General features: G+C 36.0%; 54 protein-coding genes (1 of these 54 running past the window's edge). 15 read left to right on the top strand and 39 right to left on the bottom strand.

Annotated features, from left to right (window positions below; genetic code table 11):
* Nucleotides 1-246 precede the first annotated feature (246 nt).
* The 7 genes from ABE34_RS12595 to ABE34_RS12625 all read left to right on the top strand — a co-directional run bounded on the left by ABE34_RS12595 (nucleotide 247) and on the right by ABE34_RS12625 (nucleotide 4,391).
* Entirely contained in the window at nucleotides 247-576 is a 330-nt protein-coding gene (locus tag ABE34_RS12595) for a PadR family transcriptional regulator (RefSeq protein WP_197142914.1), read from the top strand.
* Nucleotides 573-980 carry a permease prefix domain 1-containing protein gene (locus ABE34_RS12600; RefSeq protein ID WP_197142915.1) on the top strand — a complete coding sequence of 136 codons (408 nt, stop codon included), beginning with the start codon at nucleotides 573-575 and terminating at the stop codon, nucleotides 978-980. The genes ABE34_RS12595 and ABE34_RS12600 overlap by 4 nt, the downstream gene beginning before the upstream one ends.
* A 3-nt stretch (nucleotides 981-983) precedes the next feature.
* Nucleotides 984-1,643: a hypothetical protein gene (locus ABE34_RS12605; protein WP_197142916.1), complete on the top strand. Its 660-nt coding sequence runs from the start codon at nucleotides 984-986 to the stop codon at nucleotides 1,641-1,643.
* Nucleotides 1,644-1,683: 40 nt separating this feature from the next.
* Complete coding sequence (locus ABE34_RS12610) at nucleotides 1,684-2,721, top strand: alpha/beta fold hydrolase (protein WP_197142917.1); 1,038 nt, start codon at nucleotides 1,684-1,686, stop codon at nucleotides 2,719-2,721.
* Nucleotides 2,722-2,880: 159 nt separating this feature from the next.
* The gene (locus ABE34_RS12615; protein WP_197142918.1) at nucleotides 2,881-3,294 is read left to right on the top strand and encodes a MarR family transcriptional regulator; all 414 of its coding nucleotides are present in this window, start codon (nucleotides 2,881-2,883) and stop codon (nucleotides 3,292-3,294) included.
* Nucleotides 3,295-3,456: 162 nt separating this feature from the next.
* Complete coding sequence (locus ABE34_RS12620; RefSeq protein WP_197142919.1) at nucleotides 3,457-4,113, top strand: hypothetical protein; 657 nt, start codon at nucleotides 3,457-3,459, stop codon at nucleotides 4,111-4,113.
* Nucleotides 4,110-4,391, top strand: coding sequence for a hypothetical protein (locus tag ABE34_RS12625; RefSeq protein WP_197142920.1), 282 nt, complete (start codon nucleotides 4,110-4,112; stop codon nucleotides 4,389-4,391). The genes ABE34_RS12620 and ABE34_RS12625 overlap by 4 nt, the downstream gene beginning before the upstream one ends.
* A gap of 410 nt (nucleotides 4,392-4,801) precedes the next feature.
* On the opposite strand, the gene ABE34_RS12630 is transcribed toward ABE34_RS12625, so the two are convergent.
* The 4 genes from ABE34_RS12630 to ABE34_RS12645 all read right to left on the bottom strand — a co-directional run bounded on the left by ABE34_RS12630 (nucleotide 4,802) and on the right by ABE34_RS12645 (nucleotide 8,130).
* Entirely contained in the window at nucleotides 4,802-6,283 is a 1,482-nt protein-coding gene (locus ABE34_RS12630) for a malate:quinone oxidoreductase (RefSeq protein WP_197142921.1), read from the bottom strand.
* A gap of 688 nt (nucleotides 6,284-6,971) precedes the next feature.
* Nucleotides 6,972-7,370, bottom strand: a complete 399-nt coding sequence (locus ABE34_RS12635) for a MerR family transcriptional regulator (protein ID WP_197229814.1) — start codon at nucleotides 7,368-7,370, stop codon at nucleotides 6,972-6,974.
* A gap of 75 nt (nucleotides 7,371-7,445) precedes the next feature.
* Entirely contained in the window at nucleotides 7,446-7,760 is a 315-nt protein-coding gene (locus ABE34_RS12640) for a hypothetical protein (RefSeq protein ID WP_197142923.1), read from the bottom strand.
* A gap of 223 nt (nucleotides 7,761-7,983) precedes the next feature.
* Nucleotides 7,984-8,130 carry a hypothetical protein gene (locus ABE34_RS12645; RefSeq protein WP_197142924.1) on the bottom strand — a complete coding sequence of 49 codons (147 nt, stop codon included), beginning with the start codon at nucleotides 8,128-8,130 and terminating at the stop codon, nucleotides 7,984-7,986.
* 235 nt (nucleotides 8,131-8,365) lie between these two features.
* Here ABE34_RS12645 and ABE34_RS12650 point away from each other — a divergent pair, with 235 nt between their 5' ends.
* On the top strand, nucleotides 8,366-8,857 hold the full coding sequence (locus ABE34_RS12650; protein WP_197142925.1) for a hypothetical protein: 492 nt from the start codon (nucleotides 8,366-8,368) through the stop codon (nucleotides 8,855-8,857).
* Nucleotides 8,858-9,159: 302 nt separating this feature from the next.
* On the opposite strand, the gene ABE34_RS12655 is transcribed toward ABE34_RS12650, so the two are convergent.
* Nucleotides 9,160-9,426 carry a hypothetical protein gene (locus tag ABE34_RS12655; protein WP_197142926.1) on the bottom strand — a complete coding sequence of 89 codons (267 nt, stop codon included), beginning with the start codon at nucleotides 9,424-9,426 and terminating at the stop codon, nucleotides 9,160-9,162.
* 127 nt (nucleotides 9,427-9,553) lie between these two features.
* The gene (locus ABE34_RS12660; protein WP_206700605.1) at nucleotides 9,554-10,354 is read right to left on the bottom strand and encodes an MBL fold metallo-hydrolase; all 801 of its coding nucleotides are present in this window, start codon (nucleotides 10,352-10,354) and stop codon (nucleotides 9,554-9,556) included.
* 291 nt (nucleotides 10,355-10,645) lie between these two features.
* On the opposite strand from ABE34_RS12660, the gene ABE34_RS12665 reads away from it, so the two are divergent.
* The gene (locus ABE34_RS12665) at nucleotides 10,646-10,984 is read left to right on the top strand and encodes a BRCT domain-containing protein (protein WP_241747035.1); all 339 of its coding nucleotides are present in this window, start codon (nucleotides 10,646-10,648) and stop codon (nucleotides 10,982-10,984) included.
* 37 nt (nucleotides 10,985-11,021) lie between these two features.
* Here ABE34_RS12665 and ABE34_RS12670 read toward each other — a convergent pair whose 3' ends face one another.
* Complete coding sequence (locus tag ABE34_RS12670) at nucleotides 11,022-12,896, bottom strand: leucine-rich repeat domain-containing protein (RefSeq protein WP_197142928.1); 1,875 nt, start codon at nucleotides 12,894-12,896, stop codon at nucleotides 11,022-11,024.
* Between the two features lie 391 nt (nucleotides 12,897-13,287).
* Here ABE34_RS12670 and ABE34_RS12675 point away from each other — a divergent pair, with 391 nt between their 5' ends.
* Together ABE34_RS12675 and ABE34_RS12680 are read left to right on the top strand one after the other, a co-directional pair.
* Entirely contained in the window at nucleotides 13,288-16,065 is a 2,778-nt protein-coding gene (locus tag ABE34_RS12675; protein ID WP_197142929.1) for a bifunctional diguanylate cyclase/phosphodiesterase, read from the top strand.
* Between the two features lie 36 nt (nucleotides 16,066-16,101).
* Nucleotides 16,102-17,745 (top strand): thiamine pyrophosphate-binding protein, encoded by a 1,644-nt coding sequence (locus ABE34_RS12680; RefSeq protein ID WP_197142930.1) that lies wholly within the window; start codon nucleotides 16,102-16,104, stop codon nucleotides 17,743-17,745.
* A gap of 223 nt (nucleotides 17,746-17,968) precedes the next feature.
* Here the strand turns inward: ABE34_RS12680 and ABE34_RS12685 are convergent, their stop codons facing one another.
* Both ABE34_RS12685 and ABE34_RS12690 read right to left on the bottom strand, forming a co-directional pair.
* Nucleotides 17,969-18,568, bottom strand: a complete 600-nt coding sequence (locus ABE34_RS12685) for a hypothetical protein (RefSeq protein WP_197142931.1) — start codon at nucleotides 18,566-18,568, stop codon at nucleotides 17,969-17,971.
* A gap of 95 nt (nucleotides 18,569-18,663) precedes the next feature.
* The gene (locus ABE34_RS12690) at nucleotides 18,664-19,389 is read right to left on the bottom strand and encodes a Fic family protein (RefSeq protein WP_197142932.1); all 726 of its coding nucleotides are present in this window, start codon (nucleotides 19,387-19,389) and stop codon (nucleotides 18,664-18,666) included.
* Between the two features lie 509 nt (nucleotides 19,390-19,898).
* Between ABE34_RS12690 and ABE34_RS12695 the strand changes: the two genes are divergently transcribed.
* Nucleotides 19,899-22,253, top strand: a complete 2,355-nt coding sequence (locus ABE34_RS12695) for a M13-type metalloendopeptidase (protein WP_197142933.1) — start codon at nucleotides 19,899-19,901, stop codon at nucleotides 22,251-22,253.
* Between the two features lie 221 nt (nucleotides 22,254-22,474).
* Here ABE34_RS12695 and ABE34_RS12700 read toward each other — a convergent pair whose 3' ends face one another.
* The 11 genes from ABE34_RS12700 to ABE34_RS12750 all read right to left on the bottom strand — a co-directional run bounded on the left by ABE34_RS12700 (nucleotide 22,475) and on the right by ABE34_RS12750 (nucleotide 36,790).
* Complete coding sequence (locus ABE34_RS12700) at nucleotides 22,475-23,875, bottom strand: TcaA 3rd/4th domain-containing protein (RefSeq protein WP_197142971.1); 1,401 nt, start codon at nucleotides 23,873-23,875, stop codon at nucleotides 22,475-22,477.
* A gap of 526 nt (nucleotides 23,876-24,401) precedes the next feature.
* Complete coding sequence (locus tag ABE34_RS12705; protein WP_206700835.1) at nucleotides 24,402-26,216, bottom strand: methyl-accepting chemotaxis protein; 1,815 nt, start codon at nucleotides 26,214-26,216, stop codon at nucleotides 24,402-24,404.
* A 503-nt stretch (nucleotides 26,217-26,719) separates the two neighbouring features.
* Complete coding sequence (gene rlmH / locus ABE34_RS12710; RefSeq protein ID WP_079563384.1) at nucleotides 26,720-27,199, bottom strand: 23S rRNA (pseudouridine(1915)-N(3))-methyltransferase RlmH; 480 nt, start codon at nucleotides 27,197-27,199, stop codon at nucleotides 26,720-26,722.
* 90 nt (nucleotides 27,200-27,289) lie between these two features.
* On the bottom strand, nucleotides 27,290-27,454 hold the full coding sequence (locus ABE34_RS12715) for a CxxH/CxxC protein (RefSeq protein WP_079563383.1): 165 nt from the start codon (nucleotides 27,452-27,454) through the stop codon (nucleotides 27,290-27,292).
* A gap of 240 nt (nucleotides 27,455-27,694) precedes the next feature.
* Nucleotides 27,695-28,993 (bottom strand): S1C family serine protease, encoded by a 1,299-nt coding sequence (locus ABE34_RS12720; protein WP_197142935.1) that lies wholly within the window; start codon nucleotides 28,991-28,993, stop codon nucleotides 27,695-27,697.
* A gap of 279 nt (nucleotides 28,994-29,272) precedes the next feature.
* Nucleotides 29,273-30,061, bottom strand: a complete 789-nt coding sequence (locus tag ABE34_RS12725; RefSeq protein ID WP_197142936.1) for an MBL fold metallo-hydrolase — start codon at nucleotides 30,059-30,061, stop codon at nucleotides 29,273-29,275.
* Nucleotides 30,061-30,888: a two-component system regulatory protein YycI gene (locus tag ABE34_RS12730; protein ID WP_197142937.1), complete on the bottom strand. Its 828-nt coding sequence runs from the start codon at nucleotides 30,886-30,888 to the stop codon at nucleotides 30,061-30,063. Before ABE34_RS12730 ends, ABE34_RS12725 begins: the two co-directional genes overlap by 1 nt.
* Complete coding sequence (locus ABE34_RS12735; RefSeq protein ID WP_346655558.1) at nucleotides 30,875-32,194, bottom strand: YycH family regulatory protein; 1,320 nt, start codon at nucleotides 32,192-32,194, stop codon at nucleotides 30,875-30,877. The genes ABE34_RS12730 and ABE34_RS12735 overlap by 14 nt, the downstream gene beginning before the upstream one ends.
* Nucleotides 32,191-34,059 carry a cell wall metabolism sensor histidine kinase WalK gene (walK, locus tag ABE34_RS12740; protein WP_197142939.1) on the bottom strand — a complete coding sequence of 623 codons (1,869 nt, stop codon included), beginning with the start codon at nucleotides 34,057-34,059 and terminating at the stop codon, nucleotides 32,191-32,193. The genes ABE34_RS12735 and walK overlap by 4 nt, the downstream gene beginning before the upstream one ends.
* A gap of 6 nt (nucleotides 34,060-34,065) precedes the next feature.
* On the bottom strand, nucleotides 34,066-34,779 hold the full coding sequence (yycF, locus tag ABE34_RS12745) for a response regulator YycF (protein ID WP_197142940.1): 714 nt from the start codon (nucleotides 34,777-34,779) through the stop codon (nucleotides 34,066-34,068).
* A 550-nt stretch (nucleotides 34,780-35,329) separates the two neighbouring features.
* Entirely contained in the window at nucleotides 35,330-36,790 is a 1,461-nt protein-coding gene (locus tag ABE34_RS12750; RefSeq protein WP_197142941.1) for a M23 family metallopeptidase, read from the bottom strand.
* 518 nt (nucleotides 36,791-37,308) lie between these two features.
* Here ABE34_RS12750 and ABE34_RS12755 point away from each other — a divergent pair.
* Nucleotides 37,309-38,121 carry a YitT family protein gene (locus ABE34_RS12755; protein WP_346655559.1) on the top strand — a complete coding sequence of 271 codons (813 nt, stop codon included), beginning with the start codon at nucleotides 37,309-37,311 and terminating at the stop codon, nucleotides 38,119-38,121.
* A 570-nt stretch (nucleotides 38,122-38,691) separates the two neighbouring features.
* Here the strand turns inward: ABE34_RS12755 and ABE34_RS12760 are convergent.
* From ABE34_RS12760 to rpsF, 9 genes are all read right to left on the bottom strand, one after another.
* Entirely contained in the window at nucleotides 38,692-39,984 is a 1,293-nt protein-coding gene (locus ABE34_RS12760) for an adenylosuccinate synthase (RefSeq protein ID WP_197142942.1), read from the bottom strand.
* A 378-nt stretch (nucleotides 39,985-40,362) separates the two neighbouring features.
* Complete coding sequence (dnaB, locus tag ABE34_RS12765; protein WP_197142943.1) at nucleotides 40,363-41,724, bottom strand: replicative DNA helicase; 1,362 nt, start codon at nucleotides 41,722-41,724, stop codon at nucleotides 40,363-40,365.
* 13 nt (nucleotides 41,725-41,737) lie between these two features.
* A complete protein-coding gene (gene rplI, locus ABE34_RS12770; RefSeq protein WP_079563373.1) occupies nucleotides 41,738-42,184 on the bottom strand; it encodes a 50S ribosomal protein L9 in 447 nt (148 codons plus the stop codon).
* Nucleotides 42,181-44,154: a DHH family phosphoesterase gene (locus ABE34_RS12775; RefSeq protein WP_197142944.1), complete on the bottom strand. Its 1,974-nt coding sequence runs from the start codon at nucleotides 44,152-44,154 to the stop codon at nucleotides 42,181-42,183. The genes rplI and ABE34_RS12775 overlap by 4 nt, the downstream gene beginning before the upstream one ends.
* A 12-nt stretch (nucleotides 44,155-44,166) precedes the next feature.
* On the bottom strand, nucleotides 44,167-45,108 hold the full coding sequence (locus ABE34_RS12780; protein WP_197142945.1) for a YybS family protein: 942 nt from the start codon (nucleotides 45,106-45,108) through the stop codon (nucleotides 44,167-44,169).
* A gap of 526 nt (nucleotides 45,109-45,634) precedes the next feature.
* On the bottom strand, nucleotides 45,635-45,880 hold the full coding sequence (locus ABE34_RS12785) for a hypothetical protein (protein WP_197229813.1): 246 nt from the start codon (nucleotides 45,878-45,880) through the stop codon (nucleotides 45,635-45,637).
* A 241-nt stretch (nucleotides 45,881-46,121) separates the two neighbouring features.
* Entirely contained in the window at nucleotides 46,122-46,358 is a 237-nt protein-coding gene (gene rpsR / locus ABE34_RS12790) for a 30S ribosomal protein S18 (protein ID WP_054610249.1), read from the bottom strand.
* Nucleotides 46,359-46,396: 38 nt separating this feature from the next.
* Nucleotides 46,397-46,972, bottom strand: a complete 576-nt coding sequence (ssb, locus tag ABE34_RS12795) for a single-stranded DNA-binding protein (RefSeq protein WP_197142947.1) — start codon at nucleotides 46,970-46,972, stop codon at nucleotides 46,397-46,399.
* Nucleotides 46,973-47,012: 40 nt separating this feature from the next.
* On the bottom strand, nucleotides 47,013-47,300 hold the full coding sequence (gene rpsF / locus ABE34_RS12800; protein ID WP_053482932.1) for a 30S ribosomal protein S6: 288 nt from the start codon (nucleotides 47,298-47,300) through the stop codon (nucleotides 47,013-47,015).
* A 173-nt stretch (nucleotides 47,301-47,473) separates the two neighbouring features.
* Between rpsF and ABE34_RS12805 the strand changes: the two genes are divergently transcribed.
* Nucleotides 47,474-48,034 carry a DUF3267 domain-containing protein gene (locus tag ABE34_RS12805; RefSeq protein WP_197142948.1) on the top strand — a complete coding sequence of 187 codons (561 nt, stop codon included), beginning with the start codon at nucleotides 47,474-47,476 and terminating at the stop codon, nucleotides 48,032-48,034.
* A gap of 69 nt (nucleotides 48,035-48,103) precedes the next feature.
* Here the strand turns inward: ABE34_RS12805 and ABE34_RS12810 are convergent, their stop codons facing one another.
* The 4 genes from ABE34_RS12810 to ABE34_RS12825 all read right to left on the bottom strand — a co-directional run bounded on the left by ABE34_RS12810 (nucleotide 48,104) and on the right by ABE34_RS12825 (nucleotide 51,649).
* Nucleotides 48,104-49,144, bottom strand: a complete 1,041-nt coding sequence (locus tag ABE34_RS12810; protein WP_197142949.1) for an acyl-CoA dehydrogenase — start codon at nucleotides 49,142-49,144, stop codon at nucleotides 48,104-48,106.
* A gap of 80 nt (nucleotides 49,145-49,224) precedes the next feature.
* Nucleotides 49,225-50,325, bottom strand: coding sequence for a redox-regulated ATPase YchF (gene ychF / locus ABE34_RS12815; protein ID WP_197142950.1), 1,101 nt, complete (start codon nucleotides 50,323-50,325; stop codon nucleotides 49,225-49,227).
* A gap of 210 nt (nucleotides 50,326-50,535) precedes the next feature.
* The gene (locus tag ABE34_RS12820; RefSeq protein ID WP_197142951.1) at nucleotides 50,536-50,763 is read right to left on the bottom strand and encodes a DUF951 domain-containing protein; all 228 of its coding nucleotides are present in this window, start codon (nucleotides 50,761-50,763) and stop codon (nucleotides 50,536-50,538) included.
* A gap of 1 nt (nucleotide 50,764) precedes the next feature.
* Nucleotides 50,765-51,649 carry a mechanosensitive ion channel family protein gene (locus ABE34_RS12825; RefSeq protein ID WP_197142952.1) on the bottom strand — a complete coding sequence of 295 codons (885 nt, stop codon included), beginning with the start codon at nucleotides 51,647-51,649 and terminating at the stop codon, nucleotides 50,765-50,767.
* Between the two features lie 94 nt (nucleotides 51,650-51,743).
* Between ABE34_RS12825 and yyaC the strand changes: the two genes are divergently transcribed.
* Nucleotides 51,744-52,376 (top strand): spore protease YyaC, encoded by a 633-nt coding sequence (gene yyaC, locus ABE34_RS12830; RefSeq protein WP_197142953.1) that lies wholly within the window; start codon nucleotides 51,744-51,746, stop codon nucleotides 52,374-52,376.
* Here yyaC and ABE34_RS12835 read toward each other — a convergent pair.
* The 6 genes from ABE34_RS12835 to mnmG form a co-directional block, all read right to left on the bottom strand.
* Nucleotides 52,293-53,009 carry a DUF554 family protein gene (locus ABE34_RS12835; RefSeq protein ID WP_197142954.1) on the bottom strand — a complete coding sequence of 239 codons (717 nt, stop codon included), beginning with the start codon at nucleotides 53,007-53,009 and terminating at the stop codon, nucleotides 52,293-52,295. The two genes, yyaC and ABE34_RS12835, sit on opposite strands and share 84 nt — an antisense overlap.
* 78 nt (nucleotides 53,010-53,087) lie before the next feature.
* Nucleotides 53,088-53,936 carry a ParB/RepB/Spo0J family partition protein gene (locus tag ABE34_RS12840; RefSeq protein WP_197142955.1) on the bottom strand — a complete coding sequence of 283 codons (849 nt, stop codon included), beginning with the start codon at nucleotides 53,934-53,936 and terminating at the stop codon, nucleotides 53,088-53,090.
* On the bottom strand, nucleotides 53,929-54,690 hold the full coding sequence (locus tag ABE34_RS12845) for a ParA family protein (protein WP_079563360.1): 762 nt from the start codon (nucleotides 54,688-54,690) through the stop codon (nucleotides 53,929-53,931). The genes ABE34_RS12840 and ABE34_RS12845 overlap by 8 nt, the downstream gene beginning before the upstream one ends.
* Nucleotides 54,691-55,076: 386 nt before the next feature.
* Nucleotides 55,077-55,976, bottom strand: coding sequence for a nucleoid occlusion protein (gene noc / locus ABE34_RS12850; RefSeq protein ID WP_197142956.1), 900 nt, complete (start codon nucleotides 55,974-55,976; stop codon nucleotides 55,077-55,079).
* A 179-nt stretch (nucleotides 55,977-56,155) separates the two neighbouring features.
* Complete coding sequence (gene rsmG, locus ABE34_RS12855; protein WP_197142957.1) at nucleotides 56,156-56,872, bottom strand: 16S rRNA (guanine(527)-N(7))-methyltransferase RsmG; 717 nt, start codon at nucleotides 56,870-56,872, stop codon at nucleotides 56,156-56,158.
* Nucleotides 56,873-57,313: 441 nt separating this feature from the next.
* Nucleotides 57,314-57,671, bottom strand: the 3' portion of a protein-coding gene (mnmG, locus tag ABE34_RS12860; protein WP_197142958.1) for a tRNA uridine-5-carboxymethylaminomethyl(34) synthesis enzyme MnmG. It continues 1,538 nt past the right edge of the window; the window shows 358 of its 1,896 coding nt (coding positions 1,539-1,896); its start codon lies off the right edge, out of view; the stop codon is at nucleotides 57,314-57,316.

Here is a 57,671-nt window from a genome sequence, read left to right on the forward strand (position 1 = left end):
GCGTAGCGGCAGCGGCAAATGTTTTAACTGCGCGAAAGCGTAGCGGCAGCGGCAAATGTTTTAACTGCGCGAAAGCGTAGCGGCAGCGGTAAAGCGCCCAGCCGGAACGGAAATCAACCACACGTTTTGATGAGGATCCTTCTTAGCAGGAATATGGACGTTTTTGGAAAAATTACTTTGACAGGTAGAGTAATGTTTGCTAATATTACTCTAACAGATAGAGCAATAAAAATAAGTAGGTGACTTATGGTTCGAAGTGACATCATCCGCGGGCACTTAGATTCCATTATTTTAAGGCTAATTTCAGAGAAAGATCGTTATGGCTATGAAATTTCTCAGGAAATAAGTATCCGCACAAATAATCGTTTTCAAATTAAAGAAGCAACTTTATATGCAGTTTTTCAACGTCTTGAGAAAAAGGAAATTATTGAAGCCTATTATGGTGATGTTTCACACGGAGGCAAAAGAAAGTATTACCGTATTACCCCGTTAGGAAAGGCTTATTTAAATGAGCTAGTAAAAGAATGGTCGGAAGTAAAAGAAATTATCGACTTATTTATGGAGGGCTTAGAATGAAAAAAATAAAAAACCATATTGATGAGCTTTTTAAAGACATTCCTCGTACTAAAGAAACCGAGATGGTTAAACAAGAAATCATTCAAAATCTTGAAGAGAAAGTATTTTATTTAATGGATCAAGGGAAAGAACAAGAGGATGCCATCAACAAAGCCATCGTAGAGTTTGGAGATATTGAGGATTTAAAAAAGGAATTAGGCGTAAAGGAACCTAAAAAGAAAAACATGGCTAAATTAAATTTAGAATTCTCTATATGGGGTAGTGGCTTAATAATTGCATTTTTTATTTTTATTAATCTTTACTATACACCACATACAATTTGGGCAATCTATCCGATCTTCGCAATATTATGGTGGCCATTATCTATGTACTTCGTTTGGTCACGTAAGAAATGGAGTGAATAAAACATGAAGAACTTAATTAGCTTTTCGATTGTTGGTAGTTTGATGACAATGATTTTTTTAGGAATCGTCAATTATACGACGTCACCTCAGGAGCTTTGGTTTATTTACCCGTGCTTACTAGTTTTACTATGGCCCATAACTTTATTTTTCATGTCTAAAAGAATGTATAAACAATATTCTCTTGTTTGTAGTGCCATGATTATTGCTTTTCTTATCATTGAAAATTATTTATACTCACCCGATTATATATGGTTTATATATGCGATTTATCCAATCATCTGGTGGCCAATTCTTATGTATTTAGGAGAAAAAGCAAAAACATTAAAAATTGCACTGATAGGCTGTGCAAGTACCATCATATATTACTCCTTTTTAAATATCACTTTATCCCATCCATACCCTTGGGCGATCTATCCAGCATTTTTAGTCATTTGGTGGCCCTTAGCTTTATACCACGCACAAAGAAAAACATTTGTAGCATTCTCTGTTACCGCTACAGTTCTTATCAGTATCTTTTTTATTACAGTAAATGTTGTCTCGTCACCAGGAGTAATATGGGCATTTTATCCAATATTTGTAGTCTTATGGTGGCCCCTTAGCATGTACTTTTATGTTTATAAAAGAAAAATGTACAATTCAACAACTCTTTCTAAAAAAATCTAAAAAATTAGATAATTTTTCACGTATTCGCAGGGGGAATTAGATGAAAAAGATAATGAAATTTATAAAATATACTGTAATCATTACAATCGTATTACTCATAACAACGCTTTTATTCCCTACATGGACTTCCCATATTAAAGGTAATAACAGTGTAAGTACATTAGAGCAAGTAAAGATAAATGGAAGTAATCATGAGGTTATGATACGTGGCAAAGATAAGGATAATCCAGTTATTATTTTTGTCCATGGGGGGCCTGGATGTTCAGAAATACCGTATGCCAGTAAGTATCAAAACTTATTGGAAAACAATTTTACGGTCGTGAATTATGACCAAAGAGCAAGCGGAAAATCATATCATTTTTTTGAGGATTATTCTAATCTTTCATCAGACTTACTCGTAGATGACTTATTGGCCTTGACGGATTATATATCAGATCGTCTTGGCAAAGAAAAAGTAATATTAATTGGCCATTCTTATGGTACGTATATTACAACTCAAGCTGCCTCTAAAGCTCCTGAAAAATATACAGCCTATGTTGGAATTGGACAGATGAGTGATACAGTAGAAAGTGAAATTGACGGTTTGAACTACGTTATTCAGCAAGCAGAAAAAGCCGGAAATACAGATGATGTTCAATATTTACAAGAGTTAACTGAACAAATTAAAAATGGTGAGCTGTTTACTCCACGGGATTATGTTGCAAAATATGGTGGATCTTCGAGACTTATTGATAACCCTGATGGGAATATCGTAAGTATGTTATTTAGTCGGGAGTATAACTTATTAGATGTGATTCGTTACAACTATGGGCTTTCCTATTCTCAAAAAACTCTACTTGAGGAATTAACGAAAAACCAAAACCCATTACCTACTAAAGTAAAAAAACTTGAATTACCATTCTATTTTGTTATGGGTAAATATGATTATCAAACTTCATCTAATGCAGCAAAAAAATACTTTGATATGATTGAAGCCGATAAAAAAGAATTTATCGCTTATGAACAATCAGCTCATTATCCACAATTTGAAGAGAAGGAAAAATTTTATGAATGGATGTGCGATACGTTTATAAAATAAATGGGATTGTATTAATTTCATAAGCTCATTAATATAATAAACCTTTATTACAACAGCAATCGAAGTTATCGATATAGTCAATAGCAACGTTTGCTGTAGCCCACATTATTTATTTACTATATAATTTAGTTATTAAATATTTTAACGGGCTGTGATACTATGTCAAAACATGAGCAATTGCACAATGTAGAAACGATTATGAAAGAGATGCTTGAAATACAGCATAAATCAAGAATGTTTGTAAATCTTTTATCTGAGGGAGAAACATTATCTCAAAGCCAACTGATCCTCCTACTTCAACTAAAGATTAATGGTGGTATGAAAGCAACAGAAATTGCTGAGTCCTTTAGTGTGACACCAGGAGCCGTTACATCTATGTGCGATAAACTGGAAAAATTAGAATTAGTAGAGCGGATTAGAGAGAAAGAAGATCGTCGTGTTGTAAAAATGATTCTAACTAATAGCGGTGAATTGAAAGTTCAAGATTTATTTTTAAAGTTTCCACAGGAAAAACTGATAGACATGGCAAAAGTATTGTGTGAGGTTAATCAGTTAATGAAAAAAATTTTTTAGGATTTCATAAAATTGAAGTCCTTTTTTTATTGCCCAGAAAATGTATAAAAAGCTCATGACAAATTCTTTGTTCTTGACAAAATAAAGTAATATATACTTTAATTAATATATGTTTTAATTATTAAAATATATATTAATTAAATTAACATGAGGTGATTATCCGTGATTCAAAAACTACGTACAGTAACTCTTACTAATGGCACTATTAAAGACTTAGCAGCAGACTGTGAGCAATTAAATATCCGTGGATTTGTTACTTTACATCAAGAAATACGCGTAAAAAAAATCTCTACTCAAGGTCATAGTTCTTTTCATTCCCGCGTTGAAGCACAAATTTTAAATAGTACAGGGTCATGCTTTATAAAAGATTTTTGTGAAATTAATGAGGTTAAAAATGCTGGAAACTTAAACATGCGTAATGGGCGAGTAACAAAATTGAATAGCTCTGGGAAGTTGACCATTGAACAAAACTTACAAGCAGAACAGTTTCATGCATTCGGTTTTGTTAAAGCAAATGAAATAGAGGCTAAACATTTTCAATTAAAAATGTCTGGTGGAAATGAGATTGGAAAGCTTATTGCAGATGTGATACATGTAGAAAAAGATACGTTATCTATATCTTTTCTAAAGAAAAAGTTGGTTTGTAAATGTATTAAAGGTGAACAAATACATCTTTCCTATACAGATGCAGAAATTGTTGACGGAGATATTGTAGCGGTAGGCGATAATTGTCATATACAAACACTTTATTATACAAAAAGCTATTCGATTGCTAAAAACGCCAAGGTGCAGCAAATTATACGGAGGGAAAAGGAATGACATTCATAAAAATCATTCAAGGCTTTTTTTGCTCATTAGCCCTTCTCGTACTATCTATCCTCTATGCAGGGCTGATCTTCAGTGCATTACTATCAGTAGTAGCCGGCATTTTGCGAACATTCGGCTTAGGACAAATACAAATGAGCATTTGGAATGGTGTTGAGCTTCCGATCGCTTTCAGCATCCCGCTAGCACTCTTGGTTGCCTTGTTGCTATTCTTTTGTTCAATGTATATCAAACGCTCTATCCAATTTTGTTATTCCAAGCTTACATTTTAAAATTAGAAGCACACCTTTTGTTTGCTAGTAAAAGGTGTGCTTCTAATCATTTATTTTGCTTTTATATAATCAATAAATATTTTTTCATTGCGCTTTTGTCATTAATTAACGCCTATTTAAATATATTAGATAATATGGATAAAAAATTCCCGTTACGACTGGTCGACTCATCGGGGATCAGCAATTGAGGAACGAAGGCTAAAATCATCACATCTTGTGATAACGCCTTTGTGACCAACATCGAAGCGACCAGCCGGAACGGAAATCACATAGAGGCTCATTTTTTTGCAAAATACTCTTCCTTAAGGATTTGAGAAATAAAAAAATAGAACCTTCCACCCTAAATTAGAATGAAGGTTCTATTTTTTGTAGAAACAAATCATTTACATTCTTTGTTTCTACATCTAATTTTATTTTAAACGAAGCGCTTCGTCTGTTGCTTCGTTAATTTCTTTAAGAAGCTCTGGATTTTCTGCTAATGACTTGCCGTATGATGGGATCATATCTTTAATTTTTGACTCCCACTCGTTAACATGTTGAGGGAAGCATTTATTGATTACCTCAAGCATAACGTGTACAGCAGTAGATGCACCTGGAGAAGCTCCAAGTAATGCAGCAATTGAGCCATCAGAAGCACTTACAACTTCCGTACCAAATTGAAGCGTACCTTTACCACCAGCTTCAGTATCTTTAATAACTTGTACACGTTGACCAGCTACAATAATATCCCAATCATCGCTCTTAGCATTTGGAATGAAATCACGTAGCTCTTCCATACGTTGTTCTTTAGATAACATAAGTTGTTGGATTAAATATTTTGTTAATCCCATCTCTTTAACTCCTGCCGCTAATAACGTTGTGATATTATGCGGTTTTACAGAAGCAAATAAATCCATATTTGAACCTGTTTTTAAGAACTTAGGTGAGAAACCTGCGAATGGTCCAAATAATAAAGATTTTTTGTTATCAATATAGCGTGTATCAAGATGCGGAACAGACATTGGTGGAGCACCAACTTTAGCTTTTCCGTATACTTTCGCGTGATGTTGCTCAGCAACTTCTTGGTTTTTACATGCTAGGAATAATCCACTGATTGGGAATCCACCAATATGTTTCCCTTCAGGAATACCTGATTTTTGTAGTAATTCTAGGCTTCCTCCACCAGCTCCAAGGAAGACAAATTTTGCTGTATGGTATTCCATTTTACAGCCTTTTTTGTCGTGCACTCGTACTTCCCATGAACCATCGCTAGTACGTTTCATGCTTTCAACACTGTGATTGTAGTTGATGTCAACGTCTTTATTTTTTAAGTGGTCGAATAACATACGTGTTAATGCACCAAAGTTAACGTCTGTACCAGTGTCAATTTTTGTCGCAGCAATAGCTTCATCTGCTGGACGATCTTGCATAATAAGAGGAATCCATTCCTTTAGTTTTTCTGGGTCATCAGAAAATTCCATACCTTGGAATAAAGGATTTTTTGTCATCGTTTCATGACGTTTTTTTAGAAACTCTACATTGTCTTTCCCTTGTACTAAACTCATATGAGGTAAAGGCATAATAAAGTCTTGTGGATTACTGATTAGTTTATTGTTCACAAGATAAGACCAAAATTGTCTTGAAACATGGAACTGTTCATTAACGTTAATCGCTTTGCTAATATCGATTGATCCGTCTTTTTTCTCTGAAGTGTAGTTAAGCTCACAAAGTGCCGCATGCCCAGTTCCCGCATTATTTAATTCGTGAGAACTTTCTTCGCCAGCTTTATCAAGCGACTCAAACACTGTAATTTTCCAATCTGGTGCTAATTCTTTAAGCATTGTCCCTAAAGTCGCACTCATGATTCCGGCACCAATTAAGATAACATCTGATTTAATTTGTCTGTTACTCATTTTTACCTTCCTTATATATTAAGATTTGCAGAAAGGATGTAAGCTCTCCTGCTGTCACAGTAAGCTCTAGAGTAACTTAGGAGTACATCTTTTCTGTATCAATTATTACCTTATTGCAGTGTATCATAATTACATAAAGATTAAAATATCAACTATCCATATGAGAGTTATGTGCATTTTTCGAGCCTTCCCCTTAATAAATCAAGAGAAAAACCTACTATTCCCCCACTAATAATCACTACCTTTATTTAAGCGTTATGGAATAATCGTCCTAAATTTGGCTAGCGTTTTCATAAAATAATGAGGTTTGTTTTATTATTATATTTATATAATAACATAAAAATATGGAACCAGTCTTGTTTTTGCACCAGCTCCACTATACATAAACTATTATTTCTTTTTAGTCTAACCAAGAAAGTAAAACTCATTCTATTCTTCCACAGGACTTTTTATTTTCCAACCATCAATATTAAAATCACCCATCTTATTCATTACATGGTTTACTACCTCTTCATATACCTCCATCATCTCCTTTCTGAAGGGATGAACTTTGTATATGAAAAAACACAGCCATATTTGCTGTGTTAATGATGGATGTGCCACTGTTACCTATTGTTAGTTCAGCATTTTTCGCATGAAGGGAGTTATCAGGATTTTAAAATGATACCGTGATTTTTTATTAGAACACCTATATACCTTTATTTTTTTCCAATAGTTGCTCCATTTTATTATCAGCACGTTGTAAGACTTGCTTTATTTGTTTAATCTCTTTTTCTCTTTGAATCATCTGTTTATACTTATTTTGAAATAATAATTTTATCTGTTGAAGGTTTTGAATTTCCGCTTCTGTCAATTCATCATTTTCATCCGTATTTTGCGACCATTCAAAAAGTATTTTAATTTCTTGAAGTGAAAAACCACATTTCTTTAGTTTTAGAATTGTACTAATGATCTCGATATGATCCTCGTTATACTCACGAAGTTTGTTATTCATTTCTGGACGTAATAGGCCCATTTTTTCATAATAACGGATTGTGTCTTTACTAAGACTAGTACATGTAGCAAATTCACCAATTTTTATGATCATCACCTTCTCGTTAATAAATTTTTTATCAATATCGCCTTGGCGTAATTGCGTCTGGATTTTGAAAGGTGGAAGTCTTTACTGAATGAAGATAACCATTAATAGCAATATGCAATGGAATATGAAGCGAACGATATGATGACTATATCTAAGCTGTTGATTTGTTAATAGCCCTTCCGCAACTGCTAATACATGTAACAAAACAAATTCAAGGATTAGCAACATCAGTACTAGAGCTTTGTTCGGTAAAAATATCGTTACAAGAATACATATAGATATGACAATAAACAAAAATGTTCGTATTTGATATCCGTTTTCTCTCCATTGCTGTAAGCCTGCAATCCCTGTCAATAATGCGTATAACCCTATCAATACATAAGTAATAATAGCCATTCACATCACCCCATTCTTTTAATACTTCCACTTTAAAAGATGGAGTTAGCTCCATGTCAACAGATTTATGAAGAGAAGAATCATCTTCTGAACTATTACTGTTAGTACAAGTTAAAATATACCGCTTAATGACTTATTCTTTAAACATTCTTTCCGCATTATAAAGTTCTATCTTTTCTTCTTTTTGATCATCTTCTCTATGTCCTAAAAAATACAATTCTACTTAAAAAATATCAGCTAAATAGTTTTGAACAGATTCAGGTAATAGTTGAAAGAATAATCCTTCGTATTTGATATCGAGTATACCAATAAACATAATAATAATGATGAATACTAAAAGGAGTTTCTTATTTTTAGAAATCCACTTCAATAGGCTCCCCTCCTCTTAAAAATAACCCTTTATAGTTTGCCAATTAAGTATATATTGATTCATGTATTATATAAACCTGTCCTTACAATCATTCTCTGTCACCCAATTTGGATATATTACATAAATTAAAAATAATGCTGTTGATTTTCTTTTAGCTCCTTCGGATAAACAATAAATATCGAAAGCTTTTGTCTCACCGATGATTGCTTGAAATTTTATAAAGAAAGGAATTGCAATGGTAAACTTTAAATCATTTCGTGGTGTCGTTACTCAGATTGATGATTTCCCTATTGGGCAAAATGGTGAAAAGGAAGGCTGTTATAAATTGATGACGGTAGAAGATAGTACTCAGGGCATCGTCAATTTTGTCATCTCACCTTCCACTTACTTTGTGAATCAAGAAATTGTGAATCCCGGCGATCGGGTTACTGGATATTATGATGGGAATGCACCTGTCCCTTTAATATATCCGCCTCAATATCGAGCACTTGTTGTTGTAAAGGAAAATAACAATCAAAATGTCAAAGTCGACTTTTTTAATAACCAATTAGTTAGTAGTGATGGCCAATTACAACTAAATGTTTCTGCTTATACACTTATCTTGCTCAAAAATGGGCAACCTTTTTCGAAAAACCTAGCCAATCGAAACTTAATTGTGATCTATGGCCCTACTACAAGAAGTATCCCTGCACAAACCACACCGTATAAAATAATCGTTTGGTGTTAATTTATGATTAAGCACGTGTAGTTGATGTGCGTTCCAATCAGGCACTTTCCAGAGGCGCTCCTACCTTATCTAACATTCATGACATACGAAAAACCATTCCAAATTTAGTAATAACACAAAACCAAACTGAACATTAAAAACATACAAAAAATATTTCCCAGGAAAGGTGCTCAGACACCGTCTTTCACAACATTTCGCATAACGGTGGGATTACTGCACGCAAACAAAAGGAATAAATGAAGCGGCTTAGTCCTTTCAATAATTGGACTTAAGCCGCTTAAAAGTTTTTTATTCTTCTGTCACTATTTGTCTTGCATTTCGTGTAATTGCTGCTTGATCTGCTCTAAGTACTCTTTATTTTGTTGGACTGTATCCAAATGCTCACCATATTCCGTTGCATTCATAAATGCATTTTCTGCATGTTCGATTTGATTGAAAGCATGCTCAATCGCTATCTCCTCTGGGTGTGACTTTACATGCTTCAACAATCGCTCCGCCTTTTGGACGGAGTTCCCAAACAAAGTGCTTGGGTGATCCTTTTTCCAACTCATATCTGAATGCTTAGCCAATTCTAACTCTCCCCTTCCTGCCATTTAAATAAATAATCTAGATATAGTATTGTAAAATGAGCAGAAAATATGTACGGACAAAATACCAATTAAAAAACAAAAAAAGAAGCACTAATGAATGCTTCCTCTACAAAATTTCTTCAGCCATTTTCTTATTGTCAGTATGGATTCCTCTCATCCCTTCAAAAAATGAATATTCTTCACTTAAATATCTTTCTAACTCTCCATTATCATGAAGAAGCTGCTCTAAGTAATACTTCGAACTGTTTATCCTTTTTTGAATTTCCTGGTGATTTTGCGTTGTCGTACCGTGTCCAGGTATGTGGGTTGTTATGTGATGATTAAGCAAAATATTTTCAGCTTTATTGACCGTATTTACATAGTCTTTATAGTTGCTAAAAATAAATGGAAACTCAATATCTGACAAATAATCGCCAGAAAGAAACAGACCATAAGGCTCAATAACTGTAAATAAACCATCATTCGTATGACCAGGTGCTGGATAAAATGTCATGGTAAAAGAATCGAATTCTACTTTTTGCCCGTCCTCTGAAACGACAATATCTACAGTTGGATATTGAGGTGAATAACTTCTTTTCAAATAATATCCTTGGTCAAACTGTTTAATTTTTTGCATGATGTCTTCTTTGTTAGGATTTTCATCAAATTGTTTTGAGGCAATTACCTTAGCTTCTGGGAATGCCCCAGAACCAATAATATGATCAAAATCGCTATGTGTATAAACAATATATAGTTGTTTATCACCTCTAATCTCGTTTATATGACTCTTAATGTCTTCAATTTCAGTAGGTAGCCAATTAGGATCTGTCATAATTACTGCTTCATTCGTTTGAATAATTGCCGAAGTAGTCATATATAATGCACTTTGAAAAACTGTAATATTATTATTTTGGAATTGAATCACCATGAACCACCCTTTTCCCCTTATTTTCTTTTGATAATGAGCTAGTTTATATTTTGCCCGCTCTATCCCTTAGTTCGGGCACTATTTATAAAATCCTTCTTTAGGAAAAAAAGTATGCGAAATCAATTTAAATTTCACATACTCTTAGCTTTTTATATAGATACAAGTCTTCATAATTGACGGATGTATTATTTTTTATCCCTTACTTATGATACGATTTCCCATAACTAGTTTAAATGTAGAATCAAATCAATGTCACCTATACATCAGGTAGAAACCTCAAGGAGAGTCAACATGAACAACAATAAGGACAATACAGAAGTCATCTTACTTTCTGACCCATCAGACTATTTAAAGCATCCATTCCATCATAAACAAATTGTCTTTACTGGGGCCCTTTCCACTATGACACGTTCAGAAGCTGCAAAAAGAGTACGGGCTTGTGGAGGAATTATGCAAGGTGCTGTTACACAGGATACAGATTTCCTTATTCTTGGGAACAAACGTCGTGGTATAAGTACAAAACAATTAAAAGCCGAGAAGTTAATGAGCCTCGGCTTAGACATTCAAATAATTATTGAGGATGATTTTAATTGGCTCATTTCAATGCAAGAAGAGCTGTCTAAAATTTAAATAGCTTAGTGATACGTATTTCCTAATTGAAATTACCTTAATAAATCAAAATTCCTTTGTCTAGAACAGATGTATTTTGCACCTGATTCCCTAAAATATATAGCTTTTTCAAATTAGGCAAATTCACCAAAGGCGCTACATTTGAAATAGCATTATTTTCTAAATGAAGCTCCTCAATTTGTTGCCACTTTTCCATAAAACTTAATGATTGTAGTGAACTATCTTGTATAGTGAATGAACGCAGAGCTGAAAAGCCAGCGAAGTAAGGCATAACCTTATCAACTTCGTTCACCCAGTCACCATGATCTATTTGAAAAGATGCGTCATTCAAAGTTAAATGCTCCAGGTTGTTGTTGTTAAACGAATTTTGACTATCCATTTGAAACTTACACTCATTACAATTTAACGTTTTTACATGCTGTAAATTGAATAACTCACTCGTCTCTTCATAAAAAGTTGTCTCATTTAAATTTATTGTTTGCAAATTTGGTAGACGATTTAAAGAAGCAATGCCTATGAAATCACCACCCTCCATTGCTGTAAGTTGTTCTAGCTGTGGGTATTTTAGTAATTCTTCTCCATTCAAATACGACTGCGCCCCACTTATTTCAACAGTCAAATATTTTAAAACAGGTGCCTCTAGCTTGGGGAGCAAAGAACTTGTTAATTCTGCTTTTTTTAAATGAGGTGCTACAATCGACGGTATTTCACCATGATAACCAGTTATCGATAAATCGGTCAGTGAAGTCAGGCTGTTCACAATATCACGCAATTCTAATTTATAAAGAGAAGCTAAACGCAGCTTGGTTAATGATGACTTATTTCTAAGGCGTTCTACATTTGTAATATCCATATTTTCAAGATCAAGCGATTGCAGGTTGGGCATATTTTGTATAAAATCAAGCGTTTTTAAATTTCGTACCGCTGTAAGCTTCAATTCTTGTAATTGATTCAGTGAATAGAACGAGCTAAAATCTGTCGCTTCACTTAGATCTATTGTTAACGACTGTAAATCAGTTAATGAAGACAACCACTTCAAATCATTGGCAGACATTAAGGACAATGACTTTAATGGCAGTTGATTCAGCAGAGGGAAGTCTGTAACCGTCTCAGTGTAGTACGAAATTTCAAGTGATTGAAGATTGGGAAACTCTAATAATAAAGCAAGTTCATCATTACTTCGAATTTGGATAGAGAGCTCTTCAACATTAGACTTATCACTAAAATATTCAGCAATTTTACTAAATGATTCATTAAAGCTACCTGTATAGCTTTTTAAACCTTCAAGATGTCGGAAGCTTACATTTTCACTTTGTGATATTTCATAATCGCCCATCAAGTCCAATACCGTCAGACCAGTAAAGGCTTCAAAATCTTTTTGTTCGATTTTTTGTGTATTTAATAACTTATCCATAATGATATAGTTAGAAATTTTGGCCTGCTTATTTGTAAATAGATCATCAAGACTGTAATCAAAATGCCACTGATCTTCAGAATGGTATGCTGCCAAATAACGGATACTTGCGATTTCTTCTTTAGTTGGCAAAGCTTCACCTTTATCAAAAATATCTTTTAAAAAGAGTAAAAGAACTTCGCTTTCAGGCATTTTTCGAACAGGTATTTTCTCACGGTTACCATATTCTGTTTGATTGCTACTTAAGAGGAAATAGCCAAGGAATGCACAAAGGATTACAACCGGAACCATTAAAAGAGCTTTTAAATTCGTTTTTGAACGTGTAGCTTTATTCGCAGAAGTTGTACCATAATAATTATTAATCGTCTGATCAACGTAATAAACTTTATTCTCTTTCAACATTATTTCGGTTTCACAAAAAGGACATTTGAATGATTGTTCCTCTTTATATTCAATTTTTCCATTACAATTCGGACAATTTAATTTAATGAATTCCACTGGCAGTCCCTCCCCCAGCTCTATTTTCAATTAAGCTTAGTTGTCTGAAAAATAAATGTCAATATTTCCATTAAACACTAATTACCTCCCGCCTTTAGACCTACAATAAAAAGTCGCCCAAGAAAATATTACTGTTTGATATATTTAAATTTACTTTCGCTACTTGAAATACAAGGAATACTTCGCTTAAAGAATGATTGTAGTCCTATATAAAAAGGCTACTAGTAAAAAGGCAAAATGCTCTTAAGATTTTTTTACTAATTTTTATATTTTTTCACCTACCTGTTTATCACTACTGTAAAATGAAAAGACTGGGACATTCGATACGAATTAAGAAATAATTTAATAAAAATTTTACAAGATAAGGATAAAAATGGGGGTTCATATATATATGTCTATGGAACAAACGAGGTATTCTCGGCTGGCTAATATAACAAAAATGATTAATATGAAGCTAGATTTACGTGAAGTATTAGAGCAGGTAACAATAGCAATTTCTGAAGAAATCGTCACATGTGATTCTGTGGGCATTTATTTACCACAAAAAGATGGTACATTCAGAGGATATGTAGGAAAACCAGCAGTTATTAATGGCTGGACTTTGAATATGCATATAATTGATACCGAAATAGATTTACTAGCAAAAGAAGTAATTGAAACAAAGAAAACTATCTATATTCCTGATACTTCGAAGGACAGTCGACCTGATCCCAGAGCAGTTGAGGGGTTCCATATTAAATCTTTATTAGTTCTTCCCATCTCCTTTGAACAAGAGTTATTTGGCCTTGTTTTTTTATTTGATTATGGAACCCCTATGAACTTAACAGACGAAGAAATTCAAACGGTCGAGGCATATGTGAATATGGCTGCTGTTGCTATTCAAAATGCAAACAACTTAACTTATAAAGAACGCCTTATTAACGAAAAGCAGCTGCTGCTTGATGTTACACGTGACTTATCAATGTGCTCCTCATTACAAGAAAGTCTTGATAAATGCTTTTTCTACTTAGAGAAGTTTTTAGATAATAAAAATATAGGGATTCACCTTTTAGATCCTTTAGCAGAAAAAAGAGTGAAGCCGGCTAAGTTGAGTAAGGAAAGTGATTGGACAGAAGAAAATTGGCTAAAGACACATAACAAATTTAAAATTGATCAAAGCAATGATGCTGTAATGCAGGAGGTTTTTGAAACCAAAACAGCCATTCTTATTCCAAATGTATTTGAGGATGATAGACCTAATCATGAAGTTTGTCGTAATTTCGGCATAAACGGTTTAGTTATGTTTCCTCTAATTTCAATGGGTAAAATTTTAGGGCAAATATCTATTGTTAATCTTGAAGAAAAAGCATTTTATTACTCAGAAACTCAATTACAGTTAGCCCAATCCATTGTTGACACTACAGCATCTGCATTATCAAACCTTATATATATGGAAAAGCAAGAAATCATTATTGAGGAGAGAACCTCAGAAGTAATAGTCAAAAATAAAGAGCTTGAAAAAGTTGTAGCGGAGTTACAGCAGCTAAGCCGTGAAAAAGAGTTAATTCTCAACTCTGCAGGTGAAGGTATCTTTGGATTAGATCTTGATCGAAACATTACGTTCTGCAATCCAGCAGGCGCACTCATGTTAGGTTATGAAACAGAGCGAGAATTAATTGGAAAATCCGTCGATATTATTATGAGTGGTAGTGAAACGGAAGACAAAATTATTGTTTCATCCTTATTAAATACTAATTTCAACAGCTACAAAGTGTTTTTTAGAAAAGACAACTCCAACTTTCCAGTAGAATATGTAACCTCCTTAATAAAAGAAGGAGATAAGATTGTAGGAGAAGTTGTCACATTTAAAGATATAACTCAAAGAAAGCAACTAGAAGAAAAGATTAAATACCACGCTTATTTTGATAGTTTAACGAATCTACCGAATAGAATTCTTTTAATAGACAGACTAACTCAAGGGCTGAAGTATGCAAAAGCGAACGGAGAAAAATTAGCAGTTCTCTATTTGGATTTAGACCGTTTTAAGTTAGTAAATGATTCGCTTGGACATAGCTATGGCGATCTACTACTTCAAGAGGTTGCCAAACGTTTAAGTACTTGCGTTCCAGCGGATGCGACTGTATCACGGCAAGGGGGCGATGAATTTACAATTTATTTGCCTAATATTAAATGTGAAAAGGACATTTTGAAGGTTATTAATTGTATTAATGCTTCTTTCTCTAAATCTTTCAACCTAATAGACAATGAAATATACATTAAAACAAGTATTGGTATAAGCCTGTTTCCTGATAATGGGGATACGACAGATACGTTAATCAAAAATGCAGACACAGCTATGTACAAATCAAAAGAAACACCAGGTACTAGCTACCATTTCTTTAGCGAAGGGATGGATACGAGAACTTTTGAAAGTATCAAGCTTGAAAATGATTTATATAAAGCATTAGAGCGAGATGAACTAATTATCTTCTATCAGCCACAAATAAACTATAAAACAAACAAAATTAAGGGCGTTGAAGCTTTATTAAGATGGAATCATCGAGAACACGGAATGATCACACCAGATAAGTTTATTCCACTTGCTGAAGAAACCGGTTTAATCGTCCCTATAGGTGAGTGGGTTCTTAAAGAAGCTTGCAAGCAATTGAAAGAATGGCATAACCAAGGATGTCCTTTAATTAGTATGTCTGTAAATTTATCCGTCCATCAATTCGAACAGAGTAACTTATTTTCTATTGTAGAAAATGTCCTACAAGAAACAGACTTGTCACCTGAGTACTTACAATTAGAACTTACAGAAAATCTAATTGTTAAAAATACAGAATTAACATTAAAAACAATGATACAATTAAAGGGACTTGGGGTAAATTTAGCCATAGATGATTTTGGTACCGGATATTCATCTTTAGGTTATTTGAAAAATCTGCCGATTTCCACATTAAAAATTGATAAATCCTTTGTACAAGAGATGTTAACGGATGATGCAGCAGCGATTACAAATACAATTATTACCCTCGCTCAAAATTTAAAGCTTGAAGTTATTGCTGAAGGGGTTGAAACAAAAGAACAGGCCGATTTTTTATTGAGACAAAATTGTTATTTAATGCAAGGTTATTTATTTAGTAAGCCCATGAAGGCTGAAGATATTATGAAAAAATATTTCTATTAACTTAACGTTCTATTTTATAAAAAAGGGAGATTTATAATGAAAGCAGCTCGTACGGTCTTAGAATATTTAAAAGGTAACGGTGTTCAGTATATTTTTGGCATTCCAGCAGGTTCAGTCAATGCATTTTTTGATGAACTGTATGATATGAAAGACTTAACACCGATTGTAACAAAACATGAAGGCGCTGCTTCATACATGGCTGCGGCTTACGCAAAATATACAAACCAGATGAGCGTATGTATTGGTTGTAGTGGACCTGGTGGAACAAACTTAGTAACAGGTGCTGCAAATGCTATGCGCGAGCATTTACCGGTTTTATTTTTAACCGGTGCTGTTCCAGTTAGCACAATCGGCTTAAATGCTTCTCAAGAGTTGGATGCTCAGCCGATCTTTCAACCAGTCACTAAATACAGTGTAACAGTTAAAGAATCAAAGGATTTACTGAAAGAAGTAGTAAAAGCCTCCGAAATCGCTATTTCCGGAGTGCCCGGTCCTGTACATATTGCTATACCAATAGATGTTCAACACGAAATAGTGCAAAACATAGAAATACCAGCTCCACCAAAAAGAACAGCAATAGTTCCTACTATGGAAACTATTAAAAATGTAGCTGAGGAGCTAATAAAAAGAAAGAACGGATACATTTTAGTAGGACAAGGCGTAAGAAATTCAGTTGAGCAATTACTAGAGTTAGCAGAAATTCTAAATTGGCCGATTCTAACAACACCGCAAGCAAAAGGATACATTCCAGAGAATCATCCTCTTCTAGTTGGCGTTTTCGGCTTTGCTGGCCACGAAGCTGCCTCAGAATTAATAGCTGAGGGCGATGGGCAAGTATTGTTAATCGTGGGTTCAAGTTTAGGAGAAACAGCTACAAATAACTACAACTTAAATCTTACGAAAAACCGTTTTTCTATACAAATGGACTATGATCAATCGGTGTTCAACCGAAAATATGAGATTGATTTCCCTGTGCTAGGTGATATCAATTTAAGTTTACTATTACTTATAGAAGAGTTAAGAACTAAAGGGCTTACAACAAAAGAAACTGCAATTGAGGGTAAAGAAAATAATGAGCCTCTTGGAGATATGGAAGAATATAATACGAAAAACGTTCTATTAAGTATTCAAAAACATTTACCATCCTCCACTAGATATACAATTGATATTGGAGAATTTATGTCCTATGTCATTCATCACATGAAGGTTTTAGATAATGATACTTATGATATTAATGTCCATTTTGGCGCAATGGGAAGTGGAATTGGATCTGCCATTGGCTCAAAGTTAGCTGAACCTGAACGCCCTGTTGTATGCATCACAGGTGATGGTTGCTTTTTCATGCATGGAATGGAAATATTAACAGCAAAAGAATATAATCTACCGATTTTGTTTATTGTTATGAATAATGCTCGCTTAGGAATGGTATACCATGGACACGCTCTACAATTCAAACGTACTCACCCATCTTTTGAGCAAAATCCAATTAGTATTAGTGCATTAGCTTCAGCTATGGACATACCGAATTTCCAAGTAACGGAACTAGAAGATATTAACCAAGATACGATAAATAACTTAATGAATTTAAATGGACCAGCAGTCTTGGAAGTAGTTTTAACAGATAATAACACGCCGCCTATGGGAGACCGAGTTAAATTTTTATCTTCCTTTGGAAAGTAAGAGTTTTTGAATCAATTATGCCGAGGCATAATTGCGTCCGGAATCGGCTTTGTACTTGTACAAAGAACACCTTTCCGATTCTGTGACATCCGCCGGAGGCTTTAACTTCTTTCAGAAGTTAAATATGAAAAGTCATATAGGGGAATTATATTCCCCTATATGACTTTTTTTCTTACAGAGATTTTCTATCTCCAATTACTAACATATTTATGTATTCGTTTGTTTATAAATTTGAGAATGACTGTTGGATGACACCAAGTATAGCGCCCATTGTTTTTCCTTTGAAGGCATCTGGAACAGCCTCACCTGTTGGATTTGAGAAATAGTAACTACCGATTTTTTCATCGAAGTGATAACCTATACTCGTTAGTGCATGTTGTAAATCAGAAGGTAATTCTCCTAACCCGGTTTGTTCAGTGAAATAATTTGTAGGATAGACCTTTACGTCAATATCACTTGCTCCAGTATATACTACAAATAAGTCTTTTTCATGTCGAACAATCCACTGACCTTTTGAATATAAAGAAATTCTTGCTCTTTCTAATGAAGATATCCCTTCTAAATTAACACCAAAAATTTCATTTATTATTTTGCGAATTTCTGCTCCTGTTATGTCCCCGTCATACTGATTTAGATGGTAATCTATTATCTCTCTCCCTGTTGATGAAGAAATTCCATCTACCTCTTCCTTCTCTTTGGATAAAATAGGTGTCTCATCTAAATTAATCTTGAAAATTAAATCTACAACATGACAAATCTCCGAACTACTAATTCTTTTTCCATAAGATTCTAAATGCTTATCCATCATTTCTGCTTTTTTCATTGTTAACCCTCCCTAAAAAACTATAACACTGTAAAGCAAGCAAGAGATAGATTCTCTTGCTTCTCAACAAATCTACATGCTAACCTAGCTGCATCTTATACGGCACTTAAATATAAATCTAACGAAGCCTCAACTTCCTTCGCAACAAGCTCAACAAAATCCCCATAATCCTCTGTCGTATGCGCTTTGTCTAATGCATTGTAATACGCCAATCGATTTTCTACTCGAATAATAATTGGTGGATAGCCCGATTTCATTAACTCTAAATTTAATAACAATCTTGATGTACGACCATTTCCATCAATGAATGGGTGAATGCCAACAAAAATTGCATGTAACATCGCACCACGAATGATTGGATGTAATGCTTGTGCTTCCCCATCGTACCAACTCATTAAAGCATCCATTTGCTCCTGAATTTTGAAAGGTGGAGGCGGTGTATGAACAGCACCTGAAATAAACACTTGCTGATCGCGATACATACCTGCATAACCATCATCGATTCCTTTTAAAACTAAGCGGTGTAGATTTTTTATTTGCCACTCTGAAAATAGCTCTTCTTTTTTGACAATATCTTCAACATAAGAAATTGCATCTCGGTGGTTAATAACCTCTAAATGCTCTCGCATCGTTTTACCACCGACTGTAATGCCTTCAAGAACTACTTTTGTTTCATTAATCGTTAAAGTATTGCCTTCGATTGCGTTTGAGTTGTATGTCCATTCTAAAAATAATTTCTCTCGTAGGCTTTGGACTGTATATTTAGGCAGTGGTCGTTTGGCATCCAGCTGTTGCTTTTTTAAATCAATTTGCTCGAACATTATCTCGGCTCCTCTCAAAGTCTCTACTTTTTAAGGTATTAACATATTTATTATATACTATGTATAAATAGAAGATAAAACGACATCAAATCAAAATTAGGTGAACATATTGAGTTTAGCAAATTATATTGGAACTAATATTGAAAAACCAACTGTTAATGAATTAGATGAACAGCCGAAAACCTCTCAGCTGTTTGTAAATAATTTTATTCAATATCCTTCTATAACCATTCACAAATTCCTCAATTACTATCATGAATTCCTCCACATGTTGTATGACACAAGTTAATCCAGAATATAATAAAAGCGTTAACGATTTTTAATCCTTTTTAAACTTTAAAAGCTCTATCAGCCAGAATTGAATAAATTATGCTCTCTTGAAATTAAAAAAGATCCTTACATATTTTCAAACTGAAATAAATAAACTACAATGTTATTTAAATGGAGAAAATTCTAAATTATCCCCATTTATCTTTTTTTATACAACTATAATTTAGAGGAGCATGAAGATGAAAAAGAAGGTTTTATCCTTACTCATGACCATAATAATGGTCCTATCAGTTAGCGTATCGGTGTATGCCGCTGAAAAGTCGCCATCAGCGACAAGAGGAGAGATTGTGAAAACTTTGTTGATGGCAGCAGACGCTTATCAACAAGGAATTAATAAAGAAGCCATTATGCAAGGCTCTAAAAATGGAGATTTAAGAGAGAATGAGCCAGCTAAGAAGGTTGAAGCTTTAGTCATGTTGAGCAGAGCATTCGGCCAATTGCCAAAGCCTGTCGGAAATGATTTGCGCAGTGGAACATTCGGCGTCGAGTTCTCCGATGTACCAGCTTGGGCTAAGAAAGATATCGATAAACTGGCAAAAGCAGGTGTACTGATGGGCAACCCTGACGGCACATTAGGCGCAAATGACACTATTACGATTGATGAGTTTCAAAATATAATTTCTAGAATTTGGTCGCTTAAAGGCTCCCATTTAAATGATGATTTTTATGAAGCAATCAATAAGAAATGGTTAAATAAATCGACAATTCCGGCAGGAGAAATCATGGGCGGCGTGTTTTCCGAGCTGCACAAGCAAAATAACGATAAAATAGAAAAAATAATAGATGAACTCGCTGGCAAACAGTTCGCAGAAGGAACAAAAGAACAAAAAATTGCCGACTTCTATTCGACAGCGTTGGATTCAAAAAGTAGAAATAAACAAGGGATGGAGCCCATCCAAAAATATGTAAAGGCAATTGACGGGGCGAAAACGCTTGATGAACTCGTTCAAGCAGATCTTATCCTGGAAAAAGAATTGGGTCTAACCTCATTATTTAGCTTTTCAATCATGAACGATGCAAAGAACAGCAGTGAAAATGCTTTGTATTACTCTGGACCAACTTCTGTTCTGGATAAGAACAGCTTTGTAACAGAAGACGCGAAAGCGAAAAAAGCCTATATTCAATATATGACTAAACTTCTTGTGGCATCTGGCGAGGAAAAGTCTGTTGCAAGTGCACTTGCCGAAAAAATATATGATATGGAGAAGAGCTTAGCTTCCGTATCACTTGAGCCTCATGAACAAAGCGACGTCAATAAATACTATAATCCGTATACAATCGAACAATTCGATGACATGTTCAAAACAGTAGATATGAAACAAGTCTTGAAATCGCTGAAAGTCGACAGTGCTGATAAAGTGATCGTAACCGATGTAAAGCTGGCGCAAAAAGGCGCGGATTTCTTGACTGAGACTAATCTTAACGTACTTAAAGCTTACGCCAAAGTGCAATTGATTATGGCAACAAGCGGTTCGTTGTCAGATGAATTCAGAGATGCTGCCATTGAGTTTGACGCAACGTTATTCGGCGTTACAGGTGAAAAAACAGCTAAAGAAATCGCTGTAGCCAAGACAACTGGCACAATGGGCGGATATTTGGAGCAAATGTTTGCCGAGAAACATTTTTCACCAGAAGCTAAAAAAGATGTTGAGCAAATGGTAGCGAAGTTAATTGCTACGTATGAGGAAAGAATCAAGTCTCTTGATTGGATGTCAGAGACAACAAAAGCTAAAGCAATTAAAAAGCTGGATACAATGATTGTTAAGATCGGTTACCCAGATAAATGGGATACGACATTAGATAAAGTAGCTATCAAGACATATGATGAAGGCGGTTCATTGCTCTCTAATACCGTCACAGTGAACAAAGCATATATTGATGACATGAAAGCCAAGCTAGGAAAACCAGTGGACAGAACGAAATGGGGCACAAGCGTATATACTGTAAATGCCTTCTACAATCCTTTTAATAACGAAATTACATTCCCTGCCGGTATTCTCCAAGCGCCTTTCTATGATATTAACGCTAAACCTGAAGCAAACTATGGTGCCATTGGAATGGTCATTGGCCATGAGATCAGCCATGCATTTGATAACAACGGATCTGCATACGACGAAAACGGAAATGCAAATAACTGGTGGACAGAAGTGGACTTTAAGAAATTCAAAGAGAAAAACCAGAAACTGATTGAGTTCTATAATGGAATTGAGATTATTCCTGGCGTATTGAACGACGGTCAGCTTACACTAAGCGAGAATGTCGCTGATTTAGGTGGAATGGCAGCTTCTTTGCAAGTTGTCTCCCAAATGAGTAAACCGGATTATAAAGCATATTTCGAAAGCAATGCAGAAGTATGGAAATTCACAACTACAAAAGAATTTGCAGCGATGTTGAGCAAAAATGATGTACATTCAGCCAATAAAATCCGAGTAAACCGCACGATTGTGAACTTCCAACAATTCTATGATACCTATGGAATTAAGCCTGGAGATGGCATGTATGTAGCTCCGGAAGAGCGCGTTTCCATCTGGTAAAAATCAGAACAGATAGAGCTAATTCCGATAGCTCTTACAATAGTGTATAAAGGCAAAGTGGTTGTATAGGACATCCTAATACACCGAAATAAAAACCCCAAGAATGTTGATTTCACAGCATTCTTGGGGTTTGCTTTTTTAAAGAGCACACTCAATTATTTAGAGAATCTTTTATGTAGATATATTGTGTAATAGATTTTAAAACGCTCTTTTTCACTTGTTTATTTCATATAATTTTTTACTAGCTCATAACATCTTTCTTTCGTATATTGAGCTTCAATTTTATACTTTGTAATTTCTTTCATTTCATCTTCAGCATACTTTGAAGCCGCATTTTTCGCAGAACTCTCTTTGTCTTTAATCCACTCTATTTGTACTTCTTTTAAACTCTGCATGTCACCACTAGAAAGTTGCTGTTTTAACAAAGCATAAATTTCGTTTAAGATATTATCCCATCTAGTATATGTTTCTTTTTCTGCTTTTAAAATTTCTGTATTATCTTTATTCGTATACAAATGCTCCAGATCTGCTAAACCAGCATCAATCGAATCTAGCTTCTGTATGTACTCATCTTTTTGACTCCCATTTGTAACTTTTTCTTGTTCTTCTTCAATAGTAGGTTGATTTGTATCTTCTGGAAATTCAAAGTAAGCATATCGGGCATCTGAAGTAATGGTATTTGATTGAACCTCTTGACCTTTTGAATTTTTGGCAACAGCATAAATCTCTATACTATCGTTAGCTGGAAGAGGGTACATTTCCCCTATTTCTGAAACAGTCAATTTAGTGGATTTCCCATTTACATAAACCATTGCATCTTCTATGTCAGAATCTAATTCTAAAGATGTCATTTCCCAATCAATATCAATTTTCAGCTTATTCGATCCATTTCCTCGGATTGCCAGTTCACCGCTATTCTTCAAGTTAGCCCACTGGCCATCATACGTATAACTCCAGGCATAAACACCAGGCAAATACTGCCCCAATAATTGTGTGCCTTCGATATCCGTTTTAACTTTATGATTATTCATCATAATTTCTATATCCTTTAATGGCGCTTCAGTGTAGACTTCAATTGGCACCAATTTGAATTCTACCTTTTTAAAGAGCCCAAACAAGACTTTCTTTTGTAGAACCGTTATCAAATCTGTACCATGACTATCACTAATGGGATCTGCAAATTCACCATTTTCTAAAGAATTTACTTCCTCTATTAAATTATCACGAATTGCACTCCACCCATTTTCCTTTACATACAAAGAAAAACTTTCAGCATCATAAATCGATTTTTCAGGAATATGGAATTCTTCTAAAAACGCTCGATAATCTTCTTGTTTCAATGCGGAATCCATCGCTTCAATCTGCTTCATCGGATCTAACATTTTTGTAATAACAATATTTGCGATCACAACTAACCCGATCATTACTGCAATACCTATGATTGTAAACTTACTCTTCTTCGACATAGGTTTCTTTTTTCCATTTTGTTTAGAATACTGAGGTCCTACGGAATTATTCGATTCAGATTTTGTTTCCCTTACCGAATTAATAGGTTTACCACAGTTCTCACAGAAATTAGTTTCCTCTGCATTTTGATAACCACAGTGAACACAAAAATCCATTTTTATTCCTCCTTACATATACATCAGCATATTATACATTTTTTTGAAAAAGGTGTTACTAAAAAACAGTAACTATACCCATATCAAAAGAATAAATACACAAAAAGGGAGGCCAACACATAACGTTACTCTATGTTAGCACTCCTGACATTTCAAAAATAAAATGTTTAACTCTCAAACTGAGGTAACTGAAATAACCTTCACTTACTTATGATTCGGTTGTCCGTAACTTTTTAATTCTTGATTTGAGCCACCAATCAGTCCAAAAATTGAATCCAAAGTTACATCATCCCCTCATTGAAGAACTCTCTGCCATCTTCTATATTAGCAAATGATGAAACATTTTCCAAAATCTATATATACATTGCCCAAGAAAATAAAAACAGCCCAACTAATCTCTTAGCTAGGCTGTCATCTCACAGCTATATCAGCTTTATTATCAATTAATCGTCAGTAAAGTAGATAACCGCACTTACTTATGATACGGTTCATCGTAACATGTCTAAGTGCGGTTTTAACTAGTAACCTACTTTACACGGAAACGGTCAACACTCTGTTTCAATTCATCCGCCAGCCCATAAAGCATAGCTGCAAAACTGGCTACCTCTTGCATGGCTGCAAGTTGTTCTTCTGATGAAGCGGCGATGAGAGCGGAATCGGCTGAAGAAGAATCTGCGATACTCTCCAGCACTGTTAGTGAAGCCGCAACTAACTCACTTCCTGATGACAGTTGTTCCGAAGCAGCAGATACTTCGTCAATCTGATCGGACACTTTCTGAATCGACTCCACGATCGAACTAAATGTTTGCCCTGCCTTATTCGCAATGTGTGTACCTGCCTGGGCTTCTGTCATTGATTTATCCAAAGAAACCACTGTTTTACTCGTGTGATCGCTGATGCCTTGGAGTATGTCAGTTATTTTCTCCGAAGAGATTTTGGACCGTTCAGCGAGTATACGAATTTCTTGAGCCACAACGGCAAAACCTTTACCATGCTCACCTGCTCGCGATGCCTCAATCGATGCGTTAAGTGCAAGCAAATTGGTCTGATTAGCAATGCTACCTATTAATGTAACCATTTCACTAACTTGATCGCTTAATTTCTTCAATCCATGGATTGCTTCGACCGATGTTTTCAAGTTTTGTTCAATTGTGCTCATTTGAGCAACTGTTGTTTCTATATCCTTCATTCCTGCATTTGCGCTATCTGCTGTAACCGAAGCCAATTCTGAAACGACGGAGGATGCATCTACGATTCTATGAATACCCATTCCCATTTCTTTCATTGATTGTTGACACTCATTAGTATGACGAAGTTGTTCATCGAGCCCAACAGCAATGTTTTGAATGGCACCTGTGATTTCTTGTGTAGCTGCTTCGGTCTGGGCAGCGCTTTCTTGTAATTGAGAAGAAGATACAGCAACTTCATTCGAAGAATTTTGTATGTTATGGGTCAATACCCGAAGTCCGCTAATCATCTGATTAAATGAACTTGCAGCCTCACCAATCTCATTATGGTTCAGTACAGGAATTTCAACGGTTAAATCGCCTTTCGAAGCATGTTCAGACACTTCAGCTAAACGTGCAAGCGGGCGTAACATTTTACGAAGAATGAATACAACCAACCCGATTAACATAAGTACAAAAAAAATACCAACCGTGATATTCGTCCATAGAATCCGTTGAAGTTCCTTTTTAACAATCCCGTAATCGAAATCGACACCGAACAACGCAACTGGATTCCCGCTTTCGTCATTAATCGGCGCTAAATACGAGATGAAAGTTCCACCTTCATCAGTGTAAACATCAGTTAATGTGCTACCGTTTCTCATTGCATCTTCGTAACTTTTAAGAAATTCCGAATCTATTTCATATAACGTACCTAACTCTTCAGCATATTCACCTGGATCCCGACCATATTCTGAGTTATATAAGTATTCTTTGCCATCTTTCCTGATAATGTCCGGTGTTAATAAATAGACATCCACTACCATATGATTGGATTTCATAGAATTCAAAATATTGGGGAGTTCCTCGAATGGTTTTCCCTCCAATGGTTGATGCTCAAGAATTGTCTTCTTTGCTTCGGCAACAAGAGGTTCATTTTGTTGAGTTATGGATTTGAATACTTTTCCATATTCATCAAATTGGCGAAAGTACGCCCCACGTTGATCGCGTATGGACAGGGAAATCATTAATCCGATAACGATAATAATGAGGGCGGAGAGAAATAACGAGCTCGTAAATACTAAACTTCTAGATTTTGCTTTTTTAGAGCGCTTAGTTGTCCTCCTGGTATTTAATAATTTTTTTCTTCCAATCAAGGGAAAACCCATTTTCATTACACCTTCTATTTTAGCTTTTATCTATAATAATACACATAGTTGCGATTAGATCCCCGCTTCACGCAAATATTGTAATCTTTTTTATTGTGGTGGAGGGCTTAATATTCATAGTAATACACTGTTTCAAATCAACCAGTTATACATATGTTATACATAAATTATACAATTATAAAATATTTGGAGCAAAGTTTATTTTAGTTCTCCCTTTATCCCCTGTTCATCAAAGTTAGCAGCAAAGGTATTGAGCTTTTAGAAAATAATTTAAATTTTCTTTCCTTGAATTTTCGTTGTCAGGAAAGAACCAGAGTTTTCTATAACAATTTCAATCGGATAAAATTTAATAATAATTGAGGATGTATTTTCATAATCTCTATGTGTCATAGCATTATACATAGCAAAAGAAAATAAAAACAGCCCAACTAATCTCTAGTTAGACTGTCATCTCATAGCTATTTTCAACTTTATTAATAATTAATCTTCAGTAAAGTAGAAAACCGCACTTACTTATGATACGGTTCACCCTTCATAATTCTAAAACTCCTATAAACCTGCTCTACCAAAACAAGTTTCATTAGCTGATGTGGTAATGTCATCTTTCCGAAGGATTGTTGCTCATCAGCTCGTTTCAACACATCATCATGTAAACCAAGGGAACCACCGATGACGAACGCGATTTTACTTTTGCCGTAGGTCATGAGGGATTCAAGATCAGCCGCCATTTGTTCGGAGGTTTTCATTTTGCCGTTAATGGCTAAGGCGATAACGTATGTATCTGGGCCGATTTTAGACAAAATACGTTCACCTTCCTTTTTCTTGACGATTTCCATTTCTGCTTCGCTTAGCTGTTCAGGTGCTTTTTCATCTGGTACCTCGATTATATCCATTTTTGCGTAGCCACCGAGACGTTTTACGTATTCATCTATGCCCATTTTTAAGTACTTTTCTTTTAGTTTTCCGACTGATACAATCGTTATATTCACACGTTATCCACCTTTACATTTCATTTACAAACAAATTATCCACAAAAGTTATCAACATATCCACAAGCTGTTCCTATATCTTGTGTAAAGTTATTTACTTGATACAAGATATTCTGCAGGCTGTTCACAGTAGCTACATTTTGTGGATAACTTTTTATCCTCTTCGACTTTATCCATAATCGGGAACTCTTTTTGCTCTGCCACAAACATGTCTAAAGCGTGTTCTATATGGTTTTCACAGCTGTATTTTTCCATTTTTGCACCTCTTCTTATTTTCCGAAATTTCCACAAACTTATTCACAATTCGGTCTATGTTATCCACATCTATTGTAACAAAGGACAGGCAAGTATGGAAGAATAGGCTTCATACCGCCACTCATCGTGTTAATGTTATTATTCACAATTTTCTAGTTATCCACAATATTTTCTAAATCATTCTTCATAATTTAACGAAAAAAATCAGTGGAGATCATATCATCCCCACTGATTTTTAATTTACAATGAATCACCATTTGTTAATGTTAGTGATAGTTCCACTAATTTACCTTGGCGGTATACTTTCATCGTTAATGTATCACCAATTTTTTTGTCATTATATAAATGTTTGCGTAAATCGATTCCTGTTTCAATTTTTTTGCCATCCATTTCAACAATTACATCGTATTGTTTAACGCCTGCTTTTGAAGCTGGAGAGTTCGGCACAACATCTCTAATTACAACACCTGTTGTTAAATCATTTGGCAATTTTAATGTTTGTTGTTGGATGTATGACGGAACATCCGTTAAGTCTACTAAAGAAACACCCATTGTTGGACGTTTCATTTCACCATTTTTCTCTAACTCCTCGATAATTGGAATTGCTGAATTAATCGGAATGGAGAAGCCTAAACCTTCAACAGAGGATTCCGAAATTTTCATGGAGTTAATGCCGACTAATTCACCAGCAAGGTTAACAAGTGCACCACCACTATTACCAGGATTGATAGCTGCGTCTGTTTGTAATACTTCTTGCTGCCAATCTACTGAACCATCATTGTTCATGTCAACTGGTACAGAACGATCCTTACCAGAAACAACACCTGTAGTAACAGAGCCATAGAATTCTAAGCCAAGTGGGTTACCAATCGCAATTACTGGCTCACCTTGTTTTAATACATCTGAGTTACCAAATGTCGCTACTGTCTTAACATCTTTAGAGCTGATTGAAATAACTGCTAAGTCTGTCCAAACATCGTGACCAACTAATTGTGCCTCTTCTTTCGTTCCATCTGGCATTGTTACTTCTAACTGTTTTGCACCTTCAATAACATGGTTATTTGTCACGATAAAAGCTCTATCACCTTGAACTTTGTAAATAACACCTGAACCGCTTCCTGCAGGCTGATCTATTGCAGGTTGCGGACTCCAGAATCCGCCACTTGATACTTCTTGAATATTTGTGATTCCTACAACAGCATCTGAAGCCTTATCTACTGCTTTCGTAACATCAGTAGTCACTTCTGTTGCAACTTGATTAATGGTTGTTTCATTTTTACCTGTGCTGCTTGTCGTTGTACCTGGCATTTGATTGACAAGTCCAGGCATCATGAGCCACACGAGTAAAGCGCCAATGATGACACCGATAAGACCAGTGAAAAAATAACCACCCTTACCTCCGCCACCGCCTTTCTTTTTATGACGCTTCTCTTGCGTTTCTCGCTCCTCCTGTTCGAGTCGCTCCTGAAGAGGTGACTTCTGTATATCATCATTTTTTAGAAAATCATTGTTTTTATCATCATCTTGAAAATAGCTCATTCTCCTCGTCCTTTCTCTTATTAGTATTTGTTAGTTGTTACCTTAATATTACGATTCAAACATTAAAATCAGATGAAAAATAAATAAAATGGACATAAAAATGGCTGTCCAATGCATTTTCTATAAAATGTAATTGAACAGCCTCATTTTTTTATTGAATAATTCGATATATGATTAACTCACTTTAAGCCAAAAGCAAATGTAGTTAACGCTAATGCTACATAAAACATTTGTAACTGCCGTTTCACTTACGTTACATAAAAAATTTGCTGAAAAAGGTTACACAGTAACTAATTTTGTCGGCTCTTCTGCATCTGTATCAAATAAGTTTAAATACTCTCCGGCAATAATGCCGCAAGATTGCAAAGTTTGTGTGACACTCATGCGCGCAAGTTCTTTCATATTATTATCTTTACTTAAATGTGATAAATAAATATTTGTTGGTTTTTCAAATACTACCTCACTCATTGCTATAGCTGCATCCTCATTTGAAACGTGCCCTACATCACTTAAAATACGACGTTTGATAGACCATGGATAGCGCCCCATTTGCAGCATATTCACATCGTGGTTACTTTCAAATACAAAGGAATCAGCACCTCGAATGATCCCCTTCATACGGTCGCTAACATAGCCTGTATCCGTGATAACAACAAGCTTACGACCATCTTCATGAAAACTATAGAACATTGGGTCTGCTGCATCATGTGATACAGCAAAAGATTCAACAGCTAATGAACCAAAATGCTTTACAGTATCCATTTCAAATTCAAAACGTTGCTCTAAAGGTATATCACCAACTAGCCCGTCCATCGCTTGCCATGTTTTGTTGTTTGCATAAATAGGTACATTATATTTTCGTGCCAATACACCGATTCCTTTAATATGATCACTATGCTCATGCGTAACGAATATGCCACTTAGCTGTTTCATATTACGGTCGATTTTTGTAAATAGTTGCTCCATCTTTTTGCCACTTAGACCAGCGTCGACAATAAATGCATGATCATCATTCTCTACATAAATCGAATTTCCTGTACTGCCACTTGCTAAAACACTAAATCGCATTATTCAACTCCCCAGTCTTCCTCTTCACCTTGTTGCTTGTCTCCTTGGATTTCAATAATTTTTCCATCAATAGCATCAACGAAGTACTCTTCTATTTCCCCGTCCGACAATTCAACTTGTACTTCCCATGTTGGTATCAACACTTGCGTTTTATCTAATTTACTAAATGTCGAGTAACCTAACTTCACTTGCGTAATACTCGAGTCTGGCTTTAATAGCGTTTTATTATAAAGTGTTTGGAAAATTTGAAGTGGTGGAATAACAGTTTCCTGTTGATCCATCTCTTGGAAATTATCAATCATTGTCTGCTCATACTCTACTACTTCGTCATCCATATTCCAGTGTACTTTTAATACGGCACTATCATTGTAATAGAACATTCGATTATTTTTCTTCTGGAAGAAGACTGCGACCCGTTCCTCACGGTCTACCTCCCATAATGCATAAGAATCTCCATCTTTAACGTTTGTGTGGACAAAATCGATAAAGCTTGCATCATCATTAATATTTCGTAATTTCACAGGATTGATAAAAATAGCGCTTATTTGTGTATGTTTGTCATCCATGAAACTCACTCTCTGATTATTATCAGGAGCAGTATTTTTAAAAACATGCACTTCGCCTGTAAGATAAGAAGCAAACTCGTTACCATTAGGCAGTGGTCCATACGTAATATTATCATCTTTTAAACGGGCTTCTATCGTTTTTTCACCTAGTATTTCTACGCTCTGCGCTTCATTATAACGGTCTAAATACAACCAATATAAGAAGATATTTAAGATTAAAAAAACGAATATAAAAATTGATTTTGTTCTATTCCAATCCATTTTTGACACCCCCTATTACTTCAGGCGTCAGTCTCGTGGGTATACCATTACGAATGACAAACCAGCACGGCTCTAATGTCACAATTGTACTATGTTTATGAGTCAAATAGAAACCGACAACAATGTCATCTATATCTGATAAAACAATGTTATTTAGCTTTTTAATCTTTTCAACGACTTCCGTTCCTGACGGAAGTTCTTTCATCTCTGTTTCGGATTCAATATCTTTCTCAAAAGAAAAGTATGGACGTTTGTAGACGAAAATACGATTATCTCCCCAAACGGTTGAAATTCGATTTATAGCTTGTTCACTATAAATCGGTAATCCATGTATATATAACTGATAATCTAATTGGTTATTGCTTGTACTTGTTGATACTAAGCGATAATCATCTGTAAAGCCTCCGTGTTCATTGACAAATTCAAAACTATCTTTCAAGAGCTTGGAAGGTTCTATTCTTAAACTACTTTCTGCAGCTGGATTTGCATAGGTCAATGATTTCAATTTTGAATCAAGTACCATCTTTGACATTTTATCTTGATATCTTTCAGTAGTTGCACTTTCATCAGTGCGTCGGACAATTTTTTGGTTTGTAAATAATACATCTTTAAATAATTCAGGTTTCTCTTCAATAAAATACGTATACTTTGCTGATTCAACTTTATCATTTGCAATATATAGTGAGGTAAAGCCCTCTCGCTCCACCTCTGTAAAAGTGCCATATGTTTTCGCTGGCTCAATAATATTTCGTACAAACTGATTAGCATTTACTAAGCTTACATGCGAACGCATCAATGATTCATTATTGCCACTAATGAAAAACACCTGTAACTCTTTGTTATTATAAGTACTCCAATCTATAATCATACGATTAAAGGTTGTTTCAGGTAGTTCCTTATCAGCAAATTGAAAAATTGTATTAAAGGCAGAGTAAGGAATCTCACCAGTAAAAAAGACAGTCATACAATTATTAGTACGAATCATCTCGTTTACAGAGCTGGCCGTAAGATTATTGTTTACAGGCATTAAATCTAGAACATTCCATCCTTCAATTGTTTTCATAATATCTTCCATGACGCTATTAGAAACTGTTCCGGTAAATTCCTTATCAAAACGATAAATAGCTTTATATGGACGAATGACATCCGCCACTTTTTTTTGTGGTCCAATCAGGATTTCTTTGCCCTCCGTCTGTTCAATATATTTATAATCTGGCGTGTATGTCCAAATCATAAAAGTTAAAGCCACACTTAGCACAACGAGTAGAAATAATACAACTGATTTAACTGGTTCTATATATTTCACTCCCACTCACCTGCCTCGTCAAAATCATCTAAATTAAGTGGTAATGTGAAGAACACTGTTGTTCCATGTCCTTCCTCACTTTCAGCCCATATTTTACCGTCATGAGCTTCAATCATTTCTCTGGCAATAGCTAGCCCTAGACCAGTGCCTCCCATAGAACGAGCTCGAGCACGATCTACTCGATAGAAACGGTCAAAAATACGTCCCACATTTTCCTTAGGAATTCCCATACCATCATCGGAAATCATAACCTTCAGTATATCTCCTTGCACTGTAAAGCCAAAGCGAATATTACCTCCATCTGGTGAATACTTAATAGCATTGGAAATGATATTATCGATAACCTGTGTCACCTTATCTGTATCAATCTCTACATAGTAAGATGCCTCTGGTAATAAACGTTCAAATCTCACTTTGTCTGACTTAGACATTTCAAAGCGATCGATAATACGGTTAAAGAATGAATTGAATAGAACAATGTCTTTATTCAACTCATAATCTGAACTATCCATTCGCGATAACTGCAATAAGTCATTCACTAAACGGATCATACGCTCTGTCTCCGTTTGTGTGACATTCAAAAATGTTGGAGCAATATTTTCATCTTTCCATGCACCATCAGCTAACGCCTCTAAATAACTACGCATCGTCGTTAATGGTGTCCGTAATTCGTGTGACACATTCGATACAAATTCTCTACGGTCCATCTCTATTTTTTCTTGCTCCGTAATATCATGCAGTACGGTAATAAGCCCATTAATAAAGCCTGTTTCTTTTTGAATAACCGAGAAATTCGCACGTAAAATATATGGCGCGTCTGCTGTACTGAAATTTAGATTCACCGCATCATTCATATGAATTAAATCCTCAAAACTATACTCTTGGTCAATACCTAAAACAGATGCAATCGGGCGACCTAATGTAATATCTCTTGAAATATGCAGCAATTCTAGCGCAGGATCATTAATAAGAATGATACGCCCTTTTCGATCTGTCGCAATAACACCATCCGTCATATTACTAAGAACCGAATCGAGCTTTCGCCGCTCTGCCTCTGTAGTAGATTGCGCCTCCTGCAAGCGATTCGTTAAATGATTGAAGGTGATTGCAAGCTGTCCTATCTCATCTGTACCGTAAACCCGCACTTTTCGAGAATAGTTCCCCTTAGCCATAGCCTGCGCCTGCTTACGCATATCTGAAATTGGCTGTGTAATTGTTCGTGCCACTAAAATCCCTAAAAAGATAGTGATCACCAAGGACACGGCCGTACCCCCAAGGAAAATACCGTTAATGTCATTCACTTGTTCAAAAACAGATTCAATATTAGCTTCAATGTAGAGTACCCCTACGATTTCATCATCAGGACCTGCACCCTCTCGAATTGGTGAAGCTAATACCCACACTCGATTTCTTGTTTTACTATCAAGTTTAATGTTTTCAAATAAAGTTTCTGCAGAGATAGCACGGCGCACGAGATCATTATTCGAACGCTGTCCAATCAAACTTTGATTGTCTACCTCGGATGTGGCGCGAATACGTTGTCTATTATCAATGACGCGGATTTCTAAAATATCGCCATTAGAAACTTCCCTCAATCCCGTGGAAAACTCCATAACTATCGTTTTCAGGCTATCTTCAAGAGATGGCATACTACTTTCATCGCGTTCTTTTAACATTTCTTCACGAATGCTATATTCCATCAAATCGACACGTTGAAAAATGGAGTCTCGAAAGTTACTTTTTAAATTTTGTTCTAATTCTTGCGCAAAATAGATTCCTATTATTTGCAATGCAAGTAGGATGAGTAAAATGTAAATTAGTACTAGCTTGACATGAATTGATTTAAAGAAGCTCACTTTCTGCATTCCTTTTTACTCCTGTTCAGGATTTCGTAAATAATAACCTACACCACGGCGCGTAACAATCCAAGCAGGATGACTAGGATTGTCCTCTATTTTTTCTCGTAAACGGCGAATAGTTACATCAACTGTTCGTACATCGCCGAAATAGTCATAACCCCACACAGTTTGCAGTAAATGTTCACGCGTCATTACTTGACCGATATGCTTACCTAAATAATGTAATAACTCAAACTCCCTATGCGTTAGTTCAATTGCTTCATCACGTTTCATTACTAAGTAAGCGTCTGGCTGAATAACAAGAGAGCCAACTACAATTTCATTGGATTCTTCCTCGACCTCTTCAGCAGTAGGGGCTACTACCTGTAAGCGACGCATATTTGCCTTTACACGTGCAATCAGCTCTCGTGTACTAAATGGCTTCGTCACATAATCATCTGCGCCCATTTCTAATCCTAATACTTTATCGATTTCAGAGCCTTTTGCCGTTAGCATGATGATTGGAAAATCATATTTTTTTCGCACTTCTCTACAAACTTCCATTCCATCACGCTTAGGTAACATTATATCTAAAAGCATTAAATCCGGTTGCTCTTCCTCAACCTTCTCTAGGGCTTCATCTCCATCATAAGCACAAATAACTTTGTACCCTTCTTTTATTAAATTAAACTGTAAAATATCTGCGATTGGTTTTTCATCGTCAACAACTAAAATGGTTTTGTCCATATATTTCTCTCCCTTTCGCTTTTTATCTATTCTTAAACAATGTGTATTTTATCTATTATGATTTGGCTTTGTAGTTAAGTCTGCAGATGTCTTTTGTACGAAAGCGCAACGACAGCAACATGTTATTACCTGTGCGAAAGCGAAGCGACAGTAACAACATGAGGGCCAACACGATGCAGGTCAGTTAGCCGTTATCGCATGGATGTGATGATTTTATGCGATATCCTATAAGCACTCCTTGGCGTTTTCATAGGATGTGAAGTTTTTAGCCTAAGTTCCTCTATTTCAGCGGACACCCGTTGAAAAATAACCTCACTCCGTATCCAACTCACCACCTATAAAGGTGGGGGCTTTTACTGCAAGAAGTTAAAGTAACTCCTCTTAACTCTACCATGCTTTTTACTTCTATGCATTATTCTAAATCCTAAGACATTATACGATATTGTATCTAACTATATTTCGACAAATATTTCTCGGGAAATAACATAGATTTAAATATAACGTATACAAAAAGACAGCCCTACTTCGGACTGTCTTCTATTCGAACTGATTAACGCCCTACATATGTTAATGGATTTTCTAACGAACCATTTTTTTCAACTTCAAAGTGTAGATGTGTACCTGTTGAATTTCCAGTAGAGCCCATAATACCTATAACAGAACCTTTTTCTACCACTTGCCCAACTTTCACTTCAATTGAAGAAAGGTGTCCGTAAAGCGTTGTATAACCATTATGATGATCAATTACGATACGATTACCGTAGCTACCTGAGACACCAGCAGCGACAACAACACCATTATCTGAAGCTAAAATATTATAATTATTAGGACGAGCGATGTCAATACCACGATGGAGTTCTCCCCAACGTTGGCCCATCCCACTTGATATATAGCCACCCACTGTTGGCCAAGTAAATTCACCTGTACCACGTGATGAAATCACTTTCGTACCAACTACTTCAATTTCATCAACTGGTTGTTGTATAATATTTTCTTTTAACGCGACTTTGGATATACGAGTTCCATTTTCAGACGTTAATAAATAAGATGTTTCTTTACTTCCATTAACACCTTGTTGTTTTATCACTTTCTCACCTTTATACATCGTCGGATCTTCTTCAACTATTTTCTTAAATGGAATAGTATCAGTAACTTTCTTCTCCTGTTTTACCTCAAGTGTTACAAATGGTTTAGCGACTGTTACGTTTAATGCTTGTCCAATCTGTAAAACTGTATCGACAGTGATACTAGGATTTAACGCTACTAGCTCAGTCGTTGTTAATCCATGTTTTTGAGCAACCGATCCTAAAACATCACCTGATTGAACTTTATATGTTTCTTGTTCAAGAGAGCCTGTCATTAAATATTTCACGGCTTCCATAGGCGTTACAATAGCGTTTGGTGCTACTTTTTGTATTGCACCTGAAACTTCCTGTTTAAAAGAAACATCTACAAGACGCGCTTCACCAGTCTGTAATGGTGGAATATTCGTTGATTGTTGATTAACATATAAACTATTTAGCTCTTGCTGCGAAACATATTGTAGTTTTAGCATACGAATAGTATCTTCATAGTCTTTTGCATCTTTTAATGAAACTACAGGCTCACCATCTACAGATATTGTAAATGATGGAGCTTGAACTACTAAAGATTGTTCTAATTTCTTCAAAATCTCCACATCTTTAGTTTGATCACTAAATACTTTCTCTGGGATTATTTTGACAGAAGAACTAGCATCGATTGATAACTCTTGGTATTGTTGACTTGCTCCTTTTTCCTTTGACTCAATAATTTCTTCAATAGCTTTCTCATTAGAGACCGCACCTATATATTTATTTCCCACGTAAACGTGATAAATTTTATTCAAATCTTCATTATGATTTTCTTTTGCAAAACCTACATCAAACGTTAAACTTGTCATTAACACTGTAATAATGGATATCTTTTTAATTGAAGAAAAATTGTAAGTAAATCTACTGTTTTTTTCTTTTCTTGACCAAGACGAACTCATCAATAAAGCTCCTTCCAACTTTAACCTTTAGCAGGATTAATTACCCACAAGGATTTTTTGCACCAATATACTGTACCATAAAGAAAATACGGTTAGATTGTTTTCATCCTTTTGTAATGCAAATGTATTATTTCTCTACTACTTGTTACAAAATTACTATTTTTGTTGCAATTAATAAAAATAATTTTAAATGCGGATGTTCTCTCCAGTCGTGTCTTTTCAAAGGAGATCTGATGTAGATTCACTCAATTCGTTTTGCTTTCGGTGTACAAAAGACATTTACTGAATTCTTTCAGTACATTTGTAGTGTTTGAGAAAATGTAGTATTGTATTTATTTTTAGTATAATTTAAGACTTACTACTTTTTAGTTTTTTAATATTCCGATAAAATAGAATAGAGATATACTAGTTGATTGGAGCGATTAATTTTGAATGATTCACAAACCTCTGGAATAACCACTAAAGTAAGAAAGCCCCAAAGCAAAAATACTGTTCGTAAACTTATTATGAGGACCATTATGGTGTCATTAGGTGCAGTCATTATGGCACTGGGGCTGGAGCTATTTTTAGTACCAAACAACATTATGGATGGTGGAATCGTAGGCGTATCCATTATCACTTCGCATTTATTAAATTTACCTCTTGGTATTTTCATCTTCATTTTAAACTTACCTTTTATCTTTTTAGGCTATAAACAAATTGGTAAAACTTTTGCACTTTCATCAGGACTCGGAATTACAGTACTCTCATTAGCAACACTTTTCTTACATAATATAAAACCTTTTACTCAAGACACACTATTGGCCACAGTTTTCGGAGGCATGATTTTAGGTATTGGTGTCGGAATCGTCATTCGTTATGGTGGTTCGTTAGATGGGACAGAAATTTTAGCTATTTTATTTAATAGTAAAACGCCGTTTTCCGTTGGTGAAATTATTATGTTCTGCAATGTACTCATCTTTACGGTAGCAGGATTTGTGTTCACATGGGAACAAGCCATGTACTCTATCCTGGCATACTATATTGCCTATAAAATGATTGACATCGTCATTCAAGGGATGGAAGAATCAAAATCTGTTTATATCATTAGTGACGAAATTGATGAAATCGGACAGACCATTATGGACCGACTTGGTCGAGGTGTAACTTTCCTTCATGGTGAAGGGGCTTATACGGGGAACGATAAAAAAGTTATTTTTACCGTCATTACTCGATTAGAAGAATCGAAACTTAAATCAATCGTTGCTGAAATTGATGATCATGCATTCCTAGCAATTGGTAATATTGCAGAGGTTAGAGGTGGTCGCTTCAAGAAAAGAGATATTCACTAATTACAAAAGGGGCGTACCGTATATGGCACGCCCTTTAAATGTTGTTGAAATCTATAAATAAAAAATATGGCTCTCCGGCAAATCGAGGGGTTGATTTCCGTTCCGTCTGAGCGCTTTCCTGGGGGCGTCCGATGAGCCGCTTCACTCGCGCTGCTCGCTCCAGGGTCTCATCTGTGACGCTGATCCCCAAGGAGTCGCTCAGTCTCCACTCCAATCAACCAATCCACTAGTATGTATCTTCTAACATATTACTATAATTTAAAGTGATAATATGCAAAATAATAGCGTTCATAACAGATGTCTTTTGTGCGAATTGTAACGAAGCAACAGATTTTTTTCTTGCGTAAGCGATTCGGCAGTAACAAATGTCTTTTGCAAAGCGTAGTTAGTTATACCAATTGAAAAACAGCATTACTGTTATACGTCTATTCTCATTGATTATGGAAGTAACCATAACGTATATCCTATTAAAAGGCAATAATTCGTTCTCTTACCTTAAATTCACGAAAGAAAAAGATTTAGTATAAAAAAGGACGTACCGCATATGGTACATCCTTTTTTGATTTATAATTATTTTGCTTCCCAAACGTCCACTAATACGTTCGTTTGTTCACGTGCAGGACCAACAGAGAAAGTAGCGATTTCAATACCAGTTAATTCACTTACGCGTTCTACATAGCGTCGTGCATTCTCAGGTAGCTCTTCTAATGTTTTGCAGCCTGTAACATCTTCTGACCAGCCTGGAAGCTCTTCATAAACTGGTTCACATTGTTCAATAATATGAAGGTTTGCTGGATACTCAGTAATTGTTTCATCTTTATATTTATACGCAGTACAAATTTTCACTGTTTCTAAGCCAGATAAAACGTCAATTGAATTAAGCGCAAGATGCGTAATACCACTTACTCGGCGTGAATGGCGCACAACTACTGTATCAAACCAGCCTACACGACGTGGACGACCAGTTGTTGTACCGTATTCACGGCCAACTTCACGAATTTGTTGACCTACTTCATCAAATAGTTCAGTAGGGAACGGTCCATCACCAACACGAGATGTATAGGCTTTAGATACACCAATAACACTTGTAACTCGTGATGGTCCAACACCAGCACCAATTGCTACTCCGCCGGCAACAGGATTTGAAGATGTTACAAATGGATACGTACCTTGATCGACATCAAGTAAAATACCTTGTGCTCCTTCAAATAACACTTTGCCGCCTTCATCTAGTACATCATTTAAGATTTTAGACGTGTCTGTTACATATTTTGCGATTTCTTGTCCATAGTTGTAATATTCCTCGAAAATTTCTTCGAATGTTACACCTTCAACTTCGTAAAATTTCTCAAATAACTTATTCTTAATTACTAAATTTTGACGTAGTTTTTCTTCAAATACATCTTTGTCTAGTAAATCAGCCATACGGATACCGATACGTGCTACTTTATCCTGATAACACGGCCCAATCCCTTTACAAGTTGTACCAATTTTATTATCGCCACGGCTTTCCTCATCAGCAATATCTTGCTTTATATGATATGGCAAAATAACATGCGCACGGTTAGAAATTCGTAAATTATCTGTATTAATGCCACGCTCTTGTAAGCCTCTAAGCTCAGTCACTAAAGACTTTGGATTTACAACCAAACCATTTCCGATTACTGAAGCTTTATCTTTATAGAAAATACCTGATGGGATTAAGTGTAACTTATACGTTTCACCATCAAATTTAATTGTATGTCCTGCATTATCACCACCTGCAAAACGAGCGATTGCATCGGCTTTTTGTGAAAGGAAATCTGTAATTTTACCTTTTCCTTCGTCTCCCCACTGTGTTCCTACAACTACAACTGATGTCATAGTCAGCACCTCCGTTAGATACAATTTGTATCTCAATTTTTAAGCCGTTAATTATTGTAACAATGATAGAAACGCCTAGTCAACAAAAATACTTAAAAACACGAACGTAAAATCAAAAAATATGATTCAACGTTCGTGTTTAATAACAGAATGGTATGAATATTATCTAACATTCAGATTAATTCCGTTTTGGCATAGTCGCAAACGTTATGTTCCTCTTTTTCAATCAGCATTTGGCCAACATAGTGTATGGTTGATTTCCGTTCCGATAGGGCGCTTTCCTGGAGTCATCCAGTCATAACGCAGATCAACTTATATACATGGCATATGTTTTAACAAATATCATCTTCAACTACTGATGATGAGCCAAATAAATATTTAATCACGTGGAGGCGGTGGCGGCATTTGCGACCAATCCACATTAATGAATTTATTGAATTCCTTTTTAAAGGCAAGTGTAACTGTACCTGTTGGACCGTTACGCTGTTTAGCAATAATAATCTCAATCATATTTTTACTCTCGGACTCCTTATCGTAATAATCATCACGATATAAGAAGGCAACAATATCAGCATCTTGCTCAATACTTCCCGATTCACGTAAGTCACTCATCATTGGTCGCTTATCTTGACGTTGCTCAACGCCACGAGATAGCTGTGATAATGCAATGACTGGAACCTTTAATTCACGCGCTAAACCTTTTAAAGATCGTGAAATCTCAGATACCTCTTGCTGACGGTTCTCCCCTGGTTTACCACTACCTTGAATAAGTTGTAAATAGTCAATTAAAATCATACCGAGGCCATGCTCTTGTGCTAAACGTCGACATTTTGCGCGAATTTCATTGATACGTACACCTGGTGTATCATCAATAAAAATTCCTGAATTCGATAAACTCCCCATTGCCATAGTTAGTTTACCCCAATCTTCCGTTGTTAAAGCACCTGTACGTAAAACTTGTGCATCTATATTTCCCTCTGCACAAAGCATACGCATAACTAGCTGCTCAGCACCCATCTCTAAGGAGAAGATTGCAACATTTTCTCGCGCTTGAACGGCAACGCTTTGTGCGACATTCAATGCAAAGGCTGTTTTCCCTACAGATGGACGTGCCGCAACAATAATTAAATCGTTACGCTGGAAGCCAGCTGTTATATTGTCTAAGTCACGGAAGCCTGTCGGAATACCTGTAACATCACCTTTTTGTGATTGAAGCTTCTCGATGTTATCAAAGGTTTCCACCAATACGTCTTTAACATGCTTAAAGTCACCCGCATTTTTACGATTGGCTACCTCCATCATTTTCTTCTCTGCTTCACCAAGTAATGCCTCTACCTCATCTTCACGAGTATAGCCATCTTCTACTATTTTAGTAGCTACACGAATTAAACGACGTAATAGAGCCTTTTCTTCGACAATTTTCGCATAGTGTGCGACGTTAGCAGCCGTAGGGACAGCATTGGCGAGCTCTAGTAAATACGATAGCCCGCCAACATCCTCAATTTCTTTTTTAGCTGATAATTCTTCAGTAACTGTGACAACATCTATCGCTTTTCCCTGATCACTTAAACGTAGCATCGTTTCGAAAATTTGCTTATGTGCATTATGATAAAAATCATCTGCTAGTAAAATTTCAGATGCAGTGATTAACGATTGAGGATCGAGGAAAATCGCACCGATAACCGATTGCTCGGCTTCCCGGTTATGCGGTGGAACGCGATCCATCATCGGTTCGGTCATGGATTGTCGCCCCTTATTCTTCCGTTACATGAACTTTTAATGTAGCAGATACTTCATGGTGTAGTTTTACAGGTACATTTGTAAAGCCTAGCGCACGAATTCCATCACTTAAAGTCATTTTACGTTTATCAATTTTTATGCCATGCTTTTTTTGAAGTGCATCGGCAACTTGCTTTGAAGATACTGAACCAAATAGGCGACCACCTTCACCTGATTTGGCTTTTAGTTCTACCGTTAAAGCTTCTAATTTTTCTTTTAATGCTTTTGCTTCAGCTAATTCAGCAGCAGCATTTTTAGCTTCTAAATTCTTTTGACCTTCTAATTGGCTTAATGCTTGTGCATTTGCTTCAGCAGCATAACCATTTTTAATTAAGAAGTTTTGTGCATAGCCGTCTGCTACATTTTTTATTTCGCCTTTTTTCCCTTTTCCTTTAACATCTTTTAAAAATACTACTTTCATGATTCAGAACTCCCTTCGAGTACCTCATTTATGGCCTCTTCTAAATATTTTTTTACTCCAGCAATGGAATTTGATTCGACTTGGCAAGCTGCATTAGTTAAATGCCCGCCGCCGCCTAGCTTCTCCATAACAAGCTGCACGTTTACTTCGCCAAGTGATCTTGCACTTATGCCGATTTTGCCGTCTGACCGATGCGCAATGACAAAGGAAGCACCGACATCCTTCATTGTTAGTAATATATCTGCTGTTTGCGCAATTAGTACAGAGTCATACACTTTCGCTTCTTCACCTACAGCAATAGCAATACCCGGTTTCACGAACTTAACAGTCTGTACTATTTTAGAACGTTCAATATACGTATCTACATCTTCTTTTAATAATCGCTGTACTAGCACTGTATCGGCACCATTTGTCCTTAAATAAGAAGCTGCTTCAAACGTACGGGCTCCCGTACGCAGTGTAAAACTCTTCGTATCGACAATAATTCCCGCTAGCAATGCAGTAGCTTCTAGCATATTAATCTTCGCACGTTTTGGTTGATACTCAAGTAATTCTGTCACAAGCTCAGCTGTTGACGATGCATATGGCTCCATATAAACAAGCGTTGGATTTTCTATAAAATCCTCACTTCGACGATGGTGATCAATGACCACAACTTTTTCAGCCAACTTCAATAGGTGTGAATCGATGACTAAATTCGGTTTATGTGTATCGACAATAATGAGCAATGATTTTTCTGTCATTTTTGTCGCAGCTTCCTCTGGTGTTAGGAAATGTTCATAGAAATCCGATTTACTCTCAATTTCATTCATTAAACGGGTTACACTTCCATTTAATTCTTCAAAATTTATGATAACGTAGCCCTTCACATCATTCATTTGTGCCATTTTACGTACACCAACAGAGGCGCCAATAGAGTCCATATCCGGATTTTTATGTCCCATAACAAACACTTGGTCACTATCCTGAATTAAATCGCGTAGTGCATGGGAAATAACACGAGCTCTAACGCGTGTACGTTTCTCAACTGGGTTAGTTTTCCCGCCATAGAACTTCAGCTTTCCTGTAGGTTGCTTGATAGCAACCTGATCACCGCCACGACCTAAAACAAGGTCTAAACTTGATTGTGCTAGTTCACCAAGTTCTACTAATGAAGATGACCCTGCGCCTACGCCAATACTTAATGTTAATGACATATTTTTTTGCGCCGTTTTTTCTCGAATTGTATCTAAAATAGCAAATTTTTTCTTTTCAAGTTCCATTAAAATCGATTCGTTTAATACAGCTAAAAAACGATCGGATGATATTCGTTTCACAAATATCCCTTGCTCAGCCGCCCAATCATTAACAATGGATGTCACCAGCGTATTCGTTAAACTACGTGGCTGGTCGTCCATTGCTTGTGTAATTTCGTCATAGTTATCAACAAATAAAATCGCAATAACTGTACTATCAGCATAGTATTGTTTTTCAATAGCTATCTGCTCAGTGATATCAAAGAAATATAATAAATTCTCTTCTTTTTTATAATAAACTCGGTACTTACGATCACGAAGCGTAATCGTATCTTCATTTGTCTCCTCGGTCTTCATTAGCACATAAATGTCGTCAGATATATTAACGATTCCTTCACCTACTAAATTCTCCATATTTAAAACACCTTGCATATATGGATTCGACCATTCTATTTCATATTGATCATTGACAAGTAATATCCCAATTGGCATTTCAAGCAATGCCTCTTCCCCAACTTTTTTCATGCGGAAAGAGATGGATTCAATATGCTTTTCTGTTTCTTCAAAGGTAATCTTTTCTACCTTCCACGTATAGGCCATTAATAGAACAAAACCTACTCCATAACCGATACCTATCCCGATATTCCAAATACATAGAAGCACGAACGTCACAATGCCAAAAATGGAAAGAACAAAAAGCGGATAGCGGATTGGTCGTTTTCTAAAAGTCCCCATTACATCAGCCCCTTATTCTTTGGTTTTCCCTTTCACAAGTGAACGTAAGTCAAAACCTAAATCTACGATGCCTAGCAATATCATAATGGATGATAGTGGTAAGGCTAACAAAGTTGCTACCCACTTAACAGTATTAGGCATTTCCTTTTTAGAAATAAAGTAATGTATAAAGGAAATTCCCTGCAGTATTAATAACATCCATAAGATAGAAGAAACATTTAACACAATAATATCTACTGTAGATCCAAGCTCCGGACGCACAAATAAATTAATACATAAAACAATCATGTAATACCATAAAATAGATCGTGGTAAACGCATATTTTGGAATGGTGCAAATTTTGGTACGTCTAAACCAAGACGTTTTAATACAGGTAAATTTAACGTTATGATAATAAATGCTGTCATAAATGCAGTGATTGTTACTGTTGCAGGTATTGTCAGCTCAATTGTTTTTAACATAGCCTCAATTTGTTCTTGCTGAAACACTACTTGACCTGTCACCGTTTTTGCAAGTTCATTTGATTGCTCATAATTTTCGCGTAAAAGATCTATGCTCATGTTAATAATATTGATACTAGCAAATTGAACATAGGCTACATAGACAACTGCCATTGACAGAAGAACAGCCACCCCAGACGACATGAGTAGGTAAAGTTTGCTCTTCTTTTGATTAATTGCACTTCCTATAACGATACCAAGTAACGCCAAAATAAAGGCAAATGGTAGCATAATTATGCCACTCGTTAAAGTGGTTAAGATACATCCTACTACTGCTACGAGTATTGATGATGAACGCTTGTAATTTGCGCTATACCAAGCAATCGGTAGTGGGGCAAATAGTAGACCTACTATAAAAATGAATGGTACATATGCAGAAATAAGCATTAGAATCGTAAAGATTGCGACCATCATTGAGCCTTGTACAAGCGCCTTTGTTTGATTATTCGGCATTGAAAACCTTCCTTTTTTTAGTCAAACTTACTGACCTTTATTGTACCATTTTTTCAGGTTATTGAACAAAAAACGCTAAGAACAACTTATGCTTTGTCATTAATTTTGTAGAACCAATGACTAAAGCATAAAACAAATAGCTATATAGGAGATTTTTTACCGAAAAAGCATAACAAATTCATTCATTAATTCTGCTCTTCTATATATATTATTTTTAAATTTTTTCAACAATAAAAAAAGCAACTTACGACAGTTACTAATACATGAAAAAAGGCTTTTAATCGAAGTGATTATAAGCCGTTTTGTTTTAAAAATGTCCTTAGTCGATTGTTTCTCAATCTCTAACGTTCCATCTTTTCTTTATTCATGTCTATTAAGAGTGTAATAAATTCTTATCGTAATAGCAATCGGTAATATATAGAGCAATTACTGAGATAAACCAAGCTCCTTGCAATAACGTGAGGTTGATTTCCGTTCCGACCAAGCGCTTTCCTGGGGCGTCCGATGAGCCGCTTTGTTGCTGCCGCTACGTAGCACTACGCTTTCGCACAGAAAACATTCGCTTCGCTGCAGGGTCTCGGACCAACAGATGTCTTTTGCGCGAAAGCGTGAGTGCAACGTAGCGGCAGCATAGGGTTTTGGTTTTGTTTGTGCGAAAGCGCAGCGACAGCAAAAGGGTTTTATCTGCGCGAAAGCGAAGCGGCAGCGGCAGCGGCAGCGGCAGCGGCAGCGGCAGCGGCAGCGGCAGCGGCAACAGCAGGATGTTGGTCACGAAGGAGTCGCCAGGTCTCCACTCCAATCAACATGACATGCATTTTAACCATCCTAATCTTTTGGTGATGTACTATGAAATAATTGGGATATTCATTCTCAACTTACCTACCCTATGTGATTTTCACATGTTAACCTTACACAATTTCCATATTGGCGGTAACAAGGTTAGCAACTCCATCTTCACAAATAAAAAAAGCACAATCAAAGCGATTAAACCTTGTTGTGCCTTTATTTATATCTTATTTATCTTCTGCTACGAATGGAAGTAATCCCATGATACGAGATACTTTGATAGCTGAAGTTAATTTACGTTGGTACTTTGCACTTGTGCCAGTTACGCGACGTGGTAAAATTTTACCGCGCTCAGAGATGAATTTTTTTAATAAATCTACATCTTTGTAGTCGATATTCGTAATGTTGTTTGAAGTGAAGTAGCAAACTTTACGGCGTTTGCGGCCTCCGCGACGTGGTGCCATAGTATGTCTCCTCCTTATCATTTTTTATTTTAGAAGTATTAGAACGGTAAGTCGTCCTCAGATACTTCTATCGGTCCTTTGCTATTAGCAAATGGATCCTCATCTACACGTGTATAATTCGGCTGATTCACAGGTGGTTGATTTTGCTGCTGATAAGCATCGCCTCCAAATGAACCCTGTCCTGGCATAGCACCACCAAACTGTTGTTGTGGTTGACCACCGCCATATGACGGTTGGTTATTACCGTAAGTCTGTCCACCACCATATTGAGGAGATGCAGGAGCACCGCCACCATTACGAGGTTCTAAAAACTGTACGCTATCGGCCACTACATCTGTTGTGTATACTCGCTTACCATCTTGTCCTTCATAACTGCCTGTTTGAATGCGACCTTCCACTCCAATTAAACTTCCTTTTCGCATGAAGTTCGCTAGGTTTTCGGCCTGTTTGCGCCAAGCAACACAGCTAATGAAATCAGCTTCGCGGTCACCTTGTTGGTTTGAGAATGTTCGATTTACAGCAACTGTAAATCTTGTAGACGCAACACCATTAGGCGTATAGCGTAGCTCAGGATCTTTTGTTAGTCTTCCAACTAATACGACACGGTTTATCATCAGAAATGCAACCTCCTTTTTTCAGCATTTTGTTAAATGATTATGCTTCTTGACGAACCGCAATGTGACGAATGATATCTTCGCTAATGTTAGCAAGACGTGTGTATTCGTTAATTGCCTCTGAAGTAGCGTTTACTTTAACGATTTGGTAGAAACCTTCGCGGAAGTCTTGAATTTCATAAGCTAAGCGGCGTTTGCCCCACTCTTTTGATTCGATGACTTCTGCACCGTTAGAAGTTAAGATTTCGTTGAAACGTTCAACTAAAGCTTTCTTCGCTTCGTCTTCAATGTTCGGACGTACGATGTACATTAATTCGTATTTTCTCATCTGTTTACACCTCCTTATGGACTTAGGCTCTCCTGTACACAGGGAGCAAGGAGCAAGTAATAATTATTACTCACATCAATGAATTGTAACATATAGATACATGTCTTTCAAGTCGCAACTAAACAATTCTTTCTATATAATGAACTTAATTCATGAATGAACGGAGGATCTTCATGCTACCAGATAAAGAACCAATCGTAATAGAGTTGGATATAAAAAAACTAATGATGGACAATATAGTTGTCACAAGTGGCCTTGTCATATTATTTGTAGCTATTCAATATATTTGCTTTAAAAATTTTGATTTTTCATTTTGGCATATGATACTTGGATCTATTCTTTTTGTTATTCTATATATTATTTTCATTGTCTTACATGAAGCCTTTCATTTAATTGGCTTTATGCTCTTTGGAGGCGTACCCTTTAAATCGTTAAAATATGGCCTGAATTTAGAGCTTGGCATAGCGTACGCAACAACTGAACAACCGTTACTGAATCATGCAATGAAAAAAGCTTTACTACTCCCATTCTGGACAACTGGCGTTCTCCCGACAATTGCTGGTTTCTATTTTAATAGTACTGTTTTAGTGTTAGTCGGTGCCTTTTTAATCGCTGGAGCAGTAGGTGATTTTTCCATGTATAAAGAATTGCGCAAATACCCAAAGAACGCGTTAATACAGGATGATCCTCATCTACCTAAGCTTTATGTATATATGCCCGGGGAAAAGAAATAACTTTGCTAAGCGTCACGTTACATATAGAATCTGCTTGTCTCCAAGCAGATTCTAATTTTTTACACAAATTTATGGCGTTAAAAAACTATGCTGTGCAGCTGTATATAAATTTCTCCAAATACGATTAATTGAAGATGTTTCCGTAATTGCATCCATGCCAAGCCTACGTATTAAGCTATTGGCAATGTCTACACAAGCCACTGCAGTATCTTTACTTTTTCGTGAAAATTGTTGCAGTTCTTCTTCAGTCAACTTATGACCTTCTTTATGTTTTTGCCAGTATTCACTCAACATTAAATAATATTGCTCTTCAAGCTGTCTAAAGTTCTTCTGTTGCTGCATCAATAAAAATTGTATTGCACCCATACGTTCGGTACGGCTTGGATCATACTTTCTTTGCTTTACTAAAATAGACGCCTCTTCTAAGAAATTTTCTGTTATTCCAAGACAAACACTTATAAATGAAGCTTCTGCAAATGCCCCAAACGGAAAACTATGTACTGCACTTCCATACTTATTTTTAGCTATGCCCAATTGGAATGTCTCTTGTTCAGGTACCCAAACATCTTGCACACGAATCGTATGACTAGCTGTCGCTTTTAAGCCCATTGCTCGCCAATCATTAAGAACCTCTACTTGATCACAATTTACTGAGCAACTAATTATTTTATCAGTTCTAATACCTTCATTCTCGACAAAGCAATTCATCGTAAAAGTTGTAGCATAATCTGCTCCACTACAATACTTCCATTGACCTGTTACACGATAGCCCCCATCTATTTTTACCGCTCTACCCGAAGGATGGCCGCTACCTGCTATGACTGCATTTCTTGGTAAAAATATTTTTTCACAAACCTCTTTGTTCAATGTTGGAATAAACGCGTTACCCCCTGTCCCTATTGTGACAAGCCATCCAAAGTTGCCATCAAGTGCAGACATCTGCTGAAATACTTTCATGCCCTCTAGTAGCTCTAAATCTTTACCCCCTAATTCCTTTGCTGTGAATAGCTTAAACAATTGCCGCTCATAAATAAGCTCCACTATATCTTTTGGTAATCTACCTAGCTCCTCAATTTCTAAACCACGATCTTTTATTTGTAATATGTTCATACTAATCCTCCAGATTGAAAATTCAGATAAAAATATATACAAAAAAGGCAATCTATTGAAAGATTGCCCCTGTTCGTTTTTTACACATTGAAACGGAATAACATAATATCGCCGTCTTGTACAACATACTCTTTACCTTCAAGACGTACTTTACCAGCTTCTTTAGCAGCAGGTTGAGAACCAGCTTCTACTAAATCATCGAAAGCAACTGTTTCTGCACGAATAAATCCACGTTCAAAGTCCGTATGAATGACTCCAGCACATTGTGGTGCCTTCATACCTTTACGGAACGTCCATGCACGTACCTCTTGTACCCCAGCAGTGAAGTAAGTTGCTAGCCCTAGTAAATCATATGAAGTACGGATTAATTGGTCTAAACCTGATTCTTTAATTCCTAGTTCTTCTAAGAACATTGTTTTTTCTTCATCATCAAGCTCAGAAATTTCTTCCTCGATTTTTGCACAAATTGTGATAACTTGAGCTCCTTCAGCAGCTGCATACTCACGTACCTTTTGCACATATTCGTTATTATCTGCGTCAGCAACTTCATCTTCTGAAACGTTCGCCACATAAAGCATAGGTTTAATTGTTAAAAGATGAAGTCCTTTAATAACTTTTAGCTCGTCTTCTGAAAGCTCTGCAGCGCGTGCTGGTCGACCGTTTTCTAATTGTTCTTTAACTTTTACAAGAATTGGTTCTTCGATCATTGCTTCTTTGTCTTTTTGCTTTGCCATTTTGCCAACACGTTGTAATCGCTTATCAACTGATTCTAAATCAGCAAGTGCAAGCTCTAAATTAATGACCTCAATATCGTCTATCGGATCTACTCCACCTGATACGTGCGTAATATTTTCATCAACAAAACAACGTACAACTTGGCAAATTGCATCTACTTCACGAATGTGAGCAAGGAATTTGTTCCCTAGCCCTTCACCCTTTGAAGCGCCTTTTACGATCCCAGCAATATCTGTGAACTCAAAGGCTGTTGGTACTGTTTTTTTAGGTGTTACTAATTCTGTTAATTTATCTAAACGTGCATCTGGTACTTCAACAATACCGACGTTCGGATCGATTGTTGCGAATGGATAGTTTGCAGCCAATGCGCCCGCTTTTGTAATTGCGTTAAATAATGTTGATTTTCCAACGTTAGGTAAACCAACGATTCCAGCTGTTAATGCCATGAATGGACACAACCTTTCTATGATCTGTTCAAATTTGTTCTTATTTCCCGTTCTAACGGATACTGTGAGGTTACAGAAGTCCTCACTGATGAATCACTGTATAACCTTATCTATTATATTGATTCACTCATAAAAAGTCTAATACACATCAATTTCGCCTTGGCGTAATTGCGTCAGGATTTTGAATTGTGCGGGCACAATTCATTCCTTTCAAAATCCGTGACATCCGCCGGAGGCTTTATCTTCACTAGCGGAAATTAAAACCTTCTTCATTTTTTTCTCAAATTCGCGACGTGGAATCATGACACTATGCTGACAACCTTCACATTTAATGCGTACATCTGCCCCCATTCGAATAATCTTCCACTCATTTGTGCCACATGGATGCTGCTTTTTCATTTCAACAATATCATTTAAACCAAATTTCTTTGCGTCCATATTACTCACTTCTCCCCTCTTCATTCCCATTCACACCATAGAACATCATTTTCGGATGAGCCATTGGTATATTATTTTCTTCAAAGAGTTTTGTAACATCACGACGAATAGTACGAGCCACTCCATATTGTTGCTGTGGTAATGTTTCTGCGGCTATACGAATCGTTACTTCTGTACCCTTAACATTTTGTACTCCTAAAAAGACAGGTACTGCTACAAGTTCCTTATGAATTTCAGGTAAAGTATTTAAGTACTTTTGAATAATAGATTCAGCTCTTTCAAAATTGGCATCCGTCGTCATTTGTAAATCTATATAAATTTTAGAGTTGTTGACAGAGTAATTGACAACATCGCCAATCGAACCATTCGGAATAATAAACTGTTCCCCCGTAGAACCATTAATCTTTGTCGTACGTAATCCTATCTCTACAACAGTTCCTTCAGCTGCATTAATTTTTATATAATCGCCAACACCAAACTGATCTTCAAAAATAATAAAGAATCCAGTAATGACGTCCTTTACTAAGCTCTGCGCACCAAAACCAATAGCTAAACCAACAATCCCTGCTCCTGCCAATAACCCTGCTATCTTAATCTCTAATATAGAGAGAATAGCAATGATTGCTGAAAAATAAACAGCATAGGAAATGACACTTTGTAATAATCTTGAAATTGTTGTTTGGCGACGTTCTGAATGATCTAAAGGCGAACGCATACGCATTAAAAACACTTTTTTAATAAATTTTTTACCTAATCGGACAGCTAACCACGATGCGATCAAAATAACCGTTATCTTAATTGAAGCAGTCAGTATCGTTTCCCAAAGCTGCTCTGACATCAGCTTATCCCATAAGTTACTTAATACCCTTTCACTAAACCAATCCATTATTACCACCTCTTGAATAACTTGCTAAAAATTTGCGTATACTGCATAAAAATCGAGCACTTCTTACAAATCAAAAAGGAAAGCGAGTTTTTCTATGAATACTATACCAAAATTGTTACTCCCTTATTCTCTTCATCATGAAAGTAAAAATATCGTTTGGCAATTAAGTACATTATTTTTAGAACATATACCCTTTCATCATGAACGCCTTATTTTCTGTTGTATTGGAAGTGACCGTTGTACAGGTGATACGCTTGGGCCGTTAACAGGTAGCTTCCTAAAAAAGTCAGTTAGTTTTCCCTATGAAATTGTAGGCTCTTTAGACAATCCTTTGCATGCCCTTAATTTAGACGCTACTATGCAACAGCTACACAATCATACTATAAAACCTTTCATTATTGCGATTGATGCATGTCTTGGAAGTGAACAAAATGTTGGACATATTTCTGTACAGAATGGACCTATTTTTCCGGGAAAAGCTGTAAAAAAACAATTACCCCCAATCGGTGACATTTCCATTAAGGGAATCGTCAATGTTGGAGGCTTTATGGAAATGCTTGTTTTACAAAATACCAGACTTCATATTTCCTATGCAATGGCTGAAAAGCTTTCAAGAGCTCTATTGCTCGCTGCACATCGTTACTCATTGAAAAATATAGAAGATAGCAACCACAATACCGACAACAACGATACCTGGCAACAAGTTAGCAGCCTTGATTTTAGTTAAACCTGCTATATTTAAACCAATGGCAAAAATCATAACACCGCCTACAGCAGTCATTTCATGAATAAACATTTGTAGTGCAGCCTCTGGTATAAAAGAGCTGATAACACCCGCAAAAAGTGCAATTAATCCTTGATAGACGAACACAGGTAATGCAGATAATAGCACGCCAATACCTAATGTAGATGTTAAGATGATCGATATAAATCCATCGATTAATCCTTTCGTAATCAGTACATTATGATCATTACGCAGACCACTATCGAGTGCACCAATAACGCCCATAGAGCCAACTACAAAGATTAAAGAAGCCGTTACAAAGCCTTCTGCTATACTAATTTGATTATTATCAGTACGTTTTTTACTGAATAAAGATTCTACCCATTGTCCAAGTCTATTCATTTGCTTATCTAAATCTAACCACTCACCAATTACTGTACCGACCACTAAACTTATCATTAGAATAATAAAATTATCACTTTCAAAGCCCATTTTAATCCCTAAAAGTGCAACGGCTAAACCGATAATCGATAATACAGAAGACTTCATCGATTCAGGTATATTTTTAAAAATGCGTCCTACCAATGCTCCTACCATAATGAGCAGCGCGTTAATGAATGCCCCTAGTAATACCACGTCCCTACCTCCCTTCTCTCTAGATAAATAGAGAGCGCCTTGTAGTTTGGCGCTCTGATTACGTTATCGATATTTCTCTTACTCTTCTTGTAAATTTAGTATTTCTAAAATGCGTTCTAAATCATCTTCAGAGTAAAATTCAATTTCAATTTTCCCTTTATTATTAGCTTTTCTAATTTGTACATTTGTTCCAAAATAATCACGTAACTGTGATTCCTTAGCTGCTACAAATATATCCTTTTTCTTCGGTTGAGTTGTTTCACGTGAAACTTCTTCATTTAAGCTGTGTACTAACATTTCAACTTGTCGCACATTTAAACCTTGTTTAATGACCTTAGTAGCCACTTCTGATATTCTTCTTTTATTTTTTAATCCAAGTAATGCTCGTCCTTGTCCCATCGATAATGTCCCATCGTTCATAAACTTACGAACATCCTCTGGTAATGCAAGTAAACGAACGTGATTGGCAATATGCGGTCTACTCTTCCCTAATCGTTTGGATAGTTCCTCTTGTGTTAAATGTAAGTTTTCCATTAAGCTTTGGTATGCCTCAGCTTCTTCAATAACTGTCAGATCTTCACGCTGCAGATTTTCTAAAATAGCTAGCTCCATCATTTGCGTATCTGTTAGCTCTTTTATAATAGCTGGAATAACCTTTAACCCTGCTAATTGAGTTGCTCTATAACGACGTTCCCCTGCTACAATTTCATATTTACGTCCCTTTTTACGTACGGCAATAGGCTGTAAAATACCATGTTCCTGAATAGAGTCAGCTAATTCTTGTAAAGTTTCTTCATCGAATATTTTACGTGGCTGAAATGGGTTTGCAACGATAAGTTCTAATTGTATCTCTTCCACTTGCCCACTTTGTTCTAAAGACTCTCCAGGAAATAGTGCACTTATGCCTCTTCCTAAACCTTTAGCCATTTTTAATCACTTCCCTCGCCATCTCTAAATACACTTCCGCACCTCTTGATTTTGCGTCATAAGTGATAATTGGCTGTCCATGGCTTGGAGCCTCACTTAATCGCACATTACGAGGAATAATTGTTTTGTATACTTTTTCTTGGAAATATTTTTTTACTTCATCAATAACTTGTAAGCCAAGGTTTGTTCGTGCATCAAGCATCGTCAATAATACACCGTCAATGTATAATTGCTGATTTAAATGTTTTTGCACTAAACGTACAGTTGATAACAACTGGCTTAATCCCTCTAATGCGTAATATTCGCATTGTACAGGAATAATGAGTGCATCCGAAGCTGTTAAAGCATTAATTGTTAGCAGCCCTAACGAAGGCGGACAATCGATAATAATATAATCATAGTCTTCTTTAACATCTTGAAGAGCATGCTTTAAACGTACTTCTCTGGAAATAGTCGAAACTAATTCAATTTCTGCTCCTGCCAATGAAATGGTTGCCGGAATGATTGCTAAGTTTTCGACATTTGTTTGTTGAATGACGTTTTCAACTTTTTCATCATCAATTAACACATCATAAATACATCCGTGAAGTTCTCCCTTATTAACACCAAGTCCACTTGTTGTATTTCCTTGTGGATCAGTATCGATTAAGAGCACTTTCTTTCCTAAATATGCTAGACAAGCGCTCAAATTGACCGATGTCGTTGTTTTTCCTACGCCACCTTTTTGATTGGCGATTGCTATAATTCTACCCATTTAAAAGCACCTGCTTTCATCTATCAAAGTCCAATTTGACAAATCATTTGTAAAATCACTATTCAATACGTCTATCTTACTTTCATTCTATCAAAAAAACAGAACAGAGTTGTATAAAATATTAAGAATATATGCAAAAAAGGAGACATCTCAGAAATATTACTAAGATGTCTCCTCCGTAAAGAGATATAAAAGCGACTTATCATCATAACGTGGGGTTGATTTCCGTTCCGGCTGAATGCTTTCCCGAGGACGTCCGATGAGCCGCCCATCCTCCACTCTAATCAACTTATATATATGGAATACGCTATACAGATGACATCCTCAATTTTGATGATGTCACAAAAGCCATTTTTTTATTTTTTTAATAAAACTTCAATCACGACTTAAGACTTTTTCTTTTTAGGGATTTTCACTGTAATTTGATAATATTCCTCTGTATCTTCTTCTTCAGTCTTAACTGTAATACCGCTCTTTGTTACCATTGATAACGATTGTTTAATCGTGTTTAAAGCAATACGTACGTCTTTACTAATGGCCTTACGCTTCGGCTTTACTTTCTTCGGTTCTGCTTCTTCTTGTACTTCCAACTCTGGATGCAGTAAAGAATAAATCTGCTCTTCTAACTGACGAACATTCCAATCATTTTCAATCGTTTGTTGTAAAACTTCTAGCTGTAGTGGCTGATCTTTAATTGCAATTAATGCACGTGCATGTCGTTCAGAGATTTCACGTTTTAAAATAGCATGCTGTACTTCTTCAGGAAGCTTTAATAAACGCAATTTATTGGCTACCGTGGATTGTCCTTTTCCAAGTCGTTGGGCTAGAGCTTCTTGTGTCAGCTCATGAAGCTCCAATAATTTTTGATAGGCAACAGCTTCTTCAATTGCTGTTAACTCCTCACGCTGTAAGTTTTCAATTAACGCGATAGAGGCTGTTTCCTTATCAGTTAAATTTCTTATAATTGCCGGAACTTCTGTCCATTGTAGCTTTTTCATTGCTCGATAACGACGCTCACCAGCAATAATTTCATATTGGTTTTCTGCTGTTTTACGTACAACAATTGGCTGAATTACACCATGCGTATGAATGGTTCTTGATAACTCTTCAATTTTTTCATCATCAAAAATAGTACGTGGCTGAAAACGGTTAGGCACAATTTGATCAATCGGGAGCTTTATAACCTCTTCCGCTGCCTGAACCGTCTCTGCTTGTTCTACTTCATTTTTCACAATAGGCTCAGTTTTATTTCCGCCTCCAAAAAAACGTGAAAAAGGACTTTTCATCCAAGTGGCACCACCTTTAAGTAACTATCTTGCTCTGTTTTATTCTATTATTATTTATTATATTTCTTAAAATGTATATAGTTCGTAGATGTCATTTGCGTGAACCATCCATAACTAGTATGTATGCTCAAAATAGAAAAAATATTTTCTACTTTGAGAAGTTTCACATGAAACACTAATTATTGAATCGGTGTTTTATTTGGTACACCTGGTTTACGCGGATATTTTTTCGGTGTTCCTTTTATTTTATCAAAGATATATAACATGCGGTCACTTTCTTCAACAGGCAGTTGGAAAGAAAACTCTTCTTTTAGTGCAACCCCTAATGTAGTCAATGCTTTTTTTGCATCTTTTAATTCTTCCGCACCAGCTGCTGCTTTTAAAGCAACAAAATATCCACCTTGTTTCGCTAGTGGTACACATAACTCTGATAAGACCGATAAGCGGGCTACTGCACGAGCTGTTACAACATCAAACTGTTCACGATATTTCGCATTTTGAGCAAATTCCTCTGCACGTGCATGTACAAAATTCATATTCTCTAATTGTAACTCATCACTTAAATGATTTAAAAATGTAATTCTTTTATTTAAAGAATCGACAATTGTTACATGTAAATGTGGGAAACAGATTTTAATTGGAATACTTGGGAAACCAGCACCTGCTCCTACATCACAAACTGTTGTTACTTTTGAAAAATCAAAATAGAAAGAGGCACTAATCGAATCATAAAAATGTTTTAAATAAACACCTTCTAAATCGGTAATAGCTGTTAAGTTCATCTTTTCATTCCACTCAACAAGTAACTCAAAATATTTTTTGAATTGAGCAATCTGCTTTTCAGAGAGCTCGATGCCCTTTTTCTTTAAAGCCTCGATAAATTGTTGTTCGTTCATGTAAAGTCTCCTTTTTCTATATGGCTTTACTATCCCTACATTGACTTGTAAGCATGTATTCACTCGCTCTAAAATCAACTATATAAAAATAGCATAGCCATCAATTATGCCTCGGCATAATTGCGTCTTGAATCGGCTTTGTGCTTAGGCCTGCAGATGTTTTTTGTGCGAAAGCGTAGCGTCAGCAACAACATGATGTTAGTAACTCAGTCATTGCCACAGGACGTAGCGTTCTTAGAATGAGTTACACTATTTCAGCGGATGTCTTTTGTACCGAAAGCGTAACGACAGGTACAGATGTTTGAACACCCGCTGAAATAGTGACTTAAAACCGCATTCATCTCACCACCTATGGAGATGGGAGATGAATGCTGAAAGAAGTTAAAAATAGGAAGCGGGCACAAAGGTATGCCCGCCTCTTATTCACTTTACTGTTCTTAATTATTCGCCGCTGACGCGTGCGATTTTACCTTGCTCAATATAAACAAGTAATATTGAAATATCTGCTGGGTTTACACCAGATATTCGCGATGCTTGGGCAATGGAAAGTGGTGTAACTTGTTTTAATTTTTGTCGAGCTTCTGTTGCTAGACCTGAAATAGCATCATAATCAATATTTTCAGGGATTTTTTTATTCTCCATTTTATGAAGCTTTTCAACTTGTTGTAATGCTTTTTCAATATAGCCTTCATATTTAAGCTGAATTTCAATTTGTTCCTTCACTTCATCCGAAAACTCTATGTCTGCTGGAATTAATGAAGAAATTAAACCATAATTCATTTCTGTACGTTTTAATAAA

This window comes from Lysinibacillus sphaericus, from assembly GCF_015844675.1.
GTDB classification, from domain to species: Bacteria; Bacillota; Bacilli; order Bacillales_A; family Planococcaceae; genus Lysinibacillus; species Lysinibacillus sphaericus_E.

What these genes read in the sequence shown, in the direction of transcription:
- yyaC (WP_197142953.1), top strand. Translation starts at nt 51,744, where the DNA reads ATGAATACTATACCAAAATTGTTACTCCCTTATTCTCTTCATCATGAA.
- ABE34_RS12700 (WP_197142971.1), bottom strand. Translation starts at nt 23,875, where the DNA reads ATGGATTTTTGTGTTCACTGTGGTTATCAAAATGCAGAGGAAACTAAT.
- ABE34_RS12750 (WP_197142941.1), bottom strand. Translation starts at nt 36,790, where the DNA reads ATGAGTTCGTCTTGGTCAAGAAAAGAAAAAAACAGTAGATTTACTTAC.
- ABE34_RS12615 (WP_197142918.1), top strand. Translation starts at nt 2,881, where the DNA reads ATGTCAAAACATGAGCAATTGCACAATGTAGAAACGATTATGAAAGAG.
- ABE34_RS12625 (WP_197142920.1), top strand. Translation starts at nt 4,110, where the DNA reads ATGACATTCATAAAAATCATTCAAGGCTTTTTTTGCTCATTAGCCCTT.
- ABE34_RS12640 (WP_197142923.1), bottom strand. Translation starts at nt 7,760, where the DNA reads ATGGCTATTATTACTTATGTATTGATAGGGTTATACGCATTATTGACA.
- walK (WP_197142939.1), bottom strand. Translation starts at nt 34,059, where the DNA reads ATGCAGAAAGTGAGCTTCTTTAAATCAATTCATGTCAAGCTAGTACTA.
- yycF (WP_197142940.1), bottom strand. Translation starts at nt 34,779, where the DNA reads ATGGACAAAACCATTTTAGTTGTTGACGATGAAAAACCAATCGCAGAT.
- rplI (WP_079563373.1), bottom strand. Translation starts at nt 42,184, where the DNA reads ATGAAAGTAGTATTTTTAAAAGATGTTAAAGGAAAAGGGAAAAAAGGC.
- ABE34_RS12610 (WP_197142917.1), top strand. Translation starts at nt 1,684, where the DNA reads ATGAAAAAGATAATGAAATTTATAAAATATACTGTAATCATTACAATC.
- ABE34_RS12825 (WP_197142952.1), bottom strand. Translation starts at nt 51,649, where the DNA reads ATGGATTGGTTTAGTGAAAGGGTATTAAGTAACTTATGGGATAAGCTG.
- ABE34_RS12760 (WP_197142942.1), bottom strand. Translation starts at nt 39,984, where the DNA reads ATGACATCAGTTGTAGTTGTAGGAACACAGTGGGGAGACGAAGGAAAA.
- ABE34_RS12595 (WP_197142914.1), top strand. Translation starts at nt 247, where the DNA reads ATGGTTCGAAGTGACATCATCCGCGGGCACTTAGATTCCATTATTTTA.
- ABE34_RS12775 (WP_197142944.1), bottom strand. Translation starts at nt 44,154, where the DNA reads ATGGGGACTTTTAGAAAACGACCAATCCGCTATCCGCTTTTTGTTCTT.
- ABE34_RS12810 (WP_197142949.1), bottom strand. Translation starts at nt 49,144, where the DNA reads ATGAACATATTACAAATAAAAGATCGTGGTTTAGAAATTGAGGAGCTA.
- ABE34_RS12755 (WP_346655559.1), top strand. Translation starts at nt 37,309, where the DNA reads ATGGTGTCATTAGGTGCAGTCATTATGGCACTGGGGCTGGAGCTATTT.
- ABE34_RS12695 (WP_197142933.1), top strand. Translation starts at nt 19,899, where the DNA reads ATGAAAAAGAAGGTTTTATCCTTACTCATGACCATAATAATGGTCCTA.
- ABE34_RS12720 (WP_197142935.1), bottom strand. Translation starts at nt 28,993, where the DNA reads ATGAGCTATTTTCAAGATGATGATAAAAACAATGATTTTCTAAAAAAT.
- ABE34_RS12725 (WP_197142936.1), bottom strand. Translation starts at nt 30,061, where the DNA reads ATGCGATTTAGTGTTTTAGCAAGTGGCAGTACAGGAAATTCGATTTAT.
- ABE34_RS12780 (WP_197142945.1), bottom strand. Translation starts at nt 45,108, where the DNA reads ATGCCGAATAATCAAACAAAGGCGCTTGTACAAGGCTCAATGATGGTC.
- ABE34_RS12685 (WP_197142931.1), bottom strand. Translation starts at nt 18,568, where the DNA reads ATGAAAAAAGCAGAAATGATGGATAAGCATTTAGAATCTTATGGAAAA.
- ABE34_RS12635 (WP_197229814.1), bottom strand. Translation starts at nt 7,370, where the DNA reads ATGATCATAAAAATTGGTGAATTTGCTACATGTACTAGTCTTAGTAAA.
- ABE34_RS12650 (WP_197142925.1), top strand. Translation starts at nt 8,366, where the DNA reads ATGGTAAACTTTAAATCATTTCGTGGTGTCGTTACTCAGATTGATGAT.
- ychF (WP_197142950.1), bottom strand. Translation starts at nt 50,325, where the DNA reads ATGGCATTAACAGCTGGAATCGTTGGTTTACCTAACGTTGGAAAATCA.
- ABE34_RS12665 (WP_241747035.1), top strand. Translation starts at nt 10,646, where the DNA reads ATGAACAACAATAAGGACAATACAGAAGTCATCTTACTTTCTGACCCA.
- ssb (WP_197142947.1), bottom strand. Translation starts at nt 46,972, where the DNA reads ATGATAAACCGTGTCGTATTAGTTGGAAGACTAACAAAAGATCCTGAG.
- dnaB (WP_197142943.1), bottom strand. Translation starts at nt 41,724, where the DNA reads ATGACCGAACCGATGATGGATCGCGTTCCACCGCATAACCGGGAAGCC.
- ABE34_RS12705 (WP_206700835.1), bottom strand. Translation starts at nt 26,216, where the DNA reads ATGAAAATGGGTTTTCCCTTGATTGGAAGAAAAAAATTATTAAATACC.
- rpsR (WP_054610249.1), bottom strand. Translation starts at nt 46,358, where the DNA reads ATGGCACCACGTCGCGGAGGCCGCAAACGCCGTAAAGTTTGCTACTTC.
- ABE34_RS12715 (WP_079563383.1), bottom strand. Translation starts at nt 27,454, where the DNA reads ATGGAAAAATACAGCTGTGAAAACCATATAGAACACGCTTTAGACATG.
- ABE34_RS12660 (WP_206700605.1), bottom strand. Translation starts at nt 10,354, where the DNA reads ATGGTGATTCAATTCCAAAATAATAATATTACAGTTTTTCAAAGTGCA.
- rsmG (WP_197142957.1), bottom strand. Translation starts at nt 56,872, where the DNA reads ATGAACGAACAACAATTTATCGAGGCTTTAAAGAAAAAGGGCATCGAG.
- ABE34_RS12820 (WP_197142951.1), bottom strand. Translation starts at nt 50,763, where the DNA reads ATGGACGCAAAGAAATTTGGTTTAAATGATATTGTTGAAATGAAAAAG.
- ABE34_RS12840 (WP_197142955.1), bottom strand. Translation starts at nt 53,936, where the DNA reads ATGGCTAAAGGTTTAGGAAGAGGCATAAGTGCACTATTTCCTGGAGAG.
- rpsF (WP_053482932.1), bottom strand. Translation starts at nt 47,300, where the DNA reads ATGAGAAAATACGAATTAATGTACATCGTACGTCCGAACATTGAAGAC.
- ABE34_RS12675 (WP_197142929.1), top strand. Translation starts at nt 13,288, where the DNA reads ATGTCTATGGAACAAACGAGGTATTCTCGGCTGGCTAATATAACAAAA.
- ABE34_RS12805 (WP_197142948.1), top strand. Translation starts at nt 47,474, where the DNA reads ATGCTACCAGATAAAGAACCAATCGTAATAGAGTTGGATATAAAAAAA.
- ABE34_RS12730 (WP_197142937.1), bottom strand. Translation starts at nt 30,888, where the DNA reads ATGGATTGGAATAGAACAAAATCAATTTTTATATTCGTTTTTTTAATC.
- noc (WP_197142956.1), bottom strand. Translation starts at nt 55,976, where the DNA reads ATGAAAAGTCCTTTTTCACGTTTTTTTGGAGGCGGAAATAAAACTGAG.
- ABE34_RS12845 (WP_079563360.1), bottom strand. Translation starts at nt 54,690, where the DNA reads ATGGGTAGAATTATAGCAATCGCCAATCAAAAAGGTGGCGTAGGAAAA.
- ABE34_RS12600 (WP_197142915.1), top strand. Translation starts at nt 573, where the DNA reads ATGAAAAAAATAAAAAACCATATTGATGAGCTTTTTAAAGACATTCCT.
- ABE34_RS12680 (WP_197142930.1), top strand. Translation starts at nt 16,102, where the DNA reads ATGAAAGCAGCTCGTACGGTCTTAGAATATTTAAAAGGTAACGGTGTT.
- ABE34_RS12630 (WP_197142921.1), bottom strand. Translation starts at nt 6,283, where the DNA reads ATGAGTAACAGACAAATTAAATCAGATGTTATCTTAATTGGTGCCGGA.
- ABE34_RS12690 (WP_197142932.1), bottom strand. Translation starts at nt 19,389, where the DNA reads ATGTTCGAGCAAATTGATTTAAAAAAGCAACAGCTGGATGCCAAACGA.
- ABE34_RS12605 (WP_197142916.1), top strand. Translation starts at nt 984, where the DNA reads ATGAAGAACTTAATTAGCTTTTCGATTGTTGGTAGTTTGATGACAATG.